Source organism: Ensifer sp. LC11, assembly GCF_001695835.1.
GTDB lineage: Bacteria > Pseudomonadota > Alphaproteobacteria > Rhizobiales > Rhizobiaceae > Ensifer.
The window spans coordinates 57,010-113,806 of sequence record NZ_MBSO01000014.1 but is presented as its reverse complement, the minus strand read 5'-3'; the positions used below and the strand labels follow the sequence as shown (position 1 = coordinate 113,806).

Annotated in this window: 45 protein-coding genes and 3 pseudogenes (1 of these 48 cut by a window edge); 20 read left to right on the top strand and 28 right to left on the bottom strand. The window is 59.8% G+C overall.

Going from position 1 to position 56,797, the window contains the following annotated elements; all coding sequences use genetic code 11:
• The 4 genes and pseudogenes from BBX50_RS29865 to BBX50_RS12600 all read right to left on the bottom strand — a co-directional run.
• Positions 1-119, bottom strand: a pseudogene (locus BBX50_RS29865) (sugar phosphate isomerase/epimerase); the annotation flags it as partial.
• A 198-nt stretch (positions 120-317) separates the two neighbouring features.
• Positions 318-1,271: a substrate-binding domain-containing protein gene (locus BBX50_RS12610; RefSeq protein ID WP_065775669.1), complete on the bottom strand. Its 954-nt coding sequence runs from the start codon at positions 1,269-1,271 to the stop codon at positions 318-320.
• Positions 1,272-1,334: 63 nt separating this feature from the next.
• Positions 1,335-2,345 (bottom strand): ABC transporter permease, encoded by a 1,011-nt coding sequence (locus BBX50_RS12605; protein ID WP_065775668.1) that lies wholly within the window; start codon positions 2,343-2,345, stop codon positions 1,335-1,337.
• 75 nt (positions 2,346-2,420) lie between these two features.
• Entirely contained in the window at positions 2,421-3,947 is a 1,527-nt protein-coding gene (locus BBX50_RS12600; RefSeq protein WP_065775667.1) for a sugar ABC transporter ATP-binding protein, read from the bottom strand.
• Between the two features lie 165 nt (positions 3,948-4,112).
• On the opposite strand from BBX50_RS12600, the gene BBX50_RS12595 reads away from it, so the two are divergent.
• Complete coding sequence (locus tag BBX50_RS12595) at positions 4,113-5,135, top strand: LacI family DNA-binding transcriptional regulator (RefSeq protein ID WP_065775666.1); 1,023 nt, start codon at positions 4,113-4,115, stop codon at positions 5,133-5,135.
• 610 nt (positions 5,136-5,745) lie between these two features.
• On the opposite strand, the gene BBX50_RS12590 is transcribed toward BBX50_RS12595, so the two are convergent.
• Positions 5,746-6,219 carry an Lrp/AsnC family transcriptional regulator gene (locus BBX50_RS12590; RefSeq protein ID WP_065775665.1) on the bottom strand — a complete coding sequence of 158 codons (474 nt, stop codon included), beginning with the start codon at positions 6,217-6,219 and terminating at the stop codon, positions 5,746-5,748.
• 161 nt (positions 6,220-6,380) lie between these two features.
• On the opposite strand from BBX50_RS12590, the gene BBX50_RS12585 reads away from it, so the two are divergent.
• From BBX50_RS12585 to BBX50_RS12565, 5 genes are all read left to right on the top strand, one after another.
• Positions 6,381-7,160, top strand: a complete 780-nt coding sequence (locus tag BBX50_RS12585) for an ATP-binding cassette domain-containing protein (protein WP_065775664.1) — start codon at positions 6,381-6,383, stop codon at positions 7,158-7,160.
• A gap of 45 nt (positions 7,161-7,205) precedes the next feature.
• Positions 7,206-7,979 (top strand): transporter substrate-binding domain-containing protein, encoded by a 774-nt coding sequence (locus BBX50_RS12580; RefSeq protein WP_065775663.1) that lies wholly within the window; start codon positions 7,206-7,208, stop codon positions 7,977-7,979.
• Positions 7,980-7,991: 12 nt separating this feature from the next.
• The gene (locus tag BBX50_RS12575; protein WP_065775662.1) at positions 7,992-8,717 is read left to right on the top strand and encodes an ABC transporter permease subunit; all 726 of its coding nucleotides are present in this window, start codon (positions 7,992-7,994) and stop codon (positions 8,715-8,717) included.
• A gap of 12 nt (positions 8,718-8,729) precedes the next feature.
• On the top strand, positions 8,730-9,419 hold the full coding sequence (locus tag BBX50_RS12570; RefSeq protein ID WP_065775661.1) for an ABC transporter permease: 690 nt from the start codon (positions 8,730-8,732) through the stop codon (positions 9,417-9,419).
• A 103-nt stretch (positions 9,420-9,522) separates the two neighbouring features.
• The gene (locus BBX50_RS12565) at positions 9,523-10,431 is read left to right on the top strand and encodes a homocysteine S-methyltransferase family protein (RefSeq protein ID WP_065775660.1); all 909 of its coding nucleotides are present in this window, start codon (positions 9,523-9,525) and stop codon (positions 10,429-10,431) included.
• A 117-nt stretch (positions 10,432-10,548) separates the two neighbouring features.
• On the opposite strand, the gene BBX50_RS12560 is transcribed toward BBX50_RS12565, so the two are convergent.
• The 5 genes from BBX50_RS12560 to BBX50_RS29860 form a co-directional block, all read right to left on the bottom strand.
• On the bottom strand, positions 10,549-11,877 hold the full coding sequence (locus BBX50_RS12560; RefSeq protein ID WP_065775659.1) for a sigma-54 dependent transcriptional regulator: 1,329 nt from the start codon (positions 11,875-11,877) through the stop codon (positions 10,549-10,551).
• Positions 11,853-13,673 carry an ATP-binding protein gene (locus tag BBX50_RS12555; protein WP_065775658.1) on the bottom strand — a complete coding sequence of 607 codons (1,821 nt, stop codon included), beginning with the start codon at positions 13,671-13,673 and terminating at the stop codon, positions 11,853-11,855. The genes BBX50_RS12560 and BBX50_RS12555 overlap by 25 nt, the downstream gene beginning before the upstream one ends.
• Before the next feature lie 139 nt (positions 13,674-13,812).
• Complete coding sequence (locus BBX50_RS12550; protein WP_065775657.1) at positions 13,813-15,099, bottom strand: dicarboxylate/amino acid:cation symporter; 1,287 nt, start codon at positions 15,097-15,099, stop codon at positions 13,813-13,815.
• Positions 15,100-15,163: 64 nt separating this feature from the next.
• Complete coding sequence (gene aspA / locus BBX50_RS12545) at positions 15,164-16,582, bottom strand: aspartate ammonia-lyase (RefSeq protein WP_065775656.1); 1,419 nt, start codon at positions 16,580-16,582, stop codon at positions 15,164-15,166.
• Between the two features lie 1,034 nt (positions 16,583-17,616).
• Complete coding sequence (locus BBX50_RS29860) at positions 17,617-17,922, bottom strand: hypothetical protein (RefSeq protein ID WP_139108288.1); 306 nt, start codon at positions 17,920-17,922, stop codon at positions 17,617-17,619.
• A gap of 411 nt (positions 17,923-18,333) precedes the next feature.
• Here BBX50_RS29860 and BBX50_RS12540 point away from each other — a divergent pair, with 411 nt between their 5' ends.
• The 5 genes and pseudogenes from BBX50_RS12540 to BBX50_RS12515 all read left to right on the top strand — a co-directional run bounded on the left by BBX50_RS12540 (position 18,334) and on the right by BBX50_RS12515 (position 25,018).
• Positions 18,334-18,909, top strand: coding sequence for an IS630 family transposase (locus tag BBX50_RS12540; protein WP_244513141.1), 576 nt, complete (start codon positions 18,334-18,336; stop codon positions 18,907-18,909).
• Positions 18,910-19,227: 318 nt separating this feature from the next.
• A complete protein-coding gene (locus tag BBX50_RS12535; RefSeq protein WP_065775655.1) occupies positions 19,228-19,431 on the top strand; it encodes a hypothetical protein in 204 nt (67 codons plus the stop codon).
• A gap of 1,111 nt (positions 19,432-20,542) precedes the next feature.
• Complete coding sequence (locus BBX50_RS12525; protein ID WP_065775675.1) at positions 20,543-21,637, top strand: GSU2403 family nucleotidyltransferase fold protein; 1,095 nt, start codon at positions 20,543-20,545, stop codon at positions 21,635-21,637.
• Between the two features lie 203 nt (positions 21,638-21,840).
• Positions 21,841-22,937: pseudogene (locus tag BBX50_RS12520) on the top strand (IS1595 family transposase).
• Between the two features lie 191 nt (positions 22,938-23,128).
• Positions 23,129-25,018 carry an adenylate/guanylate cyclase domain-containing protein gene (locus BBX50_RS12515; RefSeq protein ID WP_065775653.1) on the top strand — a complete coding sequence of 630 codons (1,890 nt, stop codon included), beginning with the start codon at positions 23,129-23,131 and terminating at the stop codon, positions 25,016-25,018.
• 236 nt (positions 25,019-25,254) lie between these two features.
• On the opposite strand, the pseudogene BBX50_RS12510 reads toward BBX50_RS12515, so the two are convergent.
• Positions 25,255-26,301, bottom strand: a pseudogene (locus BBX50_RS12510) (molybdopterin-dependent oxidoreductase).
• A gap of 207 nt (positions 26,302-26,508) precedes the next feature.
• Positions 26,509-27,180: a DUF938 domain-containing protein gene (locus BBX50_RS12505; protein WP_065775652.1), complete on the bottom strand. Its 672-nt coding sequence runs from the start codon at positions 27,178-27,180 to the stop codon at positions 26,509-26,511.
• Positions 27,181-27,715: 535 nt separating this feature from the next.
• Here BBX50_RS12505 and BBX50_RS12500 point away from each other — a divergent pair.
• From BBX50_RS12500 to BBX50_RS12485, 4 genes are all read left to right on the top strand, one after another.
• The gene (locus BBX50_RS12500) at positions 27,716-28,009 is read left to right on the top strand and encodes a hypothetical protein (RefSeq protein WP_065775651.1); all 294 of its coding nucleotides are present in this window, start codon (positions 27,716-27,718) and stop codon (positions 28,007-28,009) included.
• Between the two features lie 139 nt (positions 28,010-28,148).
• Positions 28,149-29,330, top strand: a complete 1,182-nt coding sequence (locus BBX50_RS12495) for a hypothetical protein (RefSeq protein WP_065788390.1) — start codon at positions 28,149-28,151, stop codon at positions 29,328-29,330.
• Positions 29,331-29,427: 97 nt separating this feature from the next.
• Positions 29,428-31,059: an AAA family ATPase gene (locus BBX50_RS12490; RefSeq protein ID WP_065775649.1), complete on the top strand. Its 1,632-nt coding sequence runs from the start codon at positions 29,428-29,430 to the stop codon at positions 31,057-31,059.
• Complete coding sequence (locus BBX50_RS12485; RefSeq protein ID WP_065775648.1) at positions 31,056-32,195, top strand: UvrD-helicase domain-containing protein; 1,140 nt, start codon at positions 31,056-31,058, stop codon at positions 32,193-32,195. The genes BBX50_RS12490 and BBX50_RS12485 overlap by 4 nt, the downstream gene beginning before the upstream one ends.
• Before the next feature lie 96 nt (positions 32,196-32,291).
• On the opposite strand, the gene BBX50_RS30730 is transcribed toward BBX50_RS12485, so the two are convergent.
• A complete protein-coding gene (locus BBX50_RS30730; RefSeq protein WP_244515122.1) occupies positions 32,292-32,738 on the bottom strand; it encodes a hypothetical protein in 447 nt (148 codons plus the stop codon).
• Between the two features lie 31 nt (positions 32,739-32,769).
• Positions 32,770-33,528, bottom strand: a complete 759-nt coding sequence (locus BBX50_RS30725; protein ID WP_244513143.1) for a hypothetical protein — start codon at positions 33,526-33,528, stop codon at positions 32,770-32,772.
• 94 nt (positions 33,529-33,622) lie between these two features.
• Between BBX50_RS30725 and BBX50_RS12475 the strand changes: the two genes are divergently transcribed.
• Positions 33,623-34,246 (top strand): hypothetical protein, encoded by a 624-nt coding sequence (locus BBX50_RS12475; RefSeq protein ID WP_139108287.1) that lies wholly within the window; start codon positions 33,623-33,625, stop codon positions 34,244-34,246.
• Between the two features lie 444 nt (positions 34,247-34,690).
• Here BBX50_RS12475 and BBX50_RS12470 read toward each other — a convergent pair whose 3' ends face one another.
• Positions 34,691-35,983, bottom strand: a complete 1,293-nt coding sequence (locus tag BBX50_RS12470) for a hypothetical protein (RefSeq protein ID WP_065792046.1) — start codon at positions 35,981-35,983, stop codon at positions 34,691-34,693.
• Between the two features lie 514 nt (positions 35,984-36,497).
• A complete protein-coding gene (locus BBX50_RS12465) occupies positions 36,498-37,694 on the bottom strand; it encodes a hypothetical protein (protein WP_065775645.1) in 1,197 nt (398 codons plus the stop codon).
• Positions 37,695-38,692: 998 nt separating this feature from the next.
• On the opposite strand from BBX50_RS12465, the gene BBX50_RS12460 reads away from it, so the two are divergent.
• Positions 38,693-39,874, top strand: coding sequence for a tyrosine-type recombinase/integrase (locus BBX50_RS12460; RefSeq protein ID WP_065775674.1), 1,182 nt, complete (start codon positions 38,693-38,695; stop codon positions 39,872-39,874).
• 314 nt (positions 39,875-40,188) lie between these two features.
• On the opposite strand, the gene BBX50_RS29275 is transcribed toward BBX50_RS12460, so the two are convergent.
• From BBX50_RS29275 to mtnK, 11 genes are all read right to left on the bottom strand, one after another.
• Entirely contained in the window at positions 40,189-40,941 is a 753-nt protein-coding gene (locus BBX50_RS29275; protein ID WP_161490868.1) for a tetratricopeptide repeat protein, read from the bottom strand.
• Positions 40,942-41,000: 59 nt separating this feature from the next.
• Positions 41,001-41,525, bottom strand: coding sequence for a hypothetical protein (locus BBX50_RS29270; RefSeq protein ID WP_083213645.1), 525 nt, complete (start codon positions 41,523-41,525; stop codon positions 41,001-41,003).
• Positions 41,526-41,621: 96 nt separating this feature from the next.
• Positions 41,622-41,990 (bottom strand): adenylate/guanylate cyclase domain-containing protein, encoded by a 369-nt coding sequence (locus tag BBX50_RS29265; RefSeq protein ID WP_083213644.1) that lies wholly within the window; start codon positions 41,988-41,990, stop codon positions 41,622-41,624.
• A 483-nt stretch (positions 41,991-42,473) separates the two neighbouring features.
• A complete protein-coding gene (gene repC, locus BBX50_RS12450; RefSeq protein WP_065775644.1) occupies positions 42,474-43,691 on the bottom strand; it encodes a plasmid replication protein RepC in 1,218 nt (405 codons plus the stop codon).
• A gap of 157 nt (positions 43,692-43,848) precedes the next feature.
• Positions 43,849-44,829 carry a plasmid partitioning protein RepB gene (gene repB, locus BBX50_RS12445; protein ID WP_065775643.1) on the bottom strand — a complete coding sequence of 327 codons (981 nt, stop codon included), beginning with the start codon at positions 44,827-44,829 and terminating at the stop codon, positions 43,849-43,851.
• Between the two features lie 49 nt (positions 44,830-44,878).
• The gene (gene repA, locus BBX50_RS12440; protein WP_065775642.1) at positions 44,879-46,102 is read right to left on the bottom strand and encodes a plasmid partitioning protein RepA; all 1,224 of its coding nucleotides are present in this window, start codon (positions 46,100-46,102) and stop codon (positions 44,879-44,881) included.
• Between the two features lie 701 nt (positions 46,103-46,803).
• Positions 46,804-47,922, bottom strand: coding sequence for a RuBisCO large subunit C-terminal-like domain-containing protein (locus BBX50_RS12435; RefSeq protein WP_065775641.1), 1,119 nt, complete (start codon positions 47,920-47,922; stop codon positions 46,804-46,806).
• On the bottom strand, positions 47,922-48,923 hold the full coding sequence (locus BBX50_RS12430) for a transketolase C-terminal domain-containing protein (RefSeq protein ID WP_065775640.1): 1,002 nt from the start codon (positions 48,921-48,923) through the stop codon (positions 47,922-47,924). The genes BBX50_RS12435 and BBX50_RS12430 overlap by 1 nt, the downstream gene beginning before the upstream one ends.
• Before the next feature lie 2 nt (positions 48,924-48,925).
• Positions 48,926-49,861: a transketolase gene (locus BBX50_RS12425; protein ID WP_065775639.1), complete on the bottom strand. Its 936-nt coding sequence runs from the start codon at positions 49,859-49,861 to the stop codon at positions 48,926-48,928.
• Between the two features lie 4 nt (positions 49,862-49,865).
• Positions 49,866-50,960, bottom strand: a complete 1,095-nt coding sequence (gene mtnA / locus BBX50_RS12420; RefSeq protein ID WP_065775638.1) for an S-methyl-5-thioribose-1-phosphate isomerase — start codon at positions 50,958-50,960, stop codon at positions 49,866-49,868.
• A complete protein-coding gene (mtnK, locus tag BBX50_RS12415; protein ID WP_065775637.1) occupies positions 50,957-52,228 on the bottom strand; it encodes an S-methyl-5-thioribose kinase in 1,272 nt (423 codons plus the stop codon). Before mtnK ends, mtnA begins: the two co-directional genes overlap by 4 nt.
• Positions 52,229-52,375: 147 nt before the next feature.
• Here mtnK and BBX50_RS12410 point away from each other — a divergent pair, with 147 nt between their 5' ends.
• From BBX50_RS12410 to BBX50_RS12400, 3 genes are read left to right on the top strand one after another with little or no spacing between them, the layout of a single operon-like run.
• Positions 52,376-53,893 carry a sugar ABC transporter ATP-binding protein gene (locus tag BBX50_RS12410; RefSeq protein ID WP_065775636.1) on the top strand — a complete coding sequence of 506 codons (1,518 nt, stop codon included), beginning with the start codon at positions 52,376-52,378 and terminating at the stop codon, positions 53,891-53,893.
• Entirely contained in the window at positions 53,890-54,939 is a 1,050-nt protein-coding gene (locus BBX50_RS12405; protein ID WP_083213643.1) for an ABC transporter permease, read from the top strand. Before BBX50_RS12410 ends, BBX50_RS12405 begins: the two co-directional genes overlap by 4 nt.
• A gap of 49 nt (positions 54,940-54,988) precedes the next feature.
• Positions 54,989-56,032 carry a substrate-binding domain-containing protein gene (locus tag BBX50_RS12400; protein ID WP_065775635.1) on the top strand — a complete coding sequence of 348 codons (1,044 nt, stop codon included), beginning with the start codon at positions 54,989-54,991 and terminating at the stop codon, positions 56,030-56,032.
• 649 nt (positions 56,033-56,681) lie between these two features.
• On the opposite strand, the gene BBX50_RS12395 is transcribed toward BBX50_RS12400, so the two are convergent.
• Positions 56,682-56,797, bottom strand: the end of a protein-coding gene (locus tag BBX50_RS12395) for a sugar-binding transcriptional regulator (protein WP_065775634.1). The gene runs 865 nt beyond the window's last position; only the last 116 of its 981 coding nucleotides appear in the window; the start codon falls outside the window, past its right edge; its stop codon occupies positions 56,682-56,684.

The following is a 56,797-nucleotide window of genomic DNA, read 5'->3' as shown; positions in this document are numbered from 1 at the left end:
TGTACGCCCTTGTAGCCGCAGTCCGCCGCCCATTTGGTGATCGCGTCCCAGGAGTTGAATGGCGCCGCATCGCCGGCAAATTGCGCAAGAAAGAGCCCTGGCCCCTTGATGGTCTTCATGTCTCGTCTCCTTCCGTTGAAAAAAGGTCCCGGACAATCGAAGGACGCCTGCGATGCCCTCCATGGGCGCAGGACGACGGGACCGGAAATGTCAGGATGGCCGATCTTGGCCCTCATGCGCCGCTTTGCGCAGATTGAATTCGACAGGCCGAGGCGGCCCACGCCAACTCTGCGGGCCGTCTCTGCCTCAATTCTGGATCAGAATGGCGAATCCGCGAAGTAGAAGTCCTTCGCATTGTCCTTGGTCACGAGGGTGGCGTCGATCGTGTAAACCCCGCGAACCGGAACCTGGCCATAGAAGTTGGCGACCGTCATTTCGAGCGCGGTACCGACCATCGCCGGCGGGTAGAGCACGTCGACCGGGATCATCTTGTCTCCGTCCATGACCTTCTTGATCATTTCCTTCGAGCCGGCACCGGCAACGACATATTGGATATCAGTGCGCTTTGCCTGCTCGATGGCCTGCAATACGCCGACAGCCATGTCGTCGTCCTGGCACCAGACGACATCAATCTTCGGGTACTTGGTCAGATAGTCCTGCATGACCTTGAAGGCATCGTCGCGATTCCAGTTGCCGTATTGGCGGTCGAGGACCTTGACGTTCGAACCCTCGATGCCCTTGTCAAAACCGTCCTGGCGCTGCTGGTCGATCGGGATCGGCAGGCCGCGGATGACGACGACTTCAGCGTCCGGGGTCGTTGCCTTGATGTATTCGCCAGCGACCTGGCCGAGGGCCGGGTTGTTGCCGGCAACATAGAGATCGCGCACGGAGTTGTCGTTGACGCTCGGCGCACGGTCAACCAGGGCGACGAAGGTCCCCTTACCCTTCACTTCCTTGATGGCATTGACCAGCGGATCCGGATCGGTCGGCAGGATGACGAGAGCGTCGATGCCCTGCGTCTCGAGGTCCTGAACGGCGTTGGCCTGGCTTGCCGGATCCGGCGAGGTCTTGACGATAACGTTCAGGCCCGGATTGCGCTCCATCAAGACCTTGGCGACCCGTTCGGCATGGAAGACCACGCCGGCGGTCCAACCGTGATCGGCCGCCGGGATCGACACGCCGATCGTCACTTTCTTTTCCTCCTGTGCATGCGACACGCCGGCAAGCGCGGTCATGGCTGCGAGCGTCAGGCCGAATAGCTTCTTACGCATTAAGTTCCTCCCAAATATCAGGTCAGCCTGTTGAAGGCCGGGAGACCTGTGGACCCGGCCGTCTCACGATTTCCGCACCAGCGAGCGCTGGACGAGCATCGCAATGATGATGATCGCACCCTGGATGGCGCCGATCAGGTATTCGCTGATGAAGTTGGACAGCAGCATGATGTTGCCGACCAGTTCGAGGATGAATGCGCCGCAGATCGTGCCCCATACGCGCCCCGCGCCACCTTTCAGCGCCGTGCCGCCGACGACGACGGCGGTAATCGCCTGCAGCTCCCACAGGATGCCCGTCGTCGCCGAGGTCGAACCGAGGCGCGGCACATAGAGGAGAACGGCGGCGGCGACACACAGGCCCTGGATGACGAAGGCGATGGTGCGTACGCGATTGACGGAAATGCCAGAATAGCGCGCGACGTCGCGGTTGGATCCGACGGCGACGACATGGCGGCCGTAGCGCGTGCGATAGAGGATGAAGGCAGCCACGGCAGTCACCGCAAGGATGGCGACGATCGGAACCGGCACGCCGGCGATCGTGCCGAAATACGCGGGACGGTACATCTCCTGAAGTTGCGGCTCCTTGAGCGTGATCGCTCCGCCCTGCGAAAGCCACGTGGTCAACCCGCGATAGATGCCCATGGTGCCGAGCGTCGCGATGAACGGCTCGATCTTTCCGACGGTCGTGATCAGACCGTTGGTGAGGCCGCAGAGCGCGCCGGCGACGATGGTAAAGAGGATCGCAGCCAGCAGCATCAGTACCGGATCGGCGATGACGCCGGAATTCATGAACAGGATCATCAGGCTGGCGATGAAGGCGACCATGGCGCCAACGGAGAGATCGAGATCCCCGGACGAAATCACGAAGGTTGCACCGACGGCGATGATCGCAATGAAGGCGCTGCGCGTTGCGACATTGGCGAGGTTGTTGATGCTGATGAAGTTCGGATTGACCAACGCTCCGACAAGTAACAGCAGCGCCAGCGCAACGAACGGCGCCACGGCCCTCAGATCGATGTCACGCCAGCTGCGACGGCGGATCGCCTCCTGGCCGCTTTCCTGGTTCACGCTCATATCCAATCGAACCTCCGTCCCATCTGTCGGGCTTATCCATGATGTCGGCGCCCCAACGGGCTGCCCGGTGTGGGCTCAAGCGGCCGTCTTCTTCTTCAGCCCGGCCGCGTAGCGCATGATCTCCTGCTCGGAGATCTCGTCGCCCTCGAGAATGCCGGCGATATGCCCCTCGCGCATGACCACCACGCGGCTGCAAAGTCCGATGATTTCGGGCATTTCGGACGAGACGACGATGATCGCCCGGCCATCCCGGGCAAGCGCCGAGATGAAGTGATAGATCTGCTGTTTGGTGCCGACATCGATGCCGCGCGTCGGCTCATCGATGATGATGATGCCAGGATCGGTTTCCATCACCTTGGCGAGAAGCAGCTTCTGCTGGTTGCCACCGGACATGCGCCCGGCGACTATCCTGTCGTCCCTGACGCGGATGTCGAAGCGGCGGCGTGCCCTGACCAGAGCCGCATCCTCGCTCGCGGGATCGAGATAGCCTAGACGGCTATGCCGGCCGAGCGACTGCAGCGTCAGATTCGCCATCATGCCGGCATTGAGCAACAGCCCTTTGGCCTTCCGGTCCTTGGTCATGTAGGCGAGGCCGGCCTTGTTGACCGCATGGACATCACCTGACGGCACCGGCTGGCCACGAACCAGCACCTCGCCTGTCAGGTGCGAACGCAGCCCGACGATCGCTTCCATCAATTCCGTTCGGCCTGAGCCGATCAGCCCCGAAAAGCCGAGAATCTCGCCGCGACGGACCTCGAAGCTCGCATCCCGGACATAGCCGGTCGATACGGAATTCACCCGCAACACGACCTCCTCGTCGACGTCGGGTTCGGTCTTGGCAGGATAAAGGCTCGAAAGTTCGCGGCCGACCATCAGCTGGGCGATCGCCTCGCCGTCGAGGATGGACGTGGGCGCCGTCTTGATCCATTGGCCGTCGCGCAGCACGGTCACGCGGTCGGTCAATTCCATGACCTCATCGAGCTTGTGCGAAACGAAGACGAAGCTCGTGCCCTTGTCGCGCAGCTTGCGCACGAGCCGGAACAGGAAGTTCGTTTCCTCGCGCGAGAGCACGGCCGTCGGCTCGTCCATGAAGACGACCCGCGCGTCACGGCTGATGGCCTTGGCGATTTCGACCATCTGTTTTTCGGCGATCGACAAAGAGCCGATCATCGCGCGCTCGTCGACATGCGAGCCGAGAAGGTCGAGAACACGGCGCGTTTCCGCACGCATGAACTTGCGGTCGAGGACGCCGAAACGAGTTACCTCGCGACCGAGAAAAAGGCTCTCAGTGACCGTGAGATGTTCGGCCAGGTTGAATTCCTGATGGATCATGACGATGCCGAGCGCTTCCGCGGCTCCATTGGGCGGCAGCTTCACCGACTTGCCGTCGAACAGGATCTCGCCCGAGGTCGGCTGTTCAAAACCGGAGAGAATCTTGACAAGCGTGGATTTGCCGGCGCCGTTCTCGCCCATCAACGCGTGAATCTCGCCTTGGCGCAGCTCGAAATCGACGCTGAACAGCACCTGCACGCCGCTGAACGACTTGCTGATGCGGCGTGCAGACAGCACGACGGGAGCGCCGTCGACGACCTCCGTTTTCATATTCCCCTCCCTGCGGCCTCCACCGCTTTCTCGGTGATGTAAACCTTTACACTGGCGACTGTAAAGGTTTACATGATCATCGATCGAGAATTTTTTTGCCTCGCGGCGTTTGATCGTCGAGCAAGTCTGTGTAGTGTCCTCGCAACAAAGCCCGAGGCCAACCGAGTGTCCAATTCCACGCCTGCAACTATCGAAGACGTCGCCCGGATCGCCGAAGTGTCGATCGCGACCGTTTCGCGGGCCATTCACATGCCGGAGAAGGTTGCCAAATCAACGCGGCTCAAGGTCAATCAGGCGATCGCGATCACCGGCTACACCACCAATGCGATGGCGCGCAGCCTGAGGCTGGGGCGGTCGAACATGATTCTCGTGGTCGCACCCGACATCGGCGACCCGAATTTTTCGAGTATTCTGGTCGGCCTTGAAAACGAAGCGCGCGCTCACGGCTACGGCGTGCTGATCGGCCATACCCAGAACGATGCGCAACGCGGACTGGAGTACCTCAAGTTCTTCAATTCCTACCAGGCCGCCGGGCTGATCCTGTTCACCGGCATCCTTCCCTTCGGCCATCAGGCCGTGACAGCCCGCCTGCCTCCGAGTGTCGGCGTGTTCGAACCCGTCTTCAATGGGGGCATTCCCTATGTCGGGGTTGATGACGTCGAAGGCGCACGCAAAGCCGTCGATCTGCTCATTTCCGAAGGCCACCGCCGGATCGCATTCATCGGAGACTCCAACACGCGTCTTGCCTATCGTCGACGCCGCTTGGGATACGAGGCGGGACTTGCCGCAGCCGGCATCCCCTCGAATCTGGTCCTAGAGGGCGATGGGACGGTTGAAAGCGGCCGACTGGCGCTGGAGCAACTCTTCATGCGCGACGATCTTCCGACAGCCTTCATGTGTGTCAATGATCAGACCGCGCTTGGTGTCGCGCTTGGCCTCAAGGCTCGTGGCTACGAAATACCGGACGACTTTTCAGTGACCGGTTTCGATGACATCCCGCAAGCAAGCTTCATGACCCCTTCTCTGACCACGGTCCGCCAGCCACGCACCGCAATCGGCAAGCACGCGATGGCGTTGCTCCTCGCTATGCTTTCAGACCGTGCTGCCCCCGAAACCGAGATCCTGCTGAGACCCGACCTGGTCGTGCGCAACTCCGTTGGCCCTCCGCCTGGCGGGAAAAAACGCTGATCTTATCCGTGCCGACGGGGTGATCGCCGCTGAGGCGGTATCCTCAGACGGCGTCAGCCGAACCCGCCCCGTTGAATTTGCGCTGTAGCACCCGTTAGTACCGATTGGCGCGCCTGGCCTGCTAAACTCCTTCCATTGGTACCCGACGAGCCCCCGCGACCTCTACGGCATGCTGCTGCGCTGCGAGAAGAGACTCAGCGCCGCCTGACATCGCCGATAAAAATGCCCCCGCCCGTGTGGGCGAAACCACCGATCAGGACGCCGACCGATCGCCGATCCCTTCACCCTCTGGCAAGGAAAGATTGCATGCCCGCAATTTGCCGAGACATTGTCGCCCACTGACACTTCTGCGGGTCGCCTTGCGGGGACCTACCAGTCCGCGCTCGGCCCCAATTGAGGCGCCGAAAATCCGTTCTTGCCGCGTCCCGGGCGTTCAGATCAAAGGCAGTGACGCGAACTCTCCATCCGACTGAGACGACTGGAAGCCGGCAACATTTCGCCCAGTCTGGATGCCTTCTATCCTTCGCCTTGAACGGAATAGAACCGGCGCCTCGACACCTTCCATAACGAAAGTCCGGCGTGGCCCAGGCATCCGCCAGACCATTTATCCTCAAGGATTCGCGGCCAGGGGCACGAACAATCCAAGCTTAATGTCCCGCAGCACTACATTGGTATGCATGCGCCGGATCTGCGGGTTTTCCGCCATGATCAGGGCGGCGATGTCGTCATAATGCTCGACGTCGCGGGCGGTGACGATCGCGATCAGATCGACGGCGCCGGTGACGTAATAAACCTGCTGGATATGATCCTGCTTCTCCGCCCAAACACGAAACTTCGCCAGCGCGTCGTAATTGTCCCGCTCGATCTCCATGCCGACGATGAACACCATCGATGTTCCCGTCGCCTTCCGGTCGACCACGGCGACCTCGGCCTTGATGATCCCCTCCTCGCGCAGCCGCTTCAACCGCCGCTGCACGGCCGAGACCGACAGGCCGATCCGCTCGGCAATCGCTTCGGCCTTCAGCTGGCAGTCGCGCTGAACGATATCGAGAATGTCGCGGTCAAAACGATCCAGTTGTTCCATTGTCCTGTCCACTTCGAACTCTCCGCGCAGCTGCATTCTGCCGTGTTCGCCGCGCGAAAAAGATTATTTTGCATAGAATATGCAAAAGAGATGGAAATTGCGCGAAAAAACCGCGCAATTTATCATTATTCTTCGCAACTTCAGTTCAGCCGGAACCACGCATGTCGGATCAACCCTTTCCTGCTCTTCGCGTCGAAGATCTCCATAAAAGCTTCGGCTCGCAACAGGTTCTCAAGGGTATCTCGACCGAGGCTCACAAGTCCGATGTCATCTCCATTATCGGCTCGTCGGGTTCTGGCAAGAGCACCTTCCTCAGATGCATCAATTTCTTGGAAACGCCCGACCGCGGACGTATTGCCGTCAATGGCGAGGAAGTCGCGCTGAAACCCGGCCGCGGTGGGCGGCTGCATCCGCAGAGCTGGCGGCAGATCGAGCGGCTACGGACGGGGCTTGGGATGGTCTTTCAGAGCTTCAATCTGTGGGCTCATAGAACCGTGCTGGAAAACGTCATCGAGGCGCCGATGCATGTCCTGGGCGTTCCTCGCCGGGAGGCGATCGAAAAGGCCGAAGTCCTGCTCCACAAGGTTGGGCTCTTCGATAAGCGCGATGCCTATCCCGCCTTCCTCTCCGGTGGCCAGCAGCAGCGCGCGGCGATCGCGCGGGCGCTCTGCATCGATCCTGCCGTCATGCTGTTCGACGAGCCGACATCGGCGCTCGATCCGGAGCTGGTCGGCGAGGTCCTCAAAGTCATCCGCGATCTCGCGGAAGAAGGCCGCACCATGCTGATCGTCACGCATGAAATGCGCTTCGCCCGAGATGTCTCCAGCCGCGTTCTCTTCCTGCATCAGGGGCTGATCGAGGAGGAAGGCCCGCCCGAGCAAGTCTTCGGCTCGCCCGTCAGCGCCCGCTGCCGGGAATTTGCCCGTCTCAGCGCCCACTGATGCGCATCCATCATCGACAGCACACGAACCAGGAGAATCCTGCGAATGAAACTGCTTCCCATGCTTTTCGCCGGCGCGGCCCTTGCGCTTTCCGCCGCCACCGCGCAGGCCGAAGTCCGCTTCGGCGTCATGAACGAATCCTATCCGCCCTTCTTCGCCAAGGACGCCTCAGGTGCGTGGCACGGATGGGAAATCGATCTGATGAACGCCGTCTGCGAAGAGATGAAGGAGAAATGCTCGATCGTCGACATTTCCTGGGATGGTCTCATTCCGGCACTCCAGAGCAAGAAGTTCGACGTGATCTGGTCGTCGATGTCGAACACCGCAGAACGCTCGAAGGTGATCGACTTCACCGACAAGTATTACAACACGCCGAGCACCTTGATCGGCCCCAAGGACCAGAAGCCGGGCGCCACCGCCGAAGACGTCAAGGGCAAGACCATCGGCATCCAAGTGTCGACGATCCAGTCTGAATATTACAAGAAGTATTTTGCAGACTCGGCCGAGGAGAAGACCTACCAGACCCTCGACGAGGCTTTCCAGGATCTGGCCTCCGGCCGTATCGACTACGTCTTCGGTGATTCCCTGGCGCTCGATGCGTTCCTCAAAAGCGACGGCGGCAAGGATTGCTGCGCCAAGATGGGAGACGTCGCCGACGACAAGGAAATTCTTGGAGCCGGCGTTTCGGGCGGCTTGCGCAAGGAAGATACAGAGCTGAAAGCCAAGCTGAATACTGCGATCGCCGCGATTCGGGCCAACGGCCAGTACGACGCCATCACCAAGAAGTACTTCGACTTCGATATCTACGGCGCGAAGTAAGCGGCCCGGAAGATGGCGACCACGCAACAAGGCATTCTGGACCTGCTGTCTCCCTACCCTCCGGGATGGGGCGGTGTTCTTTTGGCAGGTGCGGTCTCCACGGTCGCCATCTCGGCCTGCGCCTTCGCGGTCGGCGTTTTGCTCGGCACGGGCGGCGCGCTCGGAAAACTTTCCGGCAACCGCGTACTTCGCCTGTTGCTCGATCTCTACACCACGGTCATTCGCGCGGTTCCCGAGCTGATCCTGATAGTCGGGCTTTATTATGCCGGCACCGACGGCCTCAACCGGCTGCTGGCGGCATTGGAACTGCCGCCGATCGATGTGAACGGCTTTGTCGCGGCCGTCGCCGTGCTCGGCTTCGTTCAGGGCGCCTATATGACGGAGGTGCTGCGCGGTGCGATTCTCGCCATTCCCACGGGTCAGATCGAGGCGGCCAAGGCCTTCGGCATGAGGCCTGCGCTGCGGTTTCGCCGCGTCCTGTTGCCAGCGCTCTTGCCGAACGCGCTGCCGGGGCTTGCCAATCTGTGGATGTCGATCACCAAGGACAGCGCGCTGGTCGCGGTCGTCGGCTACCAGGAACTGGCGCTCGCCACCCGCCTCGCCGGGGCAAGCACCAAACACTATTTCGTGTTTTTCCTCGCTTCCGCCTTTCTCTACCTCGCCATCACGCTCGTCTCCAACGTCGCCTTCAAGCTAATCGAAGGGCGGGTGCGGCGAGGGCAGCCGCGCCTTGCCTGAAGAAAGCGCTCCATGAGTTTCACCTGGATTTCCTCCTACTGGCCGCTTCTTCTGACCGGCGCCTGGCAGACCGTGTCACTGCTCGTCATCTCCGTGGCGTTCGGCTTCGTGATCGCCGTCGGACTCGCCTTCGCGCAGGTCAGCGGTGGCAGGCTGACGCGGCTGCTGGCCCGCGGCTATTGCACCTTCTTCCGCGGCACGCCGCTGCTGATCCAGCTGTGGCTTCTCTATTACGGCGTCGGCTCGCTGCTGCCTATGGTCCCCGGCATCCGCCAGAGCCTCTTCTGGCCGATCCTGCGCGAAGGCTTCTTTTTCGCCGCCGTAAGCTTCACGCTGAACTATGCGGCCTATGAGGCGGAGGTTTTGCGCGGTGCTCTGCTTGCCGTGCCCAAGGGCGAGCTTGAAGCGGGCCAGGCCTTCGGCCTGTCGCCCTGGAAGCTGATCCGCCGCATCTGGCTGCCGCGCGCCATCCGCATTGCCCTGCCGACCATTGCCGGAGAGATCGTCATGCAGCTCAAGGCGACGCCGCTCGCCTTCACGGTCACGGTGATGGATCTCTACGCCGTGGCCAGCAAGGTCCGTCAGGACACGCTGCTGGTCTACGAACCGCTGCTCGTCGTCACCCTCTTCTATCTCGCCCTGACCGCAGTCATTGCCCGCGTCTTTCGAGGTCTCGAAGCGCAGGTGCCGGTTCGTCGTTAGGCCGATCAGAAAGAGCTGTCGGAGCGATCAACGCACACCTCACACCTTTGTAACGAAAAGCCGACTGCTGGTGACGGCGCGGCGCCCAAATGGAGACCTCTTCATGAGCACGATGCGAATTCTTGACGGCGGCATGAGTCGCGAGCTGATGCGGCTAGGCGCCGAGTTGAAACAGCCGGAATGGTCAGCCCTGGCGCTGATCAATTCGCCGGATATCGTCCGCGAGGTGCACAAGGAGTTCATCGCCGCCGGTTCGCAGGTCATTACGACAAACAGCTATGCGCTCGTGCCGTTCCATATCGGCGAGGAGCGGTTTCAGAAGGAGGGGCCGGCACTGATCCGTCTCGCTGGTCGCCTGGCGCGCGAAGCGGCCGATGCCGTTGCCGATCGCAAGGTGCTGGTCGCCGGCTCGCTGCCGCCGATCTTCGGTTCCTACGAGCCGCAGAATTTCCGGCCTGCGCGGGTGCAGGACTATCTCAAAGTGCTGGTCGAAAACCTCGATCCCTTCGTCGACATATGGCTCGGCGAGACCTTGAGCCTGATCGCCGAGGGCGAGGCCGTCCGCGAGGCGGTGGCGGCATCGGGCAAGCCGTTCTGGATTTCCTTCACATTGGCGGATGACGAGGCAGATATCGAAAGTAGCGAACCGAGGCTTCGCTCCGGCGACAGCGTCGAGGCGGCCGCGTCCTGGGCGATATCATCCGGCGCGGAGGGCTTCCTATTCAATTGCAGCAAGCCCGAGGTCATGCAGGTAGCGGTGGAGACGGCAGCAAGGGTGTTCCGAAAGACAGACGCCCAGATCGAAATCGGCGTTTATGCCAATGCTTTTGAAGGAGACCAGGGTGAATCGGCTGCCAATGAGGGCCTGCACGAGACGCGCGACGACCTGAACGACGACGCCTATTCGCGTTTTGCCTGCTCGTGGGCCGAAGCCGGCGCCACGATCATTGGCGGCTGCTGCGGCATCGGCGCTGCCCATATCCACCGCCTTGGCAAGACGCTCCTACGCTAGTGCCGGGGGAGCGGCGGTTCGCCATGCAGGCGCGCCGCCACCTCATTCTTACGCAATTCCGAACGGAAATCCGCTTCGCACTTTTCCTGGAATGGCTCTGGTGGGGACAAATCAGCGTCACGTCAAACCGTACTTCCGGATTTTGTCGTGCAGGGTCGCCTTTGGCACCAGCAAATACTCACTGGCTCGAGCCAAGCTGTTGCCATTGCGGCTGAGAGCGTCGGCAATTAGAGCTCGCTCGAAGTCTTCAACGGTTCTTGCCAAGGGCCGGGGGGACGGATCGGTTGCCCCGCCGAATGGCGGGAAGCCCGCTGCTATGCCGAGCACGCAGCGTTCGGCGACATTGCGCAACTCGCGCACGTTGCCGGGCCAATTGTAAGCGAGCAATCGCTGGGTTCGTTCGACGTCCGGCGCAAGTTCACCGCGCTCGTGACGCGATGCTGCCTCCAGAGCAAACTGCTCGAAGAGGAGGCCTATATCCTCGCGCCGTTCGCGCAATGGCGGCAAAGGCAGCGTGGCGACATTCAGTCGATAATAGAGGTCCGCCCGGAACTCTCCCTTTTCGGCAAGCGTTGCCAGGTCGACTTTAGTGGCCCCAATGACACGGCAATCGACGGTGATCGGGCTGTTCGATCCAAGACGTTCGAGCGTGCGTTCTTGCAGAACTCGAAGCAGTTTGACCTGCATGGCCATCGGCATGCTCTCGATCTCGTCGAGAAACAGCGTTCCGCCATTGGCATACTCGATTTTGCCTATCCGGCGTTTGGCGGCACCGGTGAAGGCACCAGGCTCATGGCCGAATATTTCGCTGTCGAAAAGGTTCTCAGGGACACCACCGCAATTAATGGCAACAAAATTGCCGTTCCGCCTTGCGCTAGCATCATGCAGGCAGCGCGCCGCGAGCTCCTTGCCGGTCCCTGTCTCGCCCTGGATCAACACGTCGGCTGCGCTATTGCCGAGTTCGCCGATCAGATAGCGTACGCGCTCGATGGCCGAGGATTGTCCGATGATCCGGCTAGCCGTCGCTTGCCTGTTTTCCAGTTGCGCGCGCAGCGCGCGCACCTCCAACGTCAGCTTGCGTTTCTCAAGCGCCCGACGCACGACTTCAACGAAGTAGTCGGGCGAGAACGGCTTTTCGATGAAGTCGTGGGCTCCGTCCTTCATCGCCTGGACTGCCAGCGAAACGTCGCCATGTCCGGTCATCAGCACAACCGGTATGTCAGGGTCCTTTTGCAAAAAATCATGCATGAGCGCCATTCCGTTATCGCCCGGCAGGCGGATGTCGGTGACGACAACACCTGGAAAATCCGCGCGAACGAACCGGCGGGCGTTCTCAGCGCTGTCTACCGCCACGACCTCCATGCCTTCGAGCTCGAGCGTCTGCCGGCACCCGAGGCGGACGTTCGGCTCGTCCTCGACGATCAGGACCTTGAGGTTGTCGTCCATGGCGTTTCTCCGATACCGGCTGCGGGAAGAGTGACGACGAAGACGGCGCCGCCTTCGGGATGGTTCGCCCCCGTCAGCGTTCCACCGAAATGGTGCACGATTTCCGACGAAATGGCTAAGCCGAGCCCCAGGCCCCTATTGCTTTCCTTCGTCGTGAAAAACGGTTCGAAGAGGTGCTCGCGCACATGCTCCGGCAGCCCAGGCCCATCATCATGAACCTCGATGACGATGCGCGCATGCTCGCGCCGGCCGCGCAGACGCAGCGTCCGTGACGGTCTGTTGTCGATCGCGTCCAGTGCATTGGCTATGAGGTTGACCATGACCTGCTCCAGGCGGTTGGCATCACACAGAGCCGTTGCCTGACCGGCCTCGACCTCGATGGATACGGCAACGTTCGCGTGGCGCAGGCGCTGGTCCAAAAGGAACAAGGCGTTGTCGAGCGCGCGTCGGACATCGACCGGATCTGCCGTGCCAGAGGACTTGCGGGCGAAGGACTTGAGCTGGTTGGTGACAGTGCCGAGCCCGTCGACGATGCTGCCGATGCGATCGAGATTGTCTTCGGCTGTCGCGAGATCACCCCGTCGGAGGAACTTGATCGCATTGCCGGAGAGCGTGCGCAGTGCCGCCAGTGGCTGGTTTATTTCATGAGCGAGGCCGGCGGAAATCTGGCCGATCGTTGCCAGCTTGGCGGCATGGACGAGCTCATCCTGCGCCGCGCGCAACGTCCGTGTCCGCTCATCTACCTTGCGTTCCAATTCGTCGTGGGCGCGTTGCAACGCCTCGCGTGCCCGCAACCGATCATGCAGATGCTGTCGCCGCTGGTTGAGGAGCATCAGCACGATGCCAATGAAAGCGCTGGCAACTGCTGCAAGGGCAGCGCGTGTCCAGGCAATCGCATTGATCCCGCTGACGGGGGAGAGCACCGTCAGCGACCAGCCGGTGTCGCCCATCGGGGCGGTCTGCGCCAGGAAATTGCCTGACAGCTTGGAGCTGCCGTCAACGTCCGCCGGCGGCGCGAGCCGTACGCGGACGGCATTTTCGCCGAAAGCCTGCTCGCGCGTCAGACCGAGCGAAGGAAGCGGACGGGCGTTGTATTGAAGACTGCGCTCCAACCGCCGTCGTTCCGCATCAGGCAGCGGACGCAGCGTCGTGAATTTCCAAGACGGTACGGACGCGAGGATGACGACACCATTCTGATCAGTGACGATGACGGGCACTTCGACGGTCGCCCAGGATTGCTCCAACTGTTCAAGGCTGACCTTGACCACGGCTACGCCCTCAACCTCGCCGTCCGCGAGCAAAGGCGACGAGAGATAGTAACCGGGCTCGCCGCGGGTGATGCCGATGCCGAAAAGTCGGCCGGGCCGACGTCGCATGGCGTCGGTGAAGTAGGAGCGGTAGGAAAGGTCCTCTCCGATAAAACTGTCCGGCCGGTTCCAATTGCTGGCGGCGGTCACTTGTCCGCGACGGTCCAGCAAGTAGATCGAGAGCGTGCCTGCACGCTGGTTGAGCTGTTCGAGATAGCGGTTGACGGTGTCGGTGATTGGTTTTCCATGGGCAACCAGATCGATGACATCCCTCTCCAGCCCGAGTGTGGCGGGGAAGTAGGCATATTTGTCGATCTGCCTGTTCAGGCTGGTGGCGTAGAGTTCGAGACGCTGGGTTCCCGTTCTTTGGAGCTCCGCCAGTCCCAGATTCTCGTTGATGCGGAGCACGAAAACACCGACGGTAAGCGCGACCGCGAGGAGGCCGGGCAGCAGCAAACCATATTTACGAACGAGCGAGGCGATAGACATGGGAGCAATGGGTAGCGGACGCACATGTCCGTAACGGCGTTGTTGATCCGGCTCCCTACCACATCGAGAAAAGACGGGCGAGCATGCGGTTGTCCGCCCGTCTCCCCAAGGAGAAAGCGGGCGGACGATCTTGGATGTCCTATTCGGCCGCAACCAGCCGTTCGCGCAGGCGCTTTTCCGCTTCGTCCTCGTCCGGGATTTCAAGCGCGTTTTCCCACTTGGCGACGACCGTGGTGGCGATCGCATTGCCGAGCACGTTGGTCGCGGTCCGTCCCATGTCAAGAAAGTGGTCGATGCCCATGATCAGGAGCACACCTGCCTCAGGAAGATTGAACATCGGGAGCACAGCGGCAACGACGACCAATGCGGAGCGCGGTACCCCCGCGATGCCCTTGCTCGAAACCATGAGCACGAGCAACATGACGATCTGCTGCTCCAACGTGAGCGGCAGGCCGTATGCCTGGGAGATGAACAGAGCCGCGAAGGCCGTATAGATCATCGAGCCATCGAGGTTGAAGGAATAGCCGAGCGGCAGTACGAAGCCGATGACGCGCTCTTTGACGCCGAAGTCTTCCAGTTTCTCCATCACGCGCGGATAGGCCGCTTCGCTGGAAGCGGTCGAAAAGCCGACGAGCATTGGCTGGCGCACTTCCCGGACCAGACGGAATACGCTTTTACCGAGCACCAGAAAGCCGGCACCGATCAGCACGGCCCAGAGCACGACGAGCGTCGCATAGAAGCTGCCGACGAACTTGCCGTAGACCATCAGGATGCCGAGGCCCTGGACGGTGACGACGTTGGCGACCGCGGTAAAGACGCCGAGCGGTGCGAAACGCATCACATAGTCCGTCACCTTCAGCATCACCGGGACGGCGCCTTCGATGACTTCGATCAGAGCGCGGGCCTTCGTGTCCTTCAGACTACCGAGAGCAAGACCGAAGAACACCGAGAAGACCAGGATCTGGAGGATCTCGTTGTTCGCCATCGCCTCGAAGATGTTGCGCGGGAATACGTGGGTGATGAAGTCCTTGAGATTGAGCGACGACGTCTTCAGGTCGGCCGAGGCCGAGACATCGGGAAGCGCCACGCCGACATTGGCGCCGGGCTGGAAAAGGTTTGCGAAGACGAGGCCGATCGCCAGCGACGCGAGCGACGCCATCAGGAACCAGCCAAGTGCCTTGCCGCCGATGCGCCCGACAGTGCGGGCGTCGCCCATGCCGGCCATGCCGGCGACGAGCGTGGTGAAAATCAGCGGCGCGATGATCATCTTGATCAGCCGCAGGAAAATGTCGGTCACCATTGCAAAATAGCCGGCGATGTCCTTGGCCGCGGCCGGGCTGCCCGACAATACGTTGCAGCCATAGCCGACGACGACCCCGAGGATCATTGCGATGACGATCCAGGTCGTCTGCTTGTTTATCTTCATGATAATCTCCTTCCTCCCTCCGCCCGGCCCGTCCGGGCGGATTTTCAGTCAATCGTTGAGTGGTTCAGGCGCGCGCTGTAATCGGGCGCGGTTTTGTCAGCGCCTCGGGGCGCAAGGCTTCGGCAAGCGCTTCCGCCGTCATCAGACCGCGCGCTTCCACGAGCTCGGCGACACCTCTTCCGGTCCGGTGCGCTTCCGCTGCGACCTCGGTCGCATTGGCGTAGCCTATGATCGGGTTGAGCGCGGTGACGATGCCGATCGATCCCAGCACGCTTGCCTCCAGGCGCTCGCGGTTTGCGGTGATGCCGTCAACGCACTTGTCGGCGAGGATCAGGCACCCCTGGCTAAGGTGACCGATGCTCTTGAAGAGGCTGTGGGCGATGATCGGTTCGAAGGCGTTTAGCTGCAGCTGGCCTGCCTCTGCGGCGAAGGTTACGGTCAGGTCGTTGCCGATGACTTCGAAGGCGATTTGGTTCACGAGTTCCGGGATAACCGGATTGACCTTGCCCGGCATAATCGAGGAGCCGGCCTGGCGCGGCGGCAGGTTGATTTCGCCGAAGCCCGCTCGCGGGCCGCTGGAGAGCAAACGAAGGTCATTGCAAACCTTAGAAAGCTTGACGGCCACACGTTTCAAAACACCTGAAAGCTGGACAAAGCTGCCGCAATCCTGTGTGGCTTCGATGAGATTGGGCGCCGTGATCACCGGCACGCCACTGATTTCCGCCACGAGGCGGCAAACCAGAGACGCGTAGTCGGGATGGGCTGTGATGCCCGTGCCGATGGCAGTGGCGCCGAGGTTGATCTCGCGGATAAGCAGTGCGGCCTCACGGAGCCGCTGCTCGTCTTCGCCCAGCATCACCGCATAGGTGGAGAACTCCTGACCCAGCGTCATCGGCACCGCGTCCTGCAGCTGAGTGCGGCCCATCTTGAGGATGTCGTGGAACTCGCCTGCCTTGCGCTCGAACGCCGCCCGGAGATAGGCCATCGCATCGATCAACCGAGAAATGCCGTTGTAAGTCGCAAGCTTAAGCGCGGTCGGATAGACGTCGTTGGTCGATTGGCCAAGGTTGACGTGTTCGTTTGGATGAAGGTGCCGGTAGTCGCCGCGGACGCGCCCCAAAACCTCGAGCGCCCGGTTGGCAATCACCTCATTGGCGTTCATGTTGGTGGAGGTGCCGGCACCACCCTGGATGACATCCACGACGAACTGATCGTTGAGCGCACCGGCTGCGATTTCCCGGCAGGCGGCAACAATCGCCTCGGCCCGCTCGGCATCCAGTTGCCCCAGCTGCAGATTGGCCCGCGCTGCGGCCATCTTGATCTGTGCGAGCGCGCGGATCAGGTCCGGATAATGGGAAATCGGAATGCCGGTCACCGCGAAGTTTTCGACGGCACGCAGGGTGTGAACACCGTAATAGGCATCCATAGGGACCTCACGATCCCCGAGCAAGTCATGCTCTGTACGGCTTAAGTCAACTGTCATCGGGCGCTTCGCTCCTCTCCGTCCACCCGCTGTCGAGCGAGTACTACCTGAAGAGAGCAACACGCGTGCCAATTGGGCCCGGCGAGAGAGTCGGCGCTAAGCCGTTGAAATCAAACTATCCTGTTTGCCCTGTCGTGCGATCAAATTCGGATTTCCGGATGGAGCGTGGCGAACGCGTTCGGAAATCCGAATGATCCAAGCGCATTGACGCGAAACTTACTGTTGATCCTTGCGCACGCGGAATCTTCCGCCTCCGTTGGACGGCAATTATCACAGGTGAGCCCCATACGGCTTTTGAGAAATCCTGGCTGATAAGGACGTTGCCGACGCTGCCGAGCGAGCGTCCCAGGCACGAGTGAGCATGGAGATCGCATTCGAAGAATGCGATGGTCACTGATTTCGATCAGTCTCTTGAGGCTTGCGATGGTGTGGCAGCACATCAGGCGGAGGCGGCGACCGAAGATGGAACAAAGGCCACTCACCGGTTTGCATTGGAATACGATGCTCCGCCTGAGTAGTCAGCGTGAGGCTGGCAGGCGAGGCTCAGTAGTGTGAAATCAGCTGCATCGGCAATTCTACGACCAGTCTGTGCCTCGACCCGTTGAAGCCGTTGGTAAAGCGTGTTTGCGTGGATTGATAGCGCTTTTGCAGTGCGGGCAACAGACTTGCCTTCGTAAACATAGCGCGCCAGGGTTTCGTATAAGATGCGATGTCGCGGATCCTCAAGGGGTTCAAGCTCTGCCGAGGCTTCTCGCGGGACGGGCAGTCAATCCGACAATGGCCTCGAACGGCGATCCCTCGAGCGGGGGCGGGTGAAGGCCAGCGGCGCCATCGGAGTTAATCGATATGAGGATCATGTGCGCAGTCGGATCCGACTAGCTGTCAGCCAACGTGACGCGCCGGTGTCCGAGTTCCCCTCGATACACTATGCGATCCAGCCCCTTCATGAAGATCTCGGAGTCTGAACCCTCGCGAACAATGCGTTCATTCTTGGCCCAATTCAACGTCCTGGGCATAACCGTTACAGTGTTGGTCTAATTCGGAGCCAATTGCTTGGCGCCACCGATCGGAACTCGATCAATACGAGGTTTCGGCCCTGCGGTAAGACGCATTTTGCAGGTGCAGCCCACCGGGCTGCATAAGACTCCGGAGTCCCCGGTGCAGACCTTGTCGTTCATAGCTTTGCAGTCGGCGCCGTCCCAAGTGCCTGTGCACGTGCACTGGTTGGTATTCACATCGCAGCTGAAGCCAAGCGACGATCCCTGCAGTTTTCGCGTGGCGGCTTCCGATGGATCGTGCATCAGAACAGCCACGAATAGCACTAAAACGACCTTCTTCATTTTTCCCTCCCCGTCGCGGTCGGATCTGCATCGACCGACCTGAATAGACATGTTATGTTAGCAAACATGAATATTCATGGATAGCGGGGGCGACTGCGAAGAAATGCACAGACAACGGCATGTTTACGTGCACTGCAGTCGATGTAAGTGGAACCAATAGACAGGTCTGCATTGACAATAAATGGTCGCTCGCGGGCCGCAGATACGTCTCAGGCGCGTTCCTTCCAAGGAAGAATGCGCCGGCGCCATCTGTGAGCGGCTTCGAAATTCGTGATGACTTCGAGGGACGCGGGCAATGAAGATGATCATTCTTTTCGCAGCGCTAGCGCTCACGGCAACGGCCGCACAAGCGGCGAGCAGATTGGGTGGGTCCCAGAGTTCAAACTTCTCCTGCGACGTCAACAGCGGCTATTGCCGCGGGCGCGTGAGCTCTGGATCAGGCGGCGCCGACGCTTCTTCAACAAGGCATTGGCGCGGCTGATCTTTATCGACGAGACGTCGACCAATACGAAGCTGACCAAGCGCTGCGGCTGGTCACCAAAAGGGCAGCGCTATCGCACCCACGCCCCCTTCGGCTCGTGGAAGACGCAGACCTTCATCGCCGGCCTGAGGTCGCATGAGATGGTTGCGCCCTTTATCGTCAATGCGCCGATGAACCGGCGCATCTTCGAGACCTGGATCGAAACGCAACTCACGCCGACGCTGTCGCCCGGCGATGTCGTCATTCTCGACAACGTCGGCTTCCACAAAAGCCAGCGAGCCGAGCAGATGGCCAAGGCGAAAGGCGCATGGCTTCTCTTCCTGCCACCCTATTCACCCGACCTCAACCCGATCGAGATGGCCTTCTCCAAGCTCAAGGCGCTGTTGCGCAAGCGGGCCGCGCGCAGTTTCGACACTATCGCCGATGCCCTCGGCGACATCTGCAATCTCTTCTCCGTTACAGAATGCAGAAACTACTTCAATGCGGCCGGATATGAGGCCGATTAAATGCGACACGCTTTAGCTGATCTCTTAATAGAAAAGTTGAGGCGGGCAGCCGCTGTCTACCCGAAAGCCCTACGGTCCCCACTTCTTCATGGCGATGCTTTCCCGTTGCAGTGCCCTCGTGATTTGATCGCCGCAGGGAAGTCCCGACCGCCTGTCCAACGCCGCTACAACACCCCGCCGCCGACGCCCCATCGCGTGCGGCCAAATTCATGGCTAAGATTCCCATCGGCAGCAAGGTAGGTTTGCCGCTCGCACGCTCTTCAAAAGCGCGTAGACTGTCTCGGCAAGCAGATTTACCCCTGGGAGAGGAGATCAGCCATGCATCACTTCAATAGTTTTGATTTTCCCATCCATCCTGACGAACTGGCGATGCTTGAAGACGTGCTCCACAAGGCGCTGGAGGAGCGCAACCTATCGGTCGGCAGCAAGGAGGCGGAGGAACTCGCCAAGAGGATTATCGTGCTTCACCAGACCGGCCACCAGGACCCGGCCCAGATTTGGGAGATGATGAGGACAATCTGACGAGCGACGGATCCCAGAAAGCAGCCGTCGACTGTTCCATTGTTCGTGACCGGCTTTGGTACTATATTCTTATGGTTCGATCGAGGGCGCCGGCACCCCTCATTAGATCGTTCGCTTTGAGCGCGCTTGGCCCAAACAAGCGCGCTTTCGCATTTCTGCGACGCTTTTGCGAAATTACCCTTCCTTCTCCACCTTCGCTCCGAACCACCGCATAAACAGCGCCTCGGAACCGCGCGGCCGACGATGAACGGCCTATTGCGCGCGCTGCACCTCCAAAGGTTTCCGTTTACCACGGTCACGCTGGAACCGACCGCTGTCGCAAGGCTCCAAAAGCCAGATACTACCACGCTTCTCGCTACGGCGTTGGTCATCGCGTTTGAAATCTCGTTTCGTGCGATGCTCCAGTGCCCGGGCGGATTATTGTCGAAGACGATGGTCCACGGAAATGGCCTTGGCTGATCGGCGGGATTGGCGTTGCCGGGGATAGCCGGGTTTCCGACCTCATCCGTAGCGCCGACTGGCGGATTGTTGGTTGTTAGGAAGTCCACTTTGAGGAAGCATTGGGCGGCCGGCATCCCCTGACGAGCGCTGCATCGCTTGGGAAGTGGAAGAATGTCAGCGCGGGTGGTGCCCGTTGACGCCGAAAATTCCGGGAACGATACGAGCCCGATTGCTTTACTGACATTGGCCGGCAATCAACTGCGCTGTGTGTTTCTGACGCAGGCTGTCTCAGGTCCCGTTGACGGAAAAAGTAGACGTCCCGACTGGCCCGATCCCCGCGGCTTTGGACTAGGGATTCGGTCCTGCCTGCCGCCGCGATGTTCGCTTCGCCCATCGTCGGAATGCGTCGCCTTCAGCGGGCAGCCCACTTGCACGCACAGGCTTCTCTTGAACGCCTACGAGCCCTACGCGCAAGCGCAGGCCTACGTGATGCCGCGTCGCCGCCACGTTATAAGTTCTTGGCAAAAACTTATAACATTGACAGCCAGCAAGACCGTTATAAGCTGTTGGCAGAACCTTATAACCGTGATTGAGATGAGCGAAGACGACTTGTATGGCGCGCCTCAGGGAGATCGCCGCACTTGCCGGCGCTTTCAAAAGGACAATGCCAATGATGAGAGAGATTGACATCAGCTATCGGACAATGTTCGCGGAACTTACGCAGCGTACGCTCGATGGTCAGTTTCTGGCGGACTTTCCGATGGAGGGATGGTTCGTGACCGTGACCGTCAAAGAGCGCAATTACTGGTATTTCGACCTCCCAACTGGCGACGGTAAATACAAGCGAAGCTATGTCGGCCCAGAAAGCGACGAAGAGATCGCGGCACGGGTGAAGGCCCACAAGGAGATCAAGGACGATCTCCGGGAGCGCAGACGCATGGTGAGCACGCTGCGTCGCGCCGGCCTCCCCGGTCCCGACACCTTCGCGGGTGACATCACAAAGGCGCTTGCCGACGCCGGATTGTTCCGGCTGCGTGCGGTCCTGATAGGGTCAGTGGCATTCAGCACCTATGCGGGGATGCTCGGCGTTCGTCTCCCTTCGTCGGCCATGCAGACAGGCGACGCGGACTTCGCGCAGGACTTCGCGATTTCCGCCGGCGTGCAGGACAGCCTTCCCCCAATTCTGGATATCCTCCAGTCCGTCGATCCCGACTTCCGGGCCGTACCGCATCAGGCGGACAAAGCGAAAATCGTCGCCTTCCAGAATGGCCGGGGCTACCGGGTGGAGTTCCTGACGGGAAACCGGGGGTCGGACGAATACACAGGCAAGCCGTCGCCCATGCCTGCCCTCGGCGGCGCGTCGGCGGAAAACCTGCGGTTCCTGGACTTCCTGATCTACGAGCCCGTCAGAACGGTACTCCTCTTCCGGGAAGGCGTGAACGTCCTAGTCCCCGCTCCCGAGCGGTATGCCGTCCATAAGCTCATAGTGGCCTCAAGACGGCTCACGGACACCCTCGGACGCGTGAAATCGGACAAAGACCTGACACAGGCCTCGTTACTATTCGAGGCCCTCGTGGAGACGCGCCACGAATACGAACTGGCCGATGCCTGGCAAGAGGCATGGGATCGTGGAGATTCGTGGAAGGAAGGGCTTTGCGTCGGCCTCTTGAGGCTGCCTGCCAAAGGCGTGAAGGCGCTCGGTAAAGCGCTGGGATCGAAGATGCCCGATTTAGAGAAGTTGAGACCAGATGATCATTCAAAATGACTTCCCCGGCGTCGCAAGGTCCGCGTGGACGCCGTATCGAGCAGGAAGCGTTAGAGGATATAAAGAACGATTCCACCAAATCAGCATTTTTCGGTGAACAAGGTTCCTGACGATACATGGCCTTTATCAACCAAAGACAGCAATAGTCTTGCTGTCTAGGGATTGCCGTGCGATTCTTCGGGCATGATCCGGGGGAGATGAGAATGTCGGAAACGATGCTTGCAGCGCTAACCAACATTCGGACCGCGGAAGATATGATCGTGGCGTTTCGCGATGAGGAGCAGTGTCGGCGATTGCTGGAAAGCATGGTATGGCCGGCCGGAAGAGTTTGCCCTGCCTGTGGTTACAAGCGCTCGATCGCAATCGCCGGGCGCGATATGGGCAAGCGGCGTGCGCGTCCGGGTCTCTATCAATGCTCCAGCGGCGATTGTCGCTTCCAGTTTACGGTGACGACACACACGCCGCTGCATTCCACAAAGCTTCCTCTGAGTGTCTGGCTGAAGGGCATGTGGCTTATTCTGCAGTCGGATAAAGGTTTGTCCTCGGCGCGCCTGGCCGAGGCTCTGGGCGTGAGTCAACCGACGGCCTGGCGGATGGGACACGCGCTGCGTCTCATGGCGGCGCGCGAGCGCATGCTCGATGGCACGGTGGAGATCGACCATTTCTATCTCGGTGGGCGAGCGAGAGTAAATCCGGATGATCCACCGCCTGGACGAGGCCGAAAAGTCTACCGAACACCCAGAAGACGCCTGTCATGGTGATCGTGCAGCGACCAGATGACGTCACACCCGGCACTCCGGCCGGTGACGCGCGTGCTGCGGTGGTAACGGGTCTTTCGCTCCGCGCAGCGGCGCGCACCGCCGAAGCGCAGATCGATCCCGCCGCCTATTTGATGAGCGATGAGGCGTCAGCGTTCATGGCCCTTGGCGAGAACTATACCAGGCATGATACCGTGAAGCATTCCAGCCGCGAATACGTTCGTGACGACGTTCATGTCAATTCGGTCGAAGGTTTCAATTCCCGCGTCCGCCGCACAATTGCCGGCGTCTTTCATCATATCAGCCCGCAGCACGCCGACCTGTATTTCCACGAGATCGGTTTCCGATGGTCACAGCGCATTGTGACGGGCCAGGTGGTGCGGAAAACCCGAAATGGCAGGGAACGCATGAAAACCATGTGGTCGCGGGTGCCGCCGGCGCTGCAATTGCTGCAGGTCTTCCGCGCTGCTACCGGTCGCCAAATGCGCAGAAGTCTGGACGGCGGGATTATCGTCAAATCAGCAGTAGCTGTCTTTGGTTGATAAAGGCCGCGTTACCGACGATACATTATGCGATCCACAATCGGGTTCAAATGAGCATTTGGTACCGGGGGACGGCCTTGTGACGTTCATTAGAGGTGTCCAATGAGACGCGGGTTCCCTGAAGCTGTTGAGGTCTGTCGTTTCATTTAAGTGCGACCAGTCCTATAATCCGGCGGGTTTAGGCCGAAACAATGGACCGCAAGCTTTCCGCCATTCTGGCTGCTGATGTCGTGGGCTATTCCGCGCTGATGGAACGCGACGAGGCTGGCACGTTCGAGCGACTTCGCGCCCGGCGCCAGGAACTGTTTGAGCCGGAGATTGCCCGTCATCACGGCCAGATTTTCAAGCTTATAGGCGACGGGATGCTCGCCGAATTTGGTAGCGTGGTCGACGCCGTGGAATGCGCCGCCTCGCTGCAGCGCGGGCTGGCGGAACGGAATGCCGCCGTTCCCGGGGACCAGCGGATCCAGGTCAGGATTGGGATCAATCTCGGCGAGGTGATCGTCGAGGGCGAGGACCGGTATGGCGAGGGCGTCAATGTCGCAGCCAGGCTACAGCAACTGGCAGACCCGGGCGGCATCTGTGTCTCGGGAAAGGTCGCTCGGGAGGTTGAAAAGAAGCTGGCTTTCGGCTTCGAGCCGATGGGCGAGCAGAAGGTGAAGAATATCGCCGAACCGGTGCAGGCCTTCCGCGTCCTCCTTGAGGGACAAGCCCGACGCCAACCAGCGCGGCCATCGCCTGAGCGCTGGGTTTGGGCAGCAGCAGTGTTGCCACTCCTTATTCTGGTTTTGGCCGGGACGATCTGGCATTTCTGGCCAGCTGCGACAGTAAGCGGCAAGCCGTTGGTAGCGGTGCTGCCGTTCGACAACTATGGCGGCGATGCGGCCACCGGACGCCTCGCCGATGGACTCACTGAGGACATAATCACGGATCTGGCGGGGTTCCCTGAATTCCAGGTGATCGCCCGTAACTCGACGGAACAATACCGGGACAGACCGGTCACGCCGAATGAAGTGGGCGAGGCGCTCGGCGCAGGATTTGTGGTCGAGGGTTCGATCCAGCGTCAGTCGGACCGCGTAAGAATTACGGCGCAACTCGTCGACGCCAGAACGGGCAAACATCTCTGGTCGCATCGCTGGGACCGGCCAGACGATGACTTGTTCGCAATCCAGATCGAAATCTCCGCGCAGATTTCGAACCGCCTCGGCGGCGGCGCAGGTTTGGTCCAGGAGGCAGGCCGCATCACCGCCCATAGAAAGCCGCCCGAGAATCTCAACGCCTACGAACTCTATCTGCTCGGAACCGAAAAGCTCGAGCAAGTCAATCAGGCGGATGCCGAGGAGGCCGTCAGGCTGCTGACCCGCGCAGTCGAACTGGACCCCGGCCTTGCCCGCGCCTGGGTCGAACTGAGCCATTCCCATGGTGTCTTGATCGGTTTTGGGGTTGATCCCGACAAGAACCGGGCTCTCTCTGCAGCGGCTGCCGAGCGGGCCGTCCAGCTCGACCCGAGTGATGCCGAGGCGCATGCTGTCTATGCCACGATTTTAGGTGACAGAGGCGAGTTCGAACGCGCCAAGGCAGAGTTCGATACCGCACTGCGCCTCGCGCCCGGTCAGTTCGAAGTTCTGACTTTCTATATCGATTGGGCCTCGACCTCCGGCGAGCCTGAGCGCACCGCGGAACTGGTCGACAAGGCGGTCAGTCTCAATCCCGGTTTCCCGATGTGGAGTGCCAGGATTTTCACTCATGCCTACTTCATGGCTGGCCGGTATGAGGATGCCCTGCGGATGCTGGGTCGCTTGACACCGGAAAACTATGCAAGGAAACACTGGGTGATGCGTTCTGGCGCGCTTGCAGCTCTTGGCCGAACTGAGGAGGCGAAGGTCGCGGTAACGGACGCACTGAGGAGGTTTCCCAATTTGAGTGTCGAGGGATTTGTCAATATTCCCGGATTCAACGAAGCGGAGCGCCAGCGGTTGATCGAAACCATGCGGCTGGTCGGCTTTCCTGATTGCGCCAAGGCGGAAGAACTCGCGGAGATCAAAAGGCCCTTGCGCCTGCCGGAGTGTGCTACGCAGTAAAAACGGCGGCCGGCGAGCTCGATATGGGCTGGCGTCGCCGAGACCGTCCCCGCCGTGTAAAGAAGGACTTCCCTATCTCCTGATTGCCTGTCTTACCGAGGTGGACGTCGCCCTGTTCGAGGGCTGCCATGCTCATCGTTGCCGCGCGGGACACTAAAAAAACGAAGAAGGGGCCGCAGGTGATTAGATCACGAATTCCTCCTCGTACGTCTGTGGCTCGGGAACGACCGTAACCTCTACCGGAACGATCCAATTGGCCGCGTAGCTCTCGCAGTCGGAACGCGGGAGGTCGGGCTGCACACACCCCGACCCATCGATCGCGCGACATCGCAGTATATATCGCCCCACTTCTTCAGGGGTCCACGTGTACTCCCACAAGCGCCATGCAATGGGATTTTCTGTTTCGAGGAGCCTTCCCTCGCGCCAGCCCCTGCCATCTCCGGTGCAGACCTGCACCTGCCGGCCTCTCCGCTCCAGGCGGCTCCGAAAATCCGGTACGGTCGGCCGGCGATGAGCCGCGCCCCCTGTACGGGACGCGCGATCTGCGCTTTGACCGCCATCTCCGCAAGGGGGACCAGCCTGGGTTCCCCGAGGCTGCGCTCCCAACGGACATAGTCGCGCGCCTGCCAGTAGCCAAGGAACGGTTGCTCCACAAACGTGATATGCGTAATCCACTTGACCCACGCCATGCCGAACCAGCCACCTATGACTGCGCGTAGCGGGTAGCCGTGATCGCGCGTCGACGGCTCCTCGTTCATCGAATAGGCAAGGATCGTGCTGTCAGCGATGGCCTTCTCAAGCGGTAAACTGCGCGCAAAAGCGATGGGGCCGGGAGAAGCCGTTTTCTTGTTCGTGTCGACGACACCGCTGTCTGCGCCTACGAGCAGAACCTCATGTGCTGTTCGCTTAACGCCCGCCATTTCTAGAATCTCGCGCAGAAGAACTGTCCACACGGCATTGCCGACGGCTCCATTCTGCCACTGCAACCCCTCCTTCGGCGGCACTTAGTAGACGCGCCCGTTCCCTGCGCACTCGACGACGGCGGTGAAAGTCGTGCTCCGCATCGCCTTGATGCTGTCGAGGTCAAGTTCGATCGGCCGCTCTACCGCCCCGCCAACGCGCAATCTCCAGTCTCGCGCATCGAGGTCCGGCGATGGGAAATGGTTTCTCACGAAAAAAAGCTCGGTTGGGATCAGCCAGTCGGAGAGTGACGCAAACGGAAACTCGATGTTCTGTGGGGATTTCTGTCGAACGATTAGACTGGGTTGCGCTGGTGTCGGCATCGTCCTCGTCTCCCCTTCCAAGAGCACAATGTCGGCACTCGGTCGCGCGGATTCCGGTACGATCACACCCCCTCGCAGTGCGTCTGTCGCGTTCCGTCTTCGGCCCCATTCTAGCACATACCGCACGTCCCTCGGATCGGCCTCGAACGGCAGCAAAGGGGCCGAATGCTGCTATAGGCTCACGTCTCTTTCGCTCCCGCTTGTCGTTCAGGCACTACCGCTGGCGAAGACCAGCAACATGTTGTTGGTAGGCATCTCGATCGTCTCGCAGAGATTAAGTCCAGCGGCCTCACCCACTTGCTCAAGATCAGCGATATCACGCACACCCCAGGACGGGTTGCGCTCCTTTAGAGCCGCGTCGAAAGCAGCGTTCGAGGGGGCGTTGTGCGCCCCGTCGCGCATGAATGGGCCGTAGAAAAGGAGAAGCCCACCAGCGTGAAGCAAACGGCCAGCTCCTGCGAACAATCCTAAGCTTGCCGCCCATGGCGCGATATGGATCATATTGATCGACACGATGGCGTCAAAATGCCCCGTTTGTTCGACGCCCCAGTGTCCTGAACACACATCAATATCCCGCGGTGCCAGCACATTCTTCAGCCCTGCGAATTCGATCCAACTGGACGTGCTGGTGCGGGCGTCGGCATCCGGATCGCTCGGCTGCCAGGTGAGGTGGGGCATTGCTCCCGCAAAACACACGGCGTGCTCGCCGGTCCCGCATCCAATTTCCAGCACGGCGCCACGTGTTGGAAGGAGACGTTTCAGGACCGCGAGGATCGGCGCCGAATTTCGCTCAGCGGAAGGTGAGAACAAGCGCTTGTCGGCGCTTATGTCGCGCTGTTCCAGCGCAACAGGCGAACGGTCCTTCTTCTCTGGGGGCATTGGCCTTGAATCCCCTTTGTGCGATGTCTCCCACCCTATAGCTGAAATCGTGGGACTGAAACCAAGGATTTCGGACTTACGAAGGGGGTCGTCGGCGCGTACGTTCGGCCGAGGGCGACCGAACGTACACTTCGCGTCAGATCACACCCCCGCCAGGCTCAAGGTCTACTTTCGAAAATTGGCGCCCGGAAACCGACCGACGGCTTTCGGCCCCAATTGCGACGCCGGACTTGTAACGACCAAGAATCCGTTCTTCCGTTCTTCCCGCGGGGGCGTTCAGATCAAATCCAGCAACGCGAACTCTCCATCAGCCTGAGCCCGCCGGAAGCCGGCCACATGCCGCTCAGTCCGGATGTCTCCGATCCTTCGCCTTGAACGGATTCGAACCCGTTGCCAGGTGTATTGGGAAGCTTGCGAACTCCATCCTTACCACTCCCAATTAACGCGCGCTCGGGGATAAGCGCCCCGAAGCGCTTGCCGCCAGCGCTGGTAGATGCTCCATTGGGTTTGGCAGCAACCAGGCGGAGAAACGACGATGACAGACGAGGAAAGAGACCGGACGATTGCCGAAATGTGCGGCAAGATCGAAAGCCTCCAATTCCTGTTAAAGGTTGTCATCGCCACGCTACCGGAAGATCATCGAAATTACATCCTACTGCGCCTTTCCGAGTTCTCTCGCTATACGGAAGACGAGGCAGCAAGAAAGGACACAGACCCTGCGCGAGATTCGGCGGCTGCAGTTTTCGATACTACCGAATACTTCGATATCCGCGTCGAAGAAGAAGTCGAAGTTTTCGCGGTCCGCAACGAAACTTACACACTTAAGTGAACGCAGCGCTGCGTATTTCCAATCCGTACCGGCCCCGCCGTGGCGGCGCGAAACAGGAAAACGCTAGCGCAGTCACGACGGGTCCCGTGCATCACGGTTCCCTGCCTCGGTCAGTCCTAGCTATCTGCAAGAGGAACCTGTGACAGAGAAAGTCCTGACAAAGCCGGAAATGACGGCATTGTGGAAGGCTCTGCTAAGCCCCGGTCGTGCGGCAAAGATTGGGGCTACTGAGCTGGCGCTGAAGATCCATCGCGAAAAGTGGGCTTCGTCCGCCGACGTCATGGACCTGCTGTATCTGATGGATGACCGTCTCGACGAGCTCAGGTATCAGTTTGACGTCGAACGATGGTGTACGCTTTTCGACATCCCCCAAGAAACGGTTTTCAGCAGGCCGCGCAACCGAAGAGGCTCAGCTTACGGACACCAGAGCTTATCGGCGGCCAACGTTGCGGCTTTACTAATCCAGCTGCAGCGGCTCGGTTTCAGGGTTCGACCACACGAATTGGTCAATCTTGAAATGTCTCGCATCGAGCGCGAGCCGCAGGTCTCTTCATCGGAGCTGACTGTCTATTGTTATCCCGTCTCAGAACACAAAATGCCGCCGGTCACGTTCCCGACTGAGGATTGCTGGCGCGCGGTGAGGCGTTACCGATCGGTCAAAACCGACACTGGGTACAAGCTGACCGGGTCGCTCGACGAGAACAGTGAGCCAGTGCATGTGGAGATCAAGGCGCCGAAGTATCGGGAAGCACGGCTTCCAAAACGGGCAACTTGTGAGGGGTGCGGGTACCAGTGGATGAAAGGTGACCCGGAGTCCAGCGCGTCACATCGGCGGGAACATAAAAAGAGAATGAGGTATCTCGAGCCCGGTTATCATCCGAAGCTTGACGGCGTCGAGATTACAGACGGACACGTCTTCGTCAATTTCGCCTCGCCGAAATGGATGCACTCTGAGATGTATTCGCGCGCTTTGGCATTCAATCGTGAGTTTCACTACGACTTCGTTCAATGGGATTACGTCAATCCGCAAAGCGATATGATGGGACAGGGGTTCCTTTTTGTTGATGAAGAGAGACGCCTCGTCGGTGCTTGTGCGTTCCGGCTCCGGGAAGGTGATGGCAAGTCCTGGTGGGGCTTGCAGTGGATTTGGTTTGCGCCGGTACACCGCAGGACAGGATTATTAGCTCGCCGCTGGCCGGCCCTGCGTCAACGCTTCGGCCGCTTTCATGTAGAGGGCCCTGTCTCTCCGGAAATGCGAGCATTCCTGATTAAAGCAGGCGATGCTGATCTGATGGAGTATGGAAACGTGGAAGAGATCTGACATCGTCGTCGCCTGCCGATCCACAACATTCTCTTATACCTGCTCGCTGCATCCCACCGAACAAGCTATGGTTGTTGCGCGGGAATCGGGGGGAGCGATGTACATCGAGAAGGCCAAGATCAAGAACTTCAAATGTTTTGAAGGTTGGTTCGAGATCGATTTCAACAAGGGCGTCAACATTATCGTCGGCAACAACGAGGCCGGAAAATCCACGCTTTTGGAAGCAATCCATCTGTGCCTCACTGGCATGCTGAATGGGAAATATCTGCGCAACGAGCTGTCGCCGTACCTCTTCAACCGGAACGCTGAGCAGGCCTATCTGAAAAGCATCGGCACGAAAGTACCACTGCCCCCGCCCGACATTCAGATCGAACTATTCCTTGGGGGCGATGACGATGTGTTGGAAGACCTGCGCGGAAACAAGAACTCTGAAAAGAACGACAAAGCATGCGGTCTGCTTTTCACGATTGAGTTCGATACCAAATACGATGGTTCCTATACGCAGCTGCTGAAAACCAAGGAAATCGCCTCTATCCCGTTGGAATTTTACCATGTCCAATGGTGGGAATTCTCCCGCCAACCTGCGACGGCTCGCGGAATCCCCATCAAGTCCGCGATGATCGATTCAACAAGCACCCGAGTTCAGAGCGGCTCGGATATGTATATCGCTCGTATCGTCAGAGAGTTCCTGGACGAGAAAGAACGCGTTGCGATATCGCAGGCGCACCGAAGGCTCAAAGACGCTTTCAAAGGCGATGGCAATGTTAACGCCATCAACAAGAGGCTGGCAGAAGCGGCTAAGATCAGCCGGAAAAACGTTAGCATCTCGGTTGATATGTCGTCCCACAATGCGTGGGAAAACAGCCTCATGACCTATATCGAGGACGTTCCGTTCCACTACATTGGCAAAGGCGAGCAATGTATCGTCAAGACGCGGCTTGCCCTGAGCAGTAAGAAGAACAGCGAAGCGACCGTCCTACTCGTCGAGGAGCCGGAAAACCACCTATCGCATTCCAAGCTGAACCAACTCATTAGTGATATTAGCACTGACAACAGCGGCAAGCAGGTCATCATAACCACACATAGCAGCTTCGTCGCGAACAAGCTCGGACTGGCCCACCTCATATTGCTACGCGATGCGCGGGTCACGCGGATCAAGGACCTCGAGGCCAGCGAATTCTTCCACAAGCTACCCGGTTACAACACCCTGCGCCTGATACTCTCCCAGAAATCGATCCTCGTCGAAGGTGATTGCGACGAGCTGATTGTCCAGCGCGCCTACATGGATGCCAACAAAGGGCGCTTGCCGATTGATGACGAGATCGATGTCATCTCGGTGGGGACCGCATTCCTGCGTTTCCTTGAACTGGCTAAGGCATTGAAAATCCCCGTGGCCGTCGCAACGGACAACGACGGCAATATCGACAGGCTAAAAACGAAATATGCTGGGTTCGATGGCGTTGCACATATCAAGATTTGCTATGACCCCAAGATCGATAAGGGCGATCTGGTCATTGGAGATAAGGCGTTCAATTACAATACACTGGAGCCGAAGCTGCTGAAGGCGAACGGCGTAGACGCGCTCAACAAGCTTTTTGGCACCGATTACACACTCGATGACCTCCATCGCTACATGCTGCGAAAGAAGACCGATTGCGCACTAGCGATCTTCTCGTCGCCTACCAGCATCACCTATCCGAAATATATACTGGACGCGATCGCCGAATGATCGGGCCGAACAAGCTGGTCATCGCCGCCGCTGGTTCGGGGAAAACCACCTACCTGGTCCGGCAGGCTCTTGCCGCTGGGCCCAAACGCGTCCTGATTACCACCTACACTGAATCGAACGAAGAGGAGATCCGGCGCAAATTCGTCGAGATCCATGGCTCGGTTCCAGGCAACGTGCGCATCCAGACATGGTTTAGTCTGCTGATCGAGCATGGCATCAAACCATTTCAGGGAAAGCTCTTTGATTGGGATGTAACCGGAATGCTGCTCGACTCGAAGCGGTCAGGATTGCGGTATAGGACCAAGGCAGGGTTCCCCGTCTATTGGGGAGAAGCCGAGTTCCAGCGCTATTATTTCGATCGGCGCAACCGCCTCTACTCCGACAAATTGGCGAAGCTGGTCATCCGCTGCGACAAGGCATCAGCCGGCGCAGTTTTCGAGCGTTTTTCGCGGATCTATCCGTACATCTTTGTGGATGAAGTGCAGGATCTTGCCGGCCACGATCTCGATGTCCTGATGGCGTTGTTCAAGAGCCCCTCCAATATCGTTCTGGTAGGAGACCCGCGGCAGGTCACCTACCTCACCCACAACGAAGCTCGCCATGGGAAATACAGAAATGGCGGGATAGAGAGCTTCATTCGCGATACGCTACCAAAGAAGCTCGTGTGCGATATCGATGTGACCAGCCTGGCCACATCGCACCGAAACAGTGCGGCGATATGTGCATTGTCGTCCAAGCTATATCCTGCCATGACGGCGACTGGTGCATGTGACTGCGCAGATTGCCGCCAACCGGTGCCCGAAGATGCCGGACTTTACATCGTCAGTCGCAAGGATCTACCTCGCTATCTCGGAACCGGCCGCCCGGTGCAACTCCGCTGGGCTTCCAACGTGAGGGTCGCATCCGCCGATCTGCCTACCCTCACTTTCGGGCGCTCCAAAGGGCTTGGGTTCGACCGCGTGGTTGTCTACCCCACACAAGATATGATGTCGTGGCTCAGAGACCCGCAATTCAAACTAGAGGCCGAGACTCGTGCCAAATTCTATGTTGCGTTGACGCGTGCCCGACATGTGATCGCCGTTGTCGCCGATCTCCCAGAGGGTCAAGAGATCCCCGGATTCTCGACCTTTCAGTAGGGTTCTGGGAACAGCCGTCCCAGGAGTTGTTACGTTTCAGCCATATCAACCGGTGTCGCCAACCTCGAATCCGGCGAAGCGCTCGAGGGTGAGATACTAAGACAGTTGGTCATCGCTATCTTCAGGTGCGTCGGCTTCCGTGCCAGACTGGGCGAAGCCGCACATCCGCATAAACTCCCAAGCTTGCAACCAGTTGTTGACATTGTTGATTTTCAGTACCGACAGGTCGTCGCCCCAGCCACCCGCCGCCTCGATCGCGAAGCGTTCGTTGAGATAGCTTGTATAGGCCTCGCGCAGCATTCCTGTCGGCCGGAAACCGAAATTGTGGGTGTAGACTACCTCACTGCTAGTTTCGACTATGCTCCCCCAGTAAGGCGTCTCGAGCTCTCCACCCGTGTGGTGCGCTAAGCAATCTTTCACGGCTCGCTGCGCGATCCGCACCACACGGCCGTCGAATGCCATTTCCGGCATTTCGAAAAACTCGCTGCGTTTATCTGAGTCGATTTGCGCCGTAATTGCGTTCGCTCGCTCGGCAACCGCCACCCTGAATGGATTCAGGGCGCAGATGAAAAGGCTATTTCGATAGTAGCGGGGAATCTCTTTCCATGGCTTGCGAACAAAGCAGAACCCATGCAGGCGGTCTGCCTCCATGAGTTGGGCCGCATAACTGCTGAGCATCGTACCACCCTTCGAGATCATCAAAGGAAATCACAGCACAGGCCATCGCCTCGTGCGACAGCAGGTCATTCGTGAAATGCTGGAAATCGTCATCGCTCGGAAGCCAGAGTTCCAACTGCAGACTTGTAACCTCGTCGGTCCCAAAGCTTGGCTGGTAGACGATGATGTTCCTGTCATTGATCAGGAGGTCATACAGGAATGCCTGTCGCGTGATCTTTACACTGAGACTCGCCACAAGCACGTTGGTGATGTCCTGGTGCCCGGACAATGCGAACATGCCGGCAATGTAGTTGCTGTACGCGAATAATTCCGAGAAGGCGTTACGTTCCGCGGACCTATCCACTTTCAGCTCAAGAACGAATAAACCGTCTTCATGTGTGCCAAGCAGATCGAGTTCCATCGGGCGGCTGGAATCTGTGGGGAGCGAGACCTTGCTTCCCACGAACGATCCATAGCGCACCGTATTGTGCAGACGTCGCAGCCTACCGTAAGCGCGGGTCTTAATGAGACGCCACAGCTCGAAACTGGGTTCTGCTTCAGGATCAATATCTGGAAGGGGCCCAGGATGATCCAAGATCGGGCAATCCTTCACGACCGCTTCCAGGCCGACCGCGTAAAGGTGCTCGTGTACTTGCTCTTCCGTATGCGTGCTCATTCCCTAGCCCGTCAATCATGATGTGCCTGCAAGGCAGATTTACATCCTATACACGAAGCGTATGGTGCGGGACCACAACATAAAGATGCGACTGATGATAGAAGCGAAACTACTTAAATGCCTATTGATAAGGAACGACCTCGAGGAGGCCGCGCTGGAGATTCGCAACAAGGGTCTCTATTTGGCGATTGCCCACCTGAAAACTGCTTTCATTGCCTTCCACAACCTGAGGGACTTTGAGAGTGCGGTGCGATTTCTTTACAAGGATCATCGCGGACTTAGCGCCGGGTATGCCGCGATTGCAGGCGCTGCAGAGTTCTTTTCCTACCTTCGCAACAAGTTCACGGGCCATCTCACCGACGACCTCCTGAGCAAAGCCATTGAGTGGAAACCCGAACTGGTACTGACGCTCAATCGTGAACACGATGCGTCGGTAGTGCTCATCTATAATTTCTGGATTCTGGAAACAGCGATCAACAGCTACGTCGATGCCAGCGAGAAGCATAAGATCTTCGACACCGAAACTGACTTCAACTATCCGCCGAACAAGGATCGTTTCGTTGATACTCTGCTTACTTCGCTGGATGGAGGAGTCGCCTACCTGCGGGAAGTGGAAGCCGTACTCAAGACCAAAGTAACCACCCCCGAAAACAATCCCACTCTGTGGATGAAAGCCGGCCTGACCGAGTTCGCCTACATCTCGGGAAAAAAGCGATGAATCCTGGTCAGCTTACTCGGTAACCCTGAACGATCAGTTGCTGGAGATAAGTTTCAAGCGCTCTGCGATGCGCGTCGGTTGTCCTCGCGGCTGCTCATGGTCGTTTCTCCGTGATGCTATGGAGAAGGCCACTCCTAACTCCGCGCACCATAATTGTAAGGGCCGACCACCGGCGCTTCAAACCCCCGTTACACATCTTTTTGGCCCAGAACACGAACATCCTCGCAACAAGCCTTGCACGGAGCTCGTGAAGTGCGGCTCCATCAAATCCACCGCGGACCTTGCCGCCGCACGCGATCTAGTGCTCGAATTAGCCCGGAGCGGTCTAGCAGTTCGTTGCGCGGGACGGCGGTGTCGGCCGTCCACAGCACCCGCTTGCGCGCCCGAAAGCCGTCAGTTTGCTTCAGTACTGGCTGGCACGGAAAGCACAAATACCGGGCGAGGTTATTCAGCTCTCCCAGGTCGATTCACCTCAATGCTTTGAGTGAACGAATATAGTACTCTTCGCTCTGGCCCATGCCATAGCAGTTCCCCTTCCTTCATATAGAAGTGCGTAGCTGTCGGGAAAAGTTCATGCTCGAGCGGCACGAGTGCGTCTGGGTTGTGGTAAATCTCGATCTCATCCGACCATGCTTCTTCATAGTCTGGATCCTCCACATTGATCTCGAAACTGACAGGATCGACGGCCCCTGGTTGATAGTTGTACAACCCTCCAATGCGGCGAAGCTGAACTCTCGGATCACCGAAGCCTGCAAGCACACCCATCCGGTTGAATTTGGCAAGCGTCCCCGCGTTGGAGAAGAGGATGGCGGAAACGTTCCTGTGCTCCTCTTGACCGAAAAAATTCGTCGGCACGACCTTCGCACCAACGACATGGTCTCCGAGCTTTTTCTCGACGGCCTTCTTGTAGTTGGGGTGTTCCTTTCTCAACTCGACTCCGATACCGTACAAGTAGAATGAGAGTGCTGTCTGAGACCAGGTCATTGATGCAGGAGCGTGAAAATCTGCGATCGCCAGAACGAACGGGTGCCCAGCAACGTCAGACGCTTCCCAATATTTCTTCTTCACCTTGCTGCGAAGCGGCGACCCGAATTTCTGCGGCATGTCGTTTTCGATGTATCCGGCAAAATCATCGGGAGGCGGCGGAGGCGGTCCAGCTATATCGAACTGTTTCCCGTTGCTCGGGTTCGCAGTCACCGCCTCGATAAACACCTTTTTCCCGCCACGGGAGAGACGGAAATCAGGAACGGAATTTGACTGATCGAATGTGAACCCCATTTCAGTGAATGCGGCGAAGAGATAGAGTTCCCAGACCCGCCCGTCGATGCCAGAGCTCTGGAAGTCCTTGACGAAGTTCCCATCGAGATCGTCGTACCATCGCGCGACTTCGGCAATCGCCGCTCGGGTCGCGGATGAGTTCTGGCTATCACGCAAATTCAAAAACTTCAGATTCGGATCGATGACTAGGCCCGATTGGAACAGATCGACGCCACCTTTCGCCGGCTCAAGTTCTGGCGCTGGCTTTTCACCGGTTTCAATGATCTTAAGGTCGGACCTGAGCGCTGCCTCGGCTTCTCTCGCCGTCACAAGGGGCGCAGCGAGAAAAAAGCCACCGTATCGGCCTGAACGGTCCTTCACTTGCAGAATGTAGGTGAACACCTCCTCCGACTCGATGAAGTAGACACCCGCGATCACATGCTCATCATCCGTTGCCCAGGCGGACTTAAGGCTCGCCATGGTGCGAAATTCCTCACTCGCTCCCCAACAGCCGAGAAGCTTAAACCTCTCCAGGGACACACGCGTTACCAAAAGACCCTCCATACCCGTCTTCTTTTTCGGCGCCGCTTTTGCCTGACTGTTGCAAAAGACATCACTGCCTCAACGTTCGAGACGCATGCATGACCCTCTGACGCACTTTGGATAACCTGTCGAGCGTCGCGTCACCATATTAACCCGTATCATTGGTTTGATAGGCTTCGAACGTCCGCCGCAACCCTTTACCACGCTTACCAAAAGCGAAATCGCGTCTTCTTCGATAAGCTCAACCTCTTGGGAGGAAAGGCATAGACGAGCATTAGATCACTTCCCACACCCGAAACCTCCCCCTGCCCCCACACTCTGCCGCGCCGCTGCGGTATGGCGTCCTGGCGACGATGCTGGCTGAGACCAATGATTTGCGTGCCCTGCTCGATCAGACGCGGTATTCTTGACGAGCTCGTTGGCTCCCATGATTGCCGCGCCGGCGCAGATATCAAATATCATCCGGATGCGGGTAGCGGTCTCCTACAACTTTGCCCATGGCGCTCCACCAGACATTGTGGACGACATGCTCAACCGCATTCGATTTCCTCATAGTCCACTGATCATACGGCCGCGAGACTCGCACATGTCCCGCCGATGTGATCTCGGGCGAACCCCCTCCTGCTGCGCCATGTGAAATAGTCATGCTCTTAACTTTGAAGGAAAGGGGATCGTATTGGAGATCCGCTTCCAAAAAGTCATTGACCTGGGTCGGTGGATTCGCCTGCGTATGGGCAGTAAGTTCATCTCGGAGGAGCTCTCCCATGGTTACATACGCAGCAAGCAAGCCATCATGTTGAAGCGCATCCAACCAGTACCCGTGCCTGCTGAGCGCTTCCTCGAAATCGTCCCATCGAAAATCCGACCTTACGCCGAAAGGGATCTTTCGACGCCCGTCGACGTGATTGTTTAGCTCATCCAGGCGTGAGAGAGCCTTCCGCGGATCTTTCTCCGCGAGGATAGAGTCGACGATCTGAATTACCTCTTCCATCTCGAATAGAAGTCCCCGTAATTCCTCTTTCTGGTCGACAAACATCTTGGTGATGTCGCCAATTGGATTGGGCAACGGAAGGGTCCAGTTAAAATCGATATCGTCCTTATTGACGCGCCGGAAAGGGATATTGAGTTGATCGGAGATGGCCGCCAACTGTTGGTAAGATTGTGACCGGAGGCTATGCGCGATCCTATCGAGCGATAACTTTCGGGAGTTGACACGGAAGGCGTCCACCAATGCCTTGGTGCCAACGACATATGCTTCGGGTGAACGGGCGGTACTGAGCGTGAGATTGTCAGCGATATCCTTGGCCGAAAGAAGGTACATGACACCGCTGTCCTCCATCCCCACGTGGAGCAGTGAAAAAAATCCTTCCAGTGGCGTTCCCTTATCGTCGAGCACATAGCTCTTAGGGATATAGTGGGTCGTGCGACGATCTTGGAAGTACTTAGCCTGGATGACGCCAATACGCGGTGGCTTATTATCTGTAAAGCGTTGAGTGGGGTTTCGCAGCTGTATCAGAAAGTCAGCGCCGTCGATGTCGACGCTTCGCTCAAGAACCCAGAAGCGATCGATCAAGAACGATCGCGTTCGCGCCTCACCGACTGATCCATGCTCCATGATCGAGAGCCAGGTTGGCCACGCGTCGTCCATAGTATTCCTCCACGCTTAATGGCTAGCAAAGGTCAAATGAGGGAATTAACAAATCATTAACTATATGATTTCTACCGATTATTTTGATATGCAGAAACTAAATACGCCTTAAATTCCGTCACTCAGACATCAAGTTTTGCTTCCGATCGCTATCGATAGGTATCCAGTATCGCTAGTGATCGATCTGGGGTCGCACACGCATCAGAGACCGCGCTTCCCCCTAAACACTCGAGGCTAAATCAGTCGGGTTTGAGCAAAGCACTTACCCCGCCCCTAGGAAGCCAACCGCACGACGAGATCGATCTCATGGTCTTTGCCGAGCAGGACTGCTCCCGCACGAATGCGTTCGACCGAACCCGCGCAACGCCGTTCCCAAAGGCTCCACTGAAAACGCGCACAACATGCGATTTGGTATGTCTTACCGGCGGCGGCGCCAGCAAAGACCGCCGCTTTCCGTTCCTTGCAGATGCACCTCGGCAGAATGACACCGCGATCAACTGCGTCTGGGCGTTGCGAAACACTGAGCGGGGACCGTCATCTGATGCTCCGGCGACGAATGCTGGCTCGATAGGATCGGTGTCCGCCCCAATGCCGGTGTGTGCCTTTTCGTCTGTATATGGACAGGCGGGCTGACTATCGTCGATGAGCACACACGGATGCGCTGATGAGCGGGGCTGAGCATTCCGGTCTCCCCGGCAAAGAATGCAAGAAGATATGGCGATCAGGGCGCCGGTGCTCTTTCGATGGCGGCCTTTCCCGCATCGCCTGATCTTCTGCCGCTCTCCGGCATCTGTGCTTCTTTCATGTCGACGTGTCTGTGGCAGGCAATTTTCGTTCCCGGCAGCACGGGCCCCGATGCAGCCCATTTCAGGCAGGCCGGCGACTCCCCTCTCGCCCGCAGCGGCCAAATCAGGATAAGCATGCGTTCAGCCAGAAAATTCGCATCCTGACTGCCGGGAGATTCAACTTTGAAAGACCGGACAAGCATCAGCAAACCGATCGCTGAGCACCGTAAGAGAACGACGACAGCCCCTCTCCACGACGCCGTCACGAAACGCGCCGAAGAACTCGACGCCCTCGACGCCATTCTGCCCTTCGACCGGCGCGATCAGCTTGCCGCCCTTCTGACCGACGACGATGTCGCCACGCTCAAGCATCTTGCCAGCGAAGGCATGGGTGACAACACACTTCGGGCGCTTGCGTCAGACCTTGGTTATCTCGAAGCCTGGTCACAGCTCGCCACCGGCTCTCCCCTCCCCTGGCCGGCGCCGGAAAGCCTGCTCTTAAAATTCGTCGCCCATCACCTCTGGGACCCGACCAAGCGAGCCGAAGATCCAAGCCATGGCATGCCGATCGAAGTGGAAAGTGGCCTGCGTTCCCAGCGTCTGTTGCGCGCCGACGGGCCGCACGCTCCGGAGACCGTTCGTCGCCGCCTGACGAGCTGGTCGATCCTCACCCGCTGGCGGGGCCTGATCGGCGCCTTTGATGGCCCCTCGATTAAATCGGCGCTGCGTCTTGCCGTTCGCGCCAGTGCCCGTCCGCGGCAGCGCAAAAGCAAGAAAGCCGTCACGGGCGATATCCTGGCAAAGCTCCTTTTGGCCTGCGTCGGCGAACGCCCGGTTGATCTGCGCGATCGGGCGCTGCTGTTGCTCGCCTTCGCCTCCGGTGGCCGCCGCCGCTCGGAGGTGACGGCCTTGCGCGTCGAGGACCTGACCGACGAGGAGCCCGTGCAGGCGGATCCGACCGACGCCGGCTCCCTCCCCCTCCCCTGCCTTTCGATCCGGCTTGGCCGCACCAAGACGACCGCGAGCGACGATGACGAACAGGTGTTTCTGATCGGCCGGCCGGTGGTGGCACTCAAACGGTGGCTGGAGCGGGCAAATATCAAGGATGGTCCGGTCTTCCGACGTATCGACCAGTGGGGAAATATCGACTGGCGACCGCTCTCGCCGCAGTCGGTCAACCTGATCCTGAAGGCGCGTTGCCAGCAGGCCGGCCTCGACCCGACGTCATTTTCTGCGCATGGGTTGCGGTCAGGCTACCTGACCGAAGCAGCAAATCGCGGCATTCCGCTGCCTGAAGCCATGCAGCAGTCGCTGCATAAGTCCGTGACGCAGGCGGCGCGCTATTACAACGACGCCGAACGCAAACAGGGGCGGGCTGCCCGGTTGATCACCTGACAAAACCGCCACCTGCCGCAAAGTATCGCTACGGATAGGCCTGCAGATCCGGATCCTTTTCCACCTTCAAGCAAGGCGAAACGCTGGACGCTTTGACCGCGACCGCAGGCTATCCCCGCGCATTTTCAGACCCCGCAAATGCGAGCGGGCATCGCAAGACGGCGGCCGGCCGGTGCGGGGAAATCGCTTAGTTGCGGCAGCTTGGCGACTGCCGGCCTGAAGGTTGCATCGAACACCGGGTGTTCCCATAAACGCACCAGGGACGCCACAGCACCCTGTCCCCAGCGCATCGTCGCGCCCCAAGTGACCCCAGATCAGAGCGGGGTGCTTTGGTTTGGCGCTTCCCTTTCAGTTGAGGCCGTATCCCGGAAACGGGCCTCCACTGCGCGCATTATCCTCTTGAACCGCGGCAACGAGCGTAAGCAATCCAGGTCATTGTCGTTTTCCATCCACACGAAAAGTTCCGGGCTCACCTTCGGCGCGATGCGGTCGAGTGCGTCAAGGGCTGCGCCGGCGTCACCGCTGATAGCCCAGGCACAAACGAGATTTGCCTGGAGTTGAATATTATCGGGCTCCAGCAGGCTGGCGCGACACGCCCATTCGTTGGCCCTCTCCCGGTCACCGAGGAGCGCAAGGATGCCGGCACCATGGCCGATAGCGCCGCTATGGTCTGGTTCAGCCGCAACGATCCGCTCGATCCTCGCCAGCGCGCGGCGACAGGCCGCAAGCGCTGCCGGATCATCGCCCTTGCCCTGGTAACATTGGATGGCCATCGCCGCGGCATTGTAATCACCAGGCACCAGGGCCGCGGCGCGCTCAAAATGATGGATCGCCTCATCGAAGCGCCGTTGCATCAGGAACGTTCGCCCGGCGGCGAGGTTAGCGGCGTAGTCGTCCGGCCCGAGTTTCAGCGCAATCGCACAGTGGTGCTCGGCATCGTCAAACTGGCCCCTATAGAGATACAGAAGAGCTTTTCCGGCATGGGCGCTGGCAAGGGTGGGATCGAGCTCGAGAGCCCTGTCGATTTCCAGTTCACCTGTTTCCACGCCCCCGACGCTGCGTCTCAAGCGGTTGAGCGTTTCGCCAAGAAGAGCCCAGGCCCGTGCGTTGCCTGGCTCCAACTCCGTCACGCGACGGCAGATTCCCGCGCCAGCAAAAACAGCTTGTGGGCCTCCGGATCAACCGGGGCCTTACGCTCCAGAACCTTCCGCTCCGAAGGCAACAACTGCAGCCGGAGTGCGTCGACGACGGCTCCCGCGAGGTCCGACTGCAATATCAACACGTCCTTGACATCTCGATCAAACCGTTCGGCCCAGACCGTTGCCGCATTTGCCCCATCGATCAACTGCGCGGTCATCCGGATTCGTTCACCTGCCTTACGAACACTGCCCTGGAGGATGTAAGCCATGTTCAGTTGCCCGGCGATTTCCCGCGCGTCCCTGCCCTTCAGGTCGAAGGATGTTCCGCGGGAGATCACCGTAAGCGCCGAGAGCTTGCTGAGATCGATGATGATATCTTCAGTGATGCCGGCGTTGAAATAGTCCTGCTCGGGATCCCCGCTCATGTTGGCAAAAGGCAAAATACAGATGCCGATCCACTCGCTGCCACCGCCTTCTTCCGCGACCAGGGCCCGGTCGGATGGAAAATGCATGGATGGGGCGCTCGATGTTTTTCAGCGACCGCGTACCGAGATCCTCAAGCACAACGCTCACCTTTCCTGCCACGTGCTCGCGAACCGTCTCGGACACTACGATCCCGCCCGGCGCAGCAAGCGCTTGCAGCCTTGCCGCGATGTTGACACCTCCCCAAACAGATCGCCATCTTCGGCAATGACATCGCCGAGATTGAGGCCCATACGAAACCGAAGTGTCGGATCTGTCGCGCCGGCAAGGTCTTGAAGCGCAATTGCACATGCTGTCGCGTCGACTGCACTCGGAAATTCGATCAAGGCACCGTCGCCCATCAGCTTCACGACGCGACCGTGGTGGCTGGCTAACGCCGGAGCGAACGCTGCAAAGACCGACTTGACGCGGGCCAGTGTACCGGCCTCATCACGCCCCATCAGCTTGCTGTAACCGGCAACATCAATACAGAGAACGGCAGCCAATTTCCGCATGCGGCGACCCCTATGGGAGCGAGCACCGACCCCACCAGTCCACCACACACAGCCGCAAGAAACAAGCGGTGCAATGATCACTCGCCGCGAGACGGTCTGTCCTTCTGCGTTGGGACCAGTGCATCTTGTCGGGCAGAACGCTCGCACATCAGCCCGGCCCATGATTGCTTCCGTGTCCATTGTCGCCCCGCGAGCGAACCGCGGTGTGTCAGCGGCTGACTGTGAAATCAGCGGCCCAAGCCGCCATCGACGACGAGAACGAACAGGGTTCGTCATAAATCATTGAATCGTCGACATAATTCTCAGTTTTTGTCAGCCGACAACTCACAATGATCCTTTAACGCCCCCTCGCCGGCTTACCAATGACCACGGATGGCGCCCGACTATCATCGCTGACCCGTTAGACAACTGATTCCATTCTCTCACTTGCCAATTTTGTCAGCCGACAATTCGACTTGTCGCACCGTCACTCTTTTAGGCCCGTCAAGAGGCCTTTCGATCGCTTCCTCCGCCCCGCGCCCTCAGAAGAGCCATCAGCACGGGTCCCAACGAAAACTCCCCGCGACGGGCTCGGGATGTCAGGTCGCGCAGATATCCGCCGGCCGAATTGATGTGCCCTGCCCGCTCCAGGATGCAGGCAATCACGGCGGCCGCATTCTCCGGCCCCATGGTCTCGCAGGCATCCTGGTAGGCCGATGGACTGACGCCAAGGGTTGAGCGGGCGACAACGGCTGCCTGCATCAGGTCGCGCCAACTGCCCACAGCCCCACCCGGGCCGTAATCTGCAATCGTCGGGCAAGCCTGAAGCACCATACCCAGCGGAAACGCCTTCATCGGTTCCCGCTGCGGTTCGCTGCTCAAACTCGGCTTCGCGCCCAGCTCTTCTCCAGAGCTAGGTTCAAGTTCATTAAGGGAGTTGGTATTTGAATTCTGTTTGTGCCGCTCAGTTTGATCAGGACTGGCGCTCATATTTTGAGATTTTACTCGAAGTTCCAGCAGGTTGGCGATTTCCTCGCGCAGCATTTCCATTTCGTCCAGGATCGGGGCTATCGTTCCTGCTGTTGCAACCCGCGGAATTGAGGCGACGAGGCTCCGGTAGTGGTCATGGATCGCTTCCCAGTTGCCTTTAACGCCTTCGTCGAGGGCAACCTCGATTAGCTTGCCCACGTCGCGCCGGCAGATTGTCAGCCGCTCGCGGAGCCTGCGCAGTTGCAGTCGCTCGGCTTCAACCTCCGCAGCAACCTGCTCGATCTCCCTGGCGCGTGACAACAGCGGGGCTAGCGAGAACCCGAAGGCCTCGTCGATTGCGCCGTCTCCGTCCTTGCGTGCAAATCGCTTGCCATTGGCGCTATCGCGGCGGGCAAGCAATCCGGCATCGACAAGCGCCGCGATATGACGCCGCAAGGTCGCTTCCGCCATGCCATGAGCGCGCAACGACAGCTGCGTGTTAGACGGGAACACGATGAGACCGTTCTCTTCCGACAGTGTTGTCTCGGGATAGAAGCTCAGCAGTGCGTTCATGACTGACAGCGCACGCTCGCTGATTCCAAGCTTCGGCTTGGCTTCACAGAGCGCACGAAACAGTTTCCACTTGTCGGCCGATGTCTCGGGCTCGATTTCACGCGACATGTATTGGCTTGCCAACATGCCGAGCGTCATCGCGCGCCGCCCGAAGGGCGTCGTCACATTTCCACCTTGCATCCTCTTTCACCTACTTTCAGGCAAAAAACGTCCGCTCACCCATTCCGGTGCCAAAGACTCTTGACTGCGATTCGTGGAAATGCGATTCTCAGGCTGCTAAACGATGAGAGAGGCTTCCACGATGGTTACCGTCTGGGGGCCTTTTTCTTTTGCGCGTTCAGTCGTCCTTTCCGTCATTCGCCGCCAGGAATTCGGCGTAGAGCCGATCCAGGTTGTCAGCGAGATATTGCCCGAACCGACCGGCATTCCTCGACTTCATCGAGAGCGCAAAGGCCTTGCCGGAGTTCGAATACTGCGCCGAGACCGCTTTGTCCGCGGTCTGCCAGGCGTCCTTTGTCGTGGTCGATGTTTTCTTGACCGGCTTACCGGTCTTGTTCAGGGCGCCAAACAGCGCACCAAAACGCTCGTCGCTGCTCAGTGCCTGGAACTGGCTGTCGCCAACGATGCCCGCCACCTTGTTGGCGTTGGCCTGCTTGCCCACCAAAAGTGACAGTTCGACCCAGCGCTCACGCCCGACCGACGGCGCCGGCCCGATGCTCTCGATGAGTGACGGCGCAATCCTCTCGGTCACGGACATCATTTTGGAAACGGCAGCGGCATTGGCTGCGAGCGACGAGGAGATCACCGCGCGGTCGTAGCCGAGCGCCTCCAGACGTCGCGCGAACAATGCCCGTTCGATAAAGGTCAGATCGGCGCGAGCAGAGTTTTCCTGTCCCTGCGCAATGACGTGGGTCCGGTCGTCCAGCGCTCGGACGACAGCCTTCACCTTGCGTCCGAGCTCGCGGGCGGCGCGGGCGCGACGATGCCCGAACACGATCTGGTAGCGACCGTCTGCAGTCGGGTGAGGGCGCACGAGGATTGGCGTATCCTGGCCGCGTTCGGCAATCGCCTGCTTCAACGCCTCGAACTGCTCTCGATCGTCGTCCATGCGATCAGAGACAAAGGAGCCTTCGACCGTCTCGGGGTCCAGCTCGACGACGGTTTCTCCTTCAAGAAATTTCTCGGCCTGCCTGGAGAGTTCGTCGAGCGAGCGCACCATGCTTTTCGATGCGCCGCGCATTGGATAGGCCGACGCGACGTCGGCCTGCGGGATCTCCGCCGCGTCTACCAGACCTGCCAGTAGATTCTTTCTCGCCATCTGCCTGCTCCGTTTTCCTGCAATCGTCTGAGCGTCACCGCCGGCTCAATCAACCAGCAACCTTGCGTCCCCAGGACGCGTGCACGAGTTCAGCGATTTCAGCATTGACTGCGTTCAAGGATTCCATTGCACGCTCGTAGGTCGAACGCGTCATCTGGCTCTTGTCGACTTCGTAAAGTGTCTGCTTGGTGATGCCGGCATCCGAGACCGCAGTCGATTTCAGCATCTGGTTCTTCAGCACGAACTGGTGGAACAGCGTCTGCATGAAGCCGACCATCTGCGCCTGTGGGCCGTCCGTCGGTTCGTATCGCGTGATCAAATAGCGATACCACTCGAGATTGACGGCAGCGCCGGCGTCGCGAATCGGCTTCAGGATACCCCCGAGCATCAAGAGGAACTGTCCCATCGACATGACGTCGAGCATCTGTGGATGGATCGTGATCAGGACGCTGGTCGCCGCAGTCAGCGCGGTAATCGTGAGGTAGCCGAGTTGGGGAGGGCAGTCGATGACGACGACATCGTAGCGGTCGTCGACCTCGGCCAGGGCCCGTGAGATGCGGGTGAAGAAGGTCTTGCCGTCGTTCGAGCTCTTGTTCGACATGGCAAGAGGCGTGTCGTACTCGTACTCCTGCAGCTCGAGGTTTGCAGGAACGATGTCGAGGCCGGGGAAATTGGTCGACTGGATGATCTCGCTGATCGGCCGGCGGTGCTCGTCGTAGCGGATCGCGTCATAGAGCGACGGCGCCATGTCGAGCTCGGGCTGGAAGCCGTGAAGCGAGGAAAGCGACGCCTGTGGGTCGAGATCGACGGCCAGGACGCGGTGCCCGGTCAACGCCATGTACTGTGCGAGATGGGCTGCGGTGGTGGTCTTGCCCGAACCACCTTTGAAATTGACGACCGCGATAATCTGCAACTTCTCGCCCGCGCGCCGCTGCGGCACGTAGTTCCGGGCTTCCGACCGACCATGCTGGTCGAGATACTGGCGCAGTTCCACCATCTGCTCGGCGCTATAGGAACGGCGACCGGACGACGACGTCTGAGGGGAGGGGCCTTTGCCTTCAAGGTGAAGTTTCTTCAAGGTGCTTTGCGAAACGCCGAGAAACTCCGCCACTTCCGAAAGCGAGAACTGGCGGAGCAGTTTCTTGGCATTCGGCGGGAACTGCTGCATGCTCAGGAGATGCAGCTTCTTCGAAATCAGATCGCCCTGTTCGAGGATGAGGTCCTCGAAGTGCATCGGCTCAGCAGTAGCCATCGACGGCGAATTAGCGTTCATTGCAAGGAAGCTCTCGAATAACGGTTTTTTGGCAGGAAACTCAACCTAACCGTTATTATGGGCGATTCTGGTCCCCTGACAAGGAATATAGAGTTAACAAAGGGTTAACGCGCAATCGATCCCCCTGTGTTCAGGACGTTCGAAACGCTCATTTTTCATTTTATTTTCAATAGCTTCGCACGCACCATGATGCCGTAAAGCGCCTGATAGATTTGCAGGGGACAAACCGGCCCGTTTTCCTCGCAACCAAGCGGTAAGCCGGCTTTTCAATCCTCGCCCCTTTGCGACTCACCCGACTCGCGCGATTCGCGCTCTGGGAGGGAACCCTGCGGTCCTGCAGGAGAACGTGGCGAGTTCCGAACTGTCGCACCGCGATCTGTCCAGGGATCGCTTTCATCGTCACCCATCAAAGCGATGTGCGCAAAGTTCGATTGGTATCGATCATTTGTTTGATCAGGTGCCTCGCTTTCCACGCAAACCAGACCGGCATGCAACGCGGCAGCGGGTCGAAAGCACGTTCACGGAGAGGGGAGGGGCCGAACCGCGCTACGTGCGTTTTCCGGCGTCCTTGGAGGCCCGCAACAGTGCGCCGCAGCGCGGCGCGACAGCGGACGCAGCCAAGTCCGTTCAGCCTGTCGGCCGGAGCGTCGCACCGCGCACGGCCCCTCGCGCGCCCGCAGGCGCTTCGTCTGGTGAACTGGCTAGCGACGGACCGCTGCGGCTAGGCGCTGGCATGCATCAACCAGGTTCGGCTCTTGAAGCAGAGCTCCGCCCATGAGGTACATGACATCGTTTCCGTAGGCTTCCCGCATCTCCCGCAGCCGGCTGAACGTCATGCCGCCACCGGGGGCGGCGGCGATGGCCTTCGGCCCCCCCAGGTCGGACGCGCAGGCCCGCGCAATCGACAGGCATTCCTCTCGCGTGAACCCGAAGCGCCCGCCGAAATTCGGATAGATTACGGCATCTGCACCCATCAGCCGGTGCAGCGTGCCGAAGAAGGCGCGATGCGAGAAGCCGCAATCGGGCGAGACCACGTTTGCACCCGAGAAAGCCGGGTGAGTAACGATCGGCAGAGTGAATTCGGGATCGGCGGACAGCGTGCGCACCACGTCATAGCCAGCAAGCGCCGGGGCGATCATGACTGCACCGGCACCGGCGGCCTCAGCTTCCTTCGCGCGGTCGATTACGGCGCCCGCCGGACCTGTCACGTTCGGCACGAAGCTCGTCCGGCCCCCGCTCTTCGCATTCGCTTCGCCAACGGCAGCGACGCAGGCCCTCAACCGCTCTCCAAATGGGGACATTTTTTGATCGACAAGACCATGGTCGTCCTTGACGTAGTGCATGCCGCCAAGCGCGAAATCATGGGCGAGGCGGGCAAGCTCGGACGTTGAGAGACCGACAGGCTTGATCGCCGACATAAGCAGCGGGCTTTCGCCGATGCCGGCACGGGCCCGAAGTCCGGCTATGCCGTGGCGGGGGCCTTTGCAGTAAGCGAGAAACCCGGGGGAGGGGGTGATGTCCTCGACCTTGAGCCCCGGTTTGATCGAGCTGTTGCCGAAAACGATGTTTAGAAACTGAAGAAAGTCACCACCGACATCATCGTCAGAATAGGAGATGGAGGCGAGGAAGCCCAGCCGTCCGTCCGGATCCTCTGCGAGTGTCTCCAGCTTGCCGAGGATCTCGTCCTCGACGTACCCCTTGGGAACGACGCTGCGCGGGATTTCAACCGTCTGCTCCAGTGCGATGTCAAGCGCGCGCGCCTTTGCTTCGGCAGCGTCGGCGGCACGGATGTAGTAGGTAACCGTGAAGCGCGAAGCCATTAGAGCGCCTCCGCCTTCTGTGCCGAATGAACGTGATCGAGCCGAACCTCGGCCAGTTCGTCCTCTCCGATCGAGAGCTTTCGCCCGAGGAGCGCTTCAATGGCGGCGACCAGCGCGCCGGCATCGAGGCCGTACTTCTTCATGAGATAGGGTTTCGAAGCGCCGTGCGCGAAGGTGTCGTTGAGGCCGAGCCGTTTCAGCCGGACACCGAGGCCTTCCTCGGCGATAATTTCGGCGACGAGCGAGCCAAGACCGCCGACGACCGTGTGGTTCTCCAGCGTAACGATGCCCTTCTTGCCGCGCGCGGCCTTCAAGAGGCCATCCCGGTCGAACGGTTTCAGCGTCGAGGCATGCAGATGCGAGATACCGATGCCGCGCGCTTCGAGCGCCCGGGTGGCGCGCAATGCCTCCTCCGTGCACACACCTGATGAAACGACGAGAATGTCGTCGCCTTCGGACAGGACCCGCAGCTTGTTGAAAGCGAAGGGTGTCGAAAACAGACGTGGAACCTCTCCGCGCAGGACCCGCACATAAACCGGCCCGTCGATGCTGTCGGCCACCTCGAGCACTGTCTCCACCTCGGTCGCATCGCCCGTCTCGAGGATCGTCATGTTCGGCACGGCGCGCAGAACGGCGATATCCTCAATCGCCTGATGGGTGATGCCGCCCGGCGTGGTGATACCGGGCAGGAAGCCCATCAATCGCACCTTGCGGTTGGAATAGGCGATGGAATTGATGAGCTGGTCGTAGGGGCGGCGGTAGAGAAACACCGAGAAGGTATGGATGAAAGGCCGGTAGCCCTGCATCGCAAGGCCGCCCGCAAAGGAAAGCATGTTCTGTTCGGCCATGCCGAGGGAGAGGAACTGCTCCGGATGCCGGTCGCGGAAACCGTCGACCTCGCAGGACGATGTAAGGTCGGCCGAGAGGCAGAGGACCTCGGGTCGCGCAGTGGCAAAGGCCTCGAACGCGCGCGCATAGGGGCGATTGACGATTTCGACCATGATCAGGCCCCTTCCATTGCGTTGAGGTCGATGCCGAGCTCGGCGGCAAGCGCTGCCTGCATTTCCACTCTTTCCTCCGCACTCTTGAAGCGCACGTAGTGGAGGCGCGGAAAGCGCTTCTTCAGGAACTCCATGCCCTGGTAGGGCGAGGTGTTGGCGAGGATGACCAGCGGCTTGCCCGCTTCGGCGCTGTCGGCCGCGCTGCGCAGCGCACCGAGATCATGGCCATCCACCGATCGGCAGGTGACGCCGAAGGCGCTGATGCGTGCGGCGAGGTCGCCAAGGTCCAAGACGGAGGACATCGCGCCATCGCATTGCTGGCCGTTCACGTCGACGATGACGCGGATGTTGCCGATGCGGTGATAGCTCATGGCGGCAAGGCATTCCCAGGTCTGACCTTCCTGGAACTCGCCGTCCGACATATAGACCCAGACCTTGCCCGGCTCTTTCTTCTTCAGCCGCGCCCAGGCAACGCCTGAGGCCATGGAGAGCCCTTGTGCCAGTGAGCCTGTGGTTACTTCCATGCCAGGGCTGTGTTCGGCGCCAATCATTTCGACCGACCCACCATCCTTGTTAAAATGGTCGAGCGCGTGTTCGTCCATGCGCCCCGTCTCGATCAGCGCCGAGTAGATGACGAGCGCGTAGTGGGCGGGCGAGATGAAGAAGCGGTCGAAGTCCGGCCCGGCCGGTCCGTGATAGCCAGCCCCGGTAAAGGCGTCGGGATTGTGCGCCGAAGGCACGCCGCGAAAGGGCAGGGGGACCATCGGTAGTGTCGGCTCGCCGAGCTTCAGGATTTCATTGTAGAGCAAGGCGAGGCTTTCGGCAGCCGAACAGGCCTGGCTGAGATAGCCGCCATTGTGCTTCATCGTATGAAAGAAGACACGCCGGCGGATACCGAGCGCAATCTCTTCGGTGGACCTGCGGTTCACAAGGCTCATCGTCTCAGCTCCGTTCGGGAAAGAGCGCCTTCAGTCCCTCGGGCGAAGGCGTGGCGATGCCGCGTTCCGTGATCAGTCCGGTGATGAGCCGGGCGGGCGTGACGTCGAAGGCGGGGTTCGCGGCAGGGCTGCCTTCCGGTGAGATGCGCACGCTAGCGATCGAACCGTCGCTTGCGAGCCCCTGAACGAAGGTCACTTCGTCGCCAGCCCGCTCTTCGATCGGGATTTCCTTGACCCCGTCACGAACCGTCCAGTCGATCGTGGGCGAGGGGAGGGCAACGTAGAACGGCACACCATTGTCATGGGCGGCAAGCGCCTTGAGGTAGGTACCGATCTTGTTGCAGACATCGCCATTGGCCGTCGTGCGGTCGGTGCCGACGATCACCATGTCGACATCGCCATGCTGCATCAGATGACCGCCGGCATTGTCGACGATCAGCGTGTGCGGCACGCCGTGGCCGTTCATTTCCCAGGCGGTGAGATAGGCGCCCTGGTTGCGCGGCCGCGTCTCGTCCACATAGACATGGACCGGAATGCCTTCCTCCACCGCCATGTAGATCGGGGCAGTCGCGGTGCCGTAGTCGACGGTCGCAAGCCAGCCGGCATTGCAATGGGTGAGGATACGCACGGGCTCGCCCGGCTCTTTCCGCGAAGCGATCTCGCGGATCACCTTCAGGCCGTTCGCTCCGATGGCACGGTTCAGTTCGACGTCCTCTTTCGCAATCGCCGCGGCGTGCGCGTAGGCGGCCGCAGCGCGCTTGTCTTCCGGCAACGGGCGAAGGTGGTCACGCATGGCGTTCAGCGCCCAGCGCAGGTTGATGGCGGTCGGCCGTGTTTCGTTGAGTTCTTCCCAAACCGCATCGAGATGGGCGTTCGATGGATCTTTCGCCATGGCAATTGCAACGCCGTAGGCGGCGGTGACACCAATCAGTGGTGCACCGCGCACCCACATGTCACGGATGGCGACGGCGATGTCCGCGACGGTTTTCAAGGTCACGACGCGGAACTTGTGCGGCAACCAGCGCTGGTCGATGACATCGACGGACTGGCCGTCCGCGTTGAGCCAGATCGTATGGTAGTGGCGGTCTCCGACTTTCACGCTGATGTCTCCTTCTGAAGGCGCTCCGCAATCGCGCGGATGTCCTTGAGGCTGTGGATGTGATGCCTATTGACGGCGAGATGGCGCCCGAGCTTCAGCGCTTTCGTTTCGCAGACGGCGCGGCGATCCGGATCGGCGATGGTTTCGAAATCGGCGTTGTGGGCGAGGCCGAGGATGCGGCGATTCATCTCGACGCCGGCAAAGCCGAGCATCTCGCGCCAGATCTCGTCGATGACGATGTCGAGCGCCTGCTCTGCGCCAAAGGCGTCGTTGCGGTCTTCGAAGAGGCTCGCCTGGTAGAGGATGCCCTTGCGCTCCGTCCGCCACAGATTTGCGAATTCGCTGCGGAAGGTCTCCCAGATCGTCTCGACCGTCTCCAGCAGGTAGACCCGCATGCCGTCGCGCGCACCCGCCTCGACCTCATGACCGCTCTGCGAAAAGTAGCTCATCCAGAAATTGGCAAGCAGCATGCCGACGTCGAAACTGATCGGACCATAGAAGGCAAATTCCGGGTCGATCACACGGGTCTCGTCATCCGTAACCATGACGGAGCCAGTATGCAGGTCGCCATGGCAGAGCGTCTCGGCCTTGGCTGAGAAGAGATGTTTCAGCCGTTGCGCCTCGACCTTGAGATCGCGGTCGGCGCGCAGTTCCGTCACGATCGGGTCAAGCTGCGGCGTCGTGTGACGATTGAGCTCTGCCTCGAAGTAAGGATCGGAAAACACCAGGTTCTCGGTGATGTCGCACAGTTCGACATTGTCGGAAAACAGCGCCAGATCCGCCTTCTTCTCCCGTGTGGCCATGGAAAGGTCGGAGCCGCGAAACAGGGTCCGGGCGGCAAAGAGCCCGAGATCGCGGCCGATCCTCGGCAATTGCCGGCCATCGATCAGCGCCCGCCGCAAGATGACGTGCGGCGCCAGAAATTCCATGACGATGAGCGCCTGGGCTTCGTCGAAGAAGAAGATCTCCGGCACCATGCCCGGATCGCGGGCGGCCTGGCGTATCAATGCATGATATTCAAAGAAGGAGCGCTTGAGCGGCAGCGGCCAGCTTTCGCCGACAAGGCGCACGTAGGGCAGCGCCTGCTTGACGATCGCAGCGCCCTTTTCGCCGGTGACGATGAAAACGAGGTTGAGGTTGCCGTCGCCAACTTCCTTGACGCTCCAGCGCGCCGAATCCTCGCCGATCTTCTCCCTCAGAACAACGTTGCCGCCAAGTTTTGCCGGCAAGGTCGCGGCATTCAGCGCCTCAAAGACTTGCTTGTCCATATCGCTCTCCTCCAGCGCATGGCGCGCGCCTCCACCGCTCGCAGCCATGCCGTGTATGGCCACAACTAAGGCGGCATTCTAGCAAATGTCAATGGCCTTGACATTTGCCGGATGGCTATCCTAACCTGCCTTCAACGGGAGGAGAGAATGAGCGAACAGGCAGTGTTTCGCATTGAGGGCGTGCGCAAAGCCTTTGGGCCGGTGCCGGTGCTCAGAGGGGTGGACCTCGACCTCAAGGCCGGGGCGGTTACCGTTCTGATGGGTGCCAATGGCGCTGGAAAATCGACGCTCGTGCGCATCCTGAGCGGCGTTTACACGCGCGATGCCGGCGCCATGGTGCTCGCAGGGCTTCCATTCGAGCCGGCGACGCCGGCCGAGGCGATCCGCGCCGGTGTCGTGACCGTGCACCAGAACATCAACGACGGCGTCGTCGCCGATCTGGACGTGGCCACCAATCTCACCCTCGACCGATTGAACGGGCGCGGCGCGCGGCTGTTCTTCAATCCCCGCCGGGTGCGGCGCGAGGCCGCTACCGTTGCCTCCCGCATGGGGCTCGCGATTGATCTCGGCGCCAATATCAACGACCTGACGCTTGCCGATCGCCAGATGGTGGCCATCGCCCGCGCCATGGCCCACGAACCGAAGGTGCTGATCCTCGACGAGCCGACCTCGTCGCTGTCGAGCGCTGAGGCCGACCGCCTTTTTGATCTCGTCGACCGACTGAAGGCGCGCGGCGTCGCCATTCTTTATATCTCGCATCGCATGTCGGATATCCGCCGCCTCGCCGACAGCATCGTCGCGCTCCGCGATGGCCGCATCAGCGGTCGCTTCGAGGGACCGGAGCTGGACTATGAGGGTGCCGTCAACGCGATGCTCGGTCGCAAGGTCTCGGCCGGCGCGGTTGACCTGCGCGAGGGAGGCGCTCCGGTCTTTGCGGTCCGCGGCCTGAAGCTGACGGATCAGGCGCGGCCCTTCGATTTCGATCTCGGTGATGGGGAAATCGTCGCAGTCACCGGTCTCGTCGGGGTCGGCAAGACGGCGCTCGCCGAAACCCTGTTCGGAGCGCGGGCGCCCGTCGCTGGCGAAATGACGCTCGACGGCGTTCGGTATGCACCAAAGACAACCGGCCAGGCCATTGTCCGCGGCGTCTTTCTCGTCGCCAAGGACCGCGCCGAAAGCGGCATTGTTCCCGACTTCAACATCTATGAGAACATCAGCCTGCCGTTTCTCCGCCGGCTCTCGCGGTTCGGCATATCGAGCCGGCGGGCGGAAAAGGCCAAGGCGCGCCAGCAGATTGCTTCCCTCGGCGTCGTGTGCCGCAGCGAGCGCGACGAGTTGCAAACGCTTTCGGGCGGAAACCAGCAGAAGGTAATGGTCGGACGTTGGCTTTCCGAGCCCTCGCGCCTTCTCATCCTCGACGAACCCTTCCAGGGCGTCGACATCGCCGCACGCCGCGATATCGGCGAAAAGCTGCGCGCGTCGGCGTCCGGACGCGCCACCATTCTGTTTCTGACCGAGCTCGACGAAGCCTTCGAGGTGGCCGACCGCATCCTGGTCATGTCGGAGCACACCATGGTCGGCGAGCACCGCAATGCCGACATCGACGTCGAGCGGCTTTTGTCCGAGATCGCCGGTCAATTCTATCAACAGGTCCATGCATCATGAGCAGCGAACAGAGCAAACCCGCGACGGCGGTTCCGGTCCCTTCGAATGCGCCGGCCTTCAGGGAGGCTGCGATCAAGTACGGCTTCCTGGCGCTCCTCGTCGGGTTGGTCCTTTACTTCTCCCTGGTCACCGGCGGTTTTGCCTCACCTCAAAGCGCCGTTTTCATCCTGCAGTCCGTGTCGATCACCGGCATTTTGGCGCTGGGCGTGACGGCAACGCTCGTCGTCGGCGGTTTCGATCTTTCGATCGGCTCTGTCGCCACGACGGCGATGATGGCTTCGTCCTACGTCATGGTGGTGATGGGCGGCGACGCGCTGACGGCAACACTCGTGTGCCTTGCCATCGGCGTGCTTGTCGGTCTCGTCAACGGCATCATCATCGTCTACATGCGCGTGCCGGATCTCCTGGCAACGCTCGGCATGATGTTCCTGCTGCTCGGGCTTCAGCGCATCCCGACGGAAGGCCGGTCGATTGCGACCGGCCTGACGCTGCCCGACGGCTCCGTTGCTGCGGGCACCTTCAGCCCCGGCTTCCTGGCACTCGGCCGCCACCGCTTCGATTTCGTTCTGCCCAACCTGGTGCCGGTCTCGGTGGTGGTGCTGATCGTGCTGGCGATCCTGATCTGGTTCTTCCTCGAATACACCCGCTTCGGTCGCATGATGTATGCCGTCGGCTCCAACGAACGCGCCGCCGGCCTCGCCGGGGCACCGGTCAACGCCTACAAGATTTCGGCCTACATCATCTCCGGCGTCTTTGCCTCGATCGGCGGCATCCTGCTCGCCGCGCGTCTTGGCCGCGGCGACATCGCCTCCGGCAACAATCTGCTTCTCGATGCCGTTGCGGCCGCGCTGATCGGTTTCGCCGTGCTCGGCGCCGCCAAACCCAACGCCTTCGGCACGGCGATCGGCGCGCTTTTCGTCGGCATCCTGCTTCAGGGGCTGACGATGATGAACGCGCCCTACTACACGCAGGATTTCGTCAAGGGTGCGGTGCTCGTCATCGCCCTGATCTTCACCTTTGCGCTCTCGAAAAGAGGCAAACGCTGAGGCAGCAACCTCGGCGGATAATAAAAGTTCACCAGTGGAGGAGACTGACATGAACATGACTCGCAGAACCTTGAGCCGATGGACGCTCGGGTTGATGGGGGCTGCCGCCTTCGGCGTGCCGTCCTTTGCCGCCGACATGCCAAAACCGTTCGACAAGGCCGCCGACGTGAAAATCGCGCTCGTGCGCTACCTTTCGACCGGCGACTTCTTCCAGTCCTACCTCGCCGGCGTCGAGGCACAGTCCAAGGCGCTCGGCGTGCAGCTTCAGGTCTTCGACAGCCGTCAGGACGCGGCCCTTCAGGCAGACATGGTCGACCAGGCGATTGCGCTTGGCGTGCAGGGCATCATCATCCAGCATGGTCTGACGGAATCGATGAAGGAAGCGGCCCAGCGCGCGGTCGACGCCGGCATCAAGGTCGTTGCTTTCGACGTCAACGTCGAGAACGAGAAGATCCCGCAGGTCGAGCAGTCCGACCGCGACCTCGCGCGCCTTGCCCTTGAGCAGGCGGTCAAGGACAACGGCGAAAGCTTCAAGGCGGGCTACATCTATGTCGCCGGCATCGCGCCTCTCGACCGTCGCGACGAGACCTGGAAGGAATTCAAGGCAAAGTATTCCGGCATCGAGGAAGCCGCGCAGTTCGGAACGATGGACAACCCGATCGCCAATTCGGTTGCCAACCAGGCCCGCGCGGTGATCTCGGCCAAGCCGGATATCACCGTGATGTTTGCCCCTTACGACGAGTTCGCCAAGGGCGTGAAGATCGCGGTTGACGAGGCCGGCCTCTCCTCGAGCGTGAAGATCTACTCGGCCGACATCTCGACCTCGGACATAGCCGCGATGCGTGAATCCGGCTCTGCCTGGACGGCCACCGCCGCCACCAATCCGGCCGTCGTCGGCCAGGTCTCGGTGCGCTCGCTCGCCATGCTGCTTGCCGGCGAAGATCCGGGTCGCCAGGTCATCGTGCCGCCGACGCTGATCACCCAGAAGGACCTGAACGATCAGGACATCAAGAACATGGAGGAGCTCGGCGTGAAACTGCCGCAATTCGCCCATGCGGACGTCGCCATGCCGGCGTGGATGCCGAGGCCCTGATTTCTACCCAGTAGAATGAGAGAAGGGCGGTCCATCGGGCCGCCCTTTGTCCATCATCGAAATCGGACGGGCCCTTCCATCAGCACGACGGGAATGGCTACGTCCCCAGGCATCGGGATCGTGACGCGTCCGAGCCGCCGCAGGCCCATATGCTCATAGAAGGGCTCTGCGTTGAGGCTGGAAAGTGCCTGGAAGCGCAAGGCGCCCCGTTGCGAGGCGGCCTTGCAACATTGCTCGAACAGCAGCCGGCCGACACCCTGTCGTGCCCGGCCCGGGTCGACCGCAAAATGGCGCAGATGCGCCAGCCCTTCGCTCGTCCTGCCGTTGCCCGGTTCGCCGAAGGTCCAACCGCCGCAGCCGAGAACCTCGCCAACCTCTTGAGCGACATAGAACGTTCCCGACGATCAGAAGATCGAGCTTCGCCTTTGTCATCAGTCGCAAGGCAACGGAGAGAACATCCCTGTCATATGCCGTCGCCATCATGGTCGGATAGCACCGGGCAAGGAGCGCTTCGACGCCGAAGGTGTCCTTTTCGGTGGCTTGTCTGATCTTCATGCCCCACCCCGCACACGTTGCCCTTGCCCGTTCGGGGATGCTCAGCCTCCCGATGAACCGGCCCGGCCGGCATCGGCGGACCCAAACCCGATGCTCAGATCCTGCCTGAGCCGCCCTTGGCGAGCCCTTCTCGGCTCCAGCGATCCATGACCCGCCGCGCCATCGATTCGGTAATGACAAGATGTGAGGCAAAGCCGCCCTTGAGGGCCG

Coding starts and splice junctions, on each gene's coding strand:
- BBX50_RS12470 (WP_065792046.1), bottom strand. CDS start 35,983: ATGGCGAGCCTTAAGTCCGCCTGGGCAACGGATGATGAGCATGTGATC.
- repB (WP_065775643.1), bottom strand. CDS start 44,829: ATGGCGAGAAAGAATCTACTGGCAGGTCTGGTAGACGCGGCGGAGATC.
- mtnK (WP_065775637.1), bottom strand. CDS start 52,228: ATGGACAAGCAAGTCTTTGAGGCGCTGAATGCCGCGACCTTGCCGGCA.
- aspA (WP_065775656.1), bottom strand. CDS start 16,582: ATGACAGTTGACTTAAGCCGTACAGAGCATGACTTGCTCGGGGATCGT.
- BBX50_RS12580 (WP_065775663.1), top strand. CDS start 7,206: ATGAAACTGCTTCCCATGCTTTTCGCCGGCGCGGCCCTTGCGCTTTCC.
- BBX50_RS12555 (WP_065775658.1), bottom strand. CDS start 13,673: ATGTCTATCGCCTCGCTCGTTCGTAAATATGGTTTGCTGCTGCCCGGC.
- BBX50_RS12405 (WP_083213643.1), top strand. CDS start 53,890: ATGAGCAGCGAACAGAGCAAACCCGCGACGGCGGTTCCGGTCCCTTCG.
- BBX50_RS12575 (WP_065775662.1), top strand. CDS start 7,992: ATGGCGACCACGCAACAAGGCATTCTGGACCTGCTGTCTCCCTACCCT.
- BBX50_RS12610 (WP_065775669.1), bottom strand. CDS start 1,271: ATGCGTAAGAAGCTATTCGGCCTGACGCTCGCAGCCATGACCGCGCTT.
- repA (WP_065775642.1), bottom strand. CDS start 46,102: ATGAACGCTAATTCGCCGTCGATGGCTACTGCTGAGCCGATGCACTTC.
- BBX50_RS12590 (WP_065775665.1), bottom strand. CDS start 6,219: ATGGAACAACTGGATCGTTTTGACCGCGACATTCTCGATATCGTTCAG.
- BBX50_RS30725 (WP_244513143.1), bottom strand. CDS start 33,528: ATGAGCACGCATACGGAAGAGCAAGTACACGAGCACCTTTACGCGGTC.
- BBX50_RS12475 (WP_139108287.1), top strand. CDS start 33,623: ATGATAGAAGCGAAACTACTTAAATGCCTATTGATAAGGAACGACCTC.
- BBX50_RS12550 (WP_065775657.1), bottom strand. CDS start 15,099: ATGAAGATAAACAAGCAGACGACCTGGATCGTCATCGCAATGATCCTC.
- BBX50_RS12500 (WP_065775651.1), top strand. CDS start 27,716: ATGACAGACGAGGAAAGAGACCGGACGATTGCCGAAATGTGCGGCAAG.
- BBX50_RS29265 (WP_083213644.1), bottom strand. CDS start 41,990: ATGCGGAAATTGGCTGCCGTTCTCTGTATTGATGTTGCCGGTTACAGC.
- BBX50_RS12565 (WP_065775660.1), top strand. CDS start 9,523: ATGAGCACGATGCGAATTCTTGACGGCGGCATGAGTCGCGAGCTGATG.
- BBX50_RS12430 (WP_065775640.1), bottom strand. CDS start 48,923: ATGGTCGAAATCGTCAATCGCCCCTATGCGCGCGCGTTCGAGGCCTTT.
- BBX50_RS12400 (WP_065775635.1), top strand. CDS start 54,989: ATGAACATGACTCGCAGAACCTTGAGCCGATGGACGCTCGGGTTGATG.
- BBX50_RS12485 (WP_065775648.1), top strand. CDS start 31,056: ATGATCGGGCCGAACAAGCTGGTCATCGCCGCCGCTGGTTCGGGGAAA.
- BBX50_RS12525 (WP_065775675.1), top strand. CDS start 20,543: ATGATGAGAGAGATTGACATCAGCTATCGGACAATGTTCGCGGAACTT.
- BBX50_RS12435 (WP_065775641.1), bottom strand. CDS start 47,922: ATGGCTTCGCGCTTCACGGTTACCTACTACATCCGTGCCGCCGACGCT.
- BBX50_RS12600 (WP_065775667.1), bottom strand. CDS start 3,947: ATGAAAACGGAGGTCGTCGACGGCGCTCCCGTCGTGCTGTCTGCACGC.
- BBX50_RS12605 (WP_065775668.1), bottom strand. CDS start 2,345: ATGAGCGTGAACCAGGAAAGCGGCCAGGAGGCGATCCGCCGTCGCAGC.
- BBX50_RS12490 (WP_065775649.1), top strand. CDS start 29,428: ATGTACATCGAGAAGGCCAAGATCAAGAACTTCAAATGTTTTGAAGGT.
- BBX50_RS12465 (WP_065775645.1), bottom strand. CDS start 37,694: ATGGACGACGCGTGGCCAACCTGGCTCTCGATCATGGAGCATGGATCA.
- BBX50_RS29270 (WP_083213645.1), bottom strand. CDS start 41,525: ATGCATTTTCCATCCGACCGGGCCCTGGTCGCGGAAGAAGGCGGTGGC.
- BBX50_RS12585 (WP_065775664.1), top strand. CDS start 6,381: ATGTCGGATCAACCCTTTCCTGCTCTTCGCGTCGAAGATCTCCATAAA.
- repC (WP_065775644.1), bottom strand. CDS start 43,691: ATGCAAGGTGGAAATGTGACGACGCCCTTCGGGCGGCGCGCGATGACG.
- BBX50_RS12570 (WP_065775661.1), top strand. CDS start 8,730: ATGAGTTTCACCTGGATTTCCTCCTACTGGCCGCTTCTTCTGACCGGC.
- BBX50_RS29860 (WP_139108288.1), bottom strand. CDS start 17,922: ATGAAGAAGGTCGTTTTAGTGCTATTCGTGGCTGTTCTGATGCACGAT.
- BBX50_RS12505 (WP_065775652.1), bottom strand. CDS start 27,180: ATGCCCCCAGAGAAGAAGGACCGTTCGCCTGTTGCGCTGGAACAGCGC.
- BBX50_RS12515 (WP_065775653.1), top strand. CDS start 23,129: ATGGACCGCAAGCTTTCCGCCATTCTGGCTGCTGATGTCGTGGGCTAT.
- BBX50_RS12425 (WP_065775639.1), bottom strand. CDS start 49,861: ATGAGCCTTGTGAACCGCAGGTCCACCGAAGAGATTGCGCTCGGTATC.
- BBX50_RS12560 (WP_065775659.1), bottom strand. CDS start 11,877: ATGGACGACAACCTCAAGGTCCTGATCGTCGAGGACGAGCCGAACGTC.
- BBX50_RS12410 (WP_065775636.1), top strand. CDS start 52,376: ATGAGCGAACAGGCAGTGTTTCGCATTGAGGGCGTGCGCAAAGCCTTT.
- BBX50_RS12535 (WP_065775655.1), top strand. CDS start 19,228: ATGCATCACTTCAATAGTTTTGATTTTCCCATCCATCCTGACGAACTG.